52 protein-coding genes and 5 pseudogenes (1 of these 57 only partly in view) are annotated in these 54,096 nt (G+C 72.9%); 18 read left to right on the forward strand and 39 right to left on the reverse strand.

The window, feature by feature from the left end; genetic code table 11:
- Positions 1 to 137 precede the first annotated feature (137 nt).
- A complete protein-coding gene (locus ABZ318_RS12975; protein ID WP_030688984.1) occupies positions 138 to 638 on the forward strand; it encodes a hypothetical protein in 501 nt (166 codons plus the stop codon).
- A gap of 17 nt (positions 639 to 655) precedes the next feature.
- Positions 656 to 1,021, forward strand: a complete 366-nt coding sequence (locus tag ABZ318_RS12980; protein ID WP_356902521.1) for an RNA-binding S4 domain-containing protein — start codon at positions 656 to 658, stop codon at positions 1,019 to 1,021.
- A 102-nt stretch (positions 1,022 to 1,123) separates the two neighbouring features.
- Here ABZ318_RS12980 and ABZ318_RS12985 read toward each other — a convergent pair whose 3' ends face one another.
- The 3 genes from ABZ318_RS12985 to ABZ318_RS12995 all read right to left on the reverse strand — a co-directional run bounded on the left by ABZ318_RS12985 (position 1,124) and on the right by ABZ318_RS12995 (position 6,894).
- On the reverse strand, positions 1,124 to 3,322 hold the full coding sequence (locus ABZ318_RS12985; RefSeq protein WP_356902523.1) for a germacradienol/geosmin synthase: 2,199 nt from the start codon (positions 3,320 to 3,322) through the stop codon (positions 1,124 to 1,126).
- Between the two features lie 159 nt (positions 3,323 to 3,481).
- A complete protein-coding gene (locus ABZ318_RS12990; protein ID WP_356902574.1) occupies positions 3,482 to 5,401 on the reverse strand; it encodes an N-acetylmuramoyl-L-alanine amidase in 1,920 nt (639 codons plus the stop codon).
- 359 nt (positions 5,402 to 5,760) lie between these two features.
- Positions 5,761 to 6,894: an aminoglycoside phosphotransferase family protein gene (locus ABZ318_RS12995; RefSeq protein ID WP_356902524.1), complete on the reverse strand. Its 1,134-nt coding sequence runs from the start codon at positions 6,892 to 6,894 to the stop codon at positions 5,761 to 5,763.
- A gap of 233 nt (positions 6,895 to 7,127) precedes the next feature.
- On the opposite strand from ABZ318_RS12995, the gene ABZ318_RS13000 reads away from it, so the two are divergent.
- The gene (locus ABZ318_RS13000; protein WP_356902525.1) at positions 7,128 to 8,618 is read left to right on the forward strand and encodes a hypothetical protein; all 1,491 of its coding nucleotides are present in this window, start codon (positions 7,128 to 7,130) and stop codon (positions 8,616 to 8,618) included.
- 230 nt (positions 8,619 to 8,848) lie between these two features.
- Here ABZ318_RS13000 and ABZ318_RS13005 read toward each other — a convergent pair whose 3' ends face one another.
- Positions 8,849 to 10,333: a SpoIIE family protein phosphatase gene (locus tag ABZ318_RS13005; RefSeq protein ID WP_356902526.1), complete on the reverse strand. Its 1,485-nt coding sequence runs from the start codon at positions 10,331 to 10,333 to the stop codon at positions 8,849 to 8,851.
- Between the two features lie 416 nt (positions 10,334 to 10,749).
- Between ABZ318_RS13005 and ABZ318_RS13010 the strand changes: the two genes are divergently transcribed.
- Entirely contained in the window at positions 10,750 to 11,982 is a 1,233-nt protein-coding gene (locus ABZ318_RS13010) for a hypothetical protein (protein WP_356902575.1), read from the forward strand.
- 62 nt (positions 11,983 to 12,044) lie between these two features.
- Here ABZ318_RS13010 and ABZ318_RS13015 read toward each other — a convergent pair whose 3' ends face one another.
- The 5 genes and pseudogenes from ABZ318_RS13015 to ABZ318_RS13035 form a co-directional block, all read right to left on the reverse strand.
- Positions 12,045 to 12,311: a tetratricopeptide repeat protein gene (locus ABZ318_RS13015; RefSeq protein WP_356902527.1), complete on the reverse strand. Its 267-nt coding sequence runs from the start codon at positions 12,309 to 12,311 to the stop codon at positions 12,045 to 12,047.
- A gap of 94 nt (positions 12,312 to 12,405) precedes the next feature.
- Positions 12,406 to 13,395: pseudogene (locus ABZ318_RS13020) on the reverse strand (tetratricopeptide repeat protein); the annotation flags it as partial.
- A gap of 1,072 nt (positions 13,396 to 14,467) precedes the next feature.
- Positions 14,468 to 15,082, reverse strand: a pseudogene (locus ABZ318_RS13025) (caspase family protein); the annotation flags it as partial.
- A complete protein-coding gene (locus tag ABZ318_RS13030; RefSeq protein ID WP_356902528.1) occupies positions 15,057 to 15,473 on the reverse strand; it encodes a hypothetical protein in 417 nt (138 codons plus the stop codon). The pseudogene ABZ318_RS13025 and the gene ABZ318_RS13030, both read right to left, overlap by 26 nt.
- Positions 15,474 to 15,556: 83 nt before the next feature.
- On the reverse strand, positions 15,557 to 16,234 hold the full coding sequence (locus ABZ318_RS13035; RefSeq protein WP_356902529.1) for an NAD(P)-binding domain-containing protein: 678 nt from the start codon (positions 16,232 to 16,234) through the stop codon (positions 15,557 to 15,559).
- 124 nt (positions 16,235 to 16,358) lie between these two features.
- On the opposite strand from ABZ318_RS13035, the gene ABZ318_RS13040 reads away from it, so the two are divergent.
- Positions 16,359 to 16,940: a GNAT family N-acetyltransferase gene (locus ABZ318_RS13040; protein WP_356902530.1), complete on the forward strand. Its 582-nt coding sequence runs from the start codon at positions 16,359 to 16,361 to the stop codon at positions 16,938 to 16,940.
- On the opposite strand, the gene ABZ318_RS13045 is transcribed toward ABZ318_RS13040, so the two are convergent.
- A complete protein-coding gene (locus ABZ318_RS13045) occupies positions 16,937 to 17,125 on the reverse strand; it encodes a YdeI/OmpD-associated family protein (RefSeq protein ID WP_356902531.1) in 189 nt (62 codons plus the stop codon). The genes ABZ318_RS13040 and ABZ318_RS13045 overlap by 4 nt on opposite strands.
- A 137-nt stretch (positions 17,126 to 17,262) precedes the next feature.
- On the opposite strand from ABZ318_RS13045, the gene ABZ318_RS13050 reads away from it, so the two are divergent.
- The gene (locus tag ABZ318_RS13050) at positions 17,263 to 18,201 is read left to right on the forward strand and encodes a carbohydrate kinase (RefSeq protein WP_356902532.1); all 939 of its coding nucleotides are present in this window, start codon (positions 17,263 to 17,265) and stop codon (positions 18,199 to 18,201) included.
- On the opposite strand, the gene ABZ318_RS13055 is transcribed toward ABZ318_RS13050, so the two are convergent.
- From ABZ318_RS13055 to ABZ318_RS13065, 3 genes are all read right to left on the reverse strand, one after another.
- Positions 18,179 to 19,459 carry a bifunctional GNAT family N-acetyltransferase/ATP-binding protein gene (locus ABZ318_RS13055; protein WP_356902533.1) on the reverse strand — a complete coding sequence of 427 codons (1,281 nt, stop codon included), beginning with the start codon at positions 19,457 to 19,459 and terminating at the stop codon, positions 18,179 to 18,181. The genes ABZ318_RS13050 and ABZ318_RS13055 overlap by 23 nt on opposite strands.
- A gap of 182 nt (positions 19,460 to 19,641) precedes the next feature.
- Positions 19,642 to 19,998, reverse strand: coding sequence for a DUF805 domain-containing protein (locus tag ABZ318_RS13060; protein ID WP_356902534.1), 357 nt, complete (start codon positions 19,996 to 19,998; stop codon positions 19,642 to 19,644).
- 216 nt (positions 19,999 to 20,214) lie between these two features.
- Positions 20,215 to 20,574 (reverse strand): SPW repeat protein, encoded by a 360-nt coding sequence (locus ABZ318_RS13065; RefSeq protein ID WP_356902535.1) that lies wholly within the window; start codon positions 20,572 to 20,574, stop codon positions 20,215 to 20,217.
- A 396-nt stretch (positions 20,575 to 20,970) separates the two neighbouring features.
- Here ABZ318_RS13065 and ABZ318_RS13070 point away from each other — a divergent pair, with 396 nt between their 5' ends.
- Entirely contained in the window at positions 20,971 to 21,342 is a 372-nt protein-coding gene (locus ABZ318_RS13070; RefSeq protein ID WP_356902536.1) for a cupin domain-containing protein, read from the forward strand.
- Positions 21,343 to 21,537: 195 nt separating this feature from the next.
- Here ABZ318_RS13070 and ABZ318_RS13075 read toward each other — a convergent pair whose 3' ends face one another.
- The gene (locus ABZ318_RS13075) at positions 21,538 to 21,903 is read right to left on the reverse strand and encodes a hypothetical protein (RefSeq protein WP_356902537.1); all 366 of its coding nucleotides are present in this window, start codon (positions 21,901 to 21,903) and stop codon (positions 21,538 to 21,540) included.
- A 190-nt stretch (positions 21,904 to 22,093) separates the two neighbouring features.
- Here ABZ318_RS13075 and ABZ318_RS13080 point away from each other — a divergent pair, with 190 nt between their 5' ends.
- A complete protein-coding gene (locus tag ABZ318_RS13080; protein WP_356902538.1) occupies positions 22,094 to 23,536 on the forward strand; it encodes a carboxylesterase family protein in 1,443 nt (480 codons plus the stop codon).
- A gap of 306 nt (positions 23,537 to 23,842) precedes the next feature.
- Entirely contained in the window at positions 23,843 to 24,535 is a 693-nt protein-coding gene (locus ABZ318_RS13085; protein WP_356902576.1) for an RraA family protein, read from the forward strand.
- Between the two features lie 115 nt (positions 24,536 to 24,650).
- Here the strand turns inward: ABZ318_RS13085 and ABZ318_RS13090 are convergent, their stop codons facing one another.
- Positions 24,651 to 25,088 (reverse strand): OsmC family protein, encoded by a 438-nt coding sequence (locus tag ABZ318_RS13090; RefSeq protein ID WP_030689015.1) that lies wholly within the window; start codon positions 25,086 to 25,088, stop codon positions 24,651 to 24,653.
- 68 nt (positions 25,089 to 25,156) lie between these two features.
- Positions 25,157 to 25,945: a type 1 glutamine amidotransferase gene (locus ABZ318_RS13095; protein WP_356902539.1), complete on the reverse strand. Its 789-nt coding sequence runs from the start codon at positions 25,943 to 25,945 to the stop codon at positions 25,157 to 25,159.
- A 185-nt stretch (positions 25,946 to 26,130) separates the two neighbouring features.
- On the opposite strand from ABZ318_RS13095, the gene ABZ318_RS13100 reads away from it, so the two are divergent.
- Positions 26,131 to 26,535: a hypothetical protein gene (locus ABZ318_RS13100; protein WP_356902578.1), complete on the forward strand. Its 405-nt coding sequence runs from the start codon at positions 26,131 to 26,133 to the stop codon at positions 26,533 to 26,535.
- Between the two features lie 12 nt (positions 26,536 to 26,547).
- Here ABZ318_RS13100 and ABZ318_RS13105 read toward each other — a convergent pair.
- Positions 26,548 to 26,859, reverse strand: a pseudogene (locus ABZ318_RS13105) (class I SAM-dependent methyltransferase); the annotation flags it as partial.
- Between the two features lie 17 nt (positions 26,860 to 26,876).
- Between ABZ318_RS13105 and ABZ318_RS13110 the strand changes: the two are divergent.
- Entirely contained in the window at positions 26,877 to 29,258 is a 2,382-nt protein-coding gene (locus ABZ318_RS13110) for a molybdopterin cofactor-binding domain-containing protein (protein ID WP_356902540.1), read from the forward strand.
- Positions 29,259 to 29,272: 14 nt separating this feature from the next.
- On the forward strand, positions 29,273 to 29,752 hold the full coding sequence (locus ABZ318_RS13115) for a (2Fe-2S)-binding protein (RefSeq protein WP_093877632.1): 480 nt from the start codon (positions 29,273 to 29,275) through the stop codon (positions 29,750 to 29,752).
- Positions 29,753 to 29,875: 123 nt separating this feature from the next.
- Here the strand turns inward: ABZ318_RS13115 and ABZ318_RS13120 are convergent, their stop codons facing one another.
- Entirely contained in the window at positions 29,876 to 30,568 is a 693-nt protein-coding gene (locus ABZ318_RS13120; RefSeq protein WP_356902541.1) for an FCD domain-containing protein, read from the reverse strand.
- A 158-nt stretch (positions 30,569 to 30,726) separates the two neighbouring features.
- On the opposite strand from ABZ318_RS13120, the pseudogene leuA reads away from it, so the two are divergent.
- Positions 30,727 to 32,462 (forward strand): annotated as a pseudogene (gene leuA / locus ABZ318_RS13125) (2-isopropylmalate synthase).
- Between the two features lie 182 nt (positions 32,463 to 32,644).
- Here the strand turns inward: leuA and ABZ318_RS13130 are convergent.
- Positions 32,645 to 33,025 (reverse strand): MerR family transcriptional regulator, encoded by a 381-nt coding sequence (locus ABZ318_RS13130; protein WP_356902542.1) that lies wholly within the window; start codon positions 33,023 to 33,025, stop codon positions 32,645 to 32,647.
- A 63-nt stretch (positions 33,026 to 33,088) separates the two neighbouring features.
- Here ABZ318_RS13130 and ABZ318_RS13135 point away from each other — a divergent pair, with 63 nt between their 5' ends.
- Positions 33,089 to 34,330 carry an MFS transporter gene (locus ABZ318_RS13135; RefSeq protein WP_356902543.1) on the forward strand — a complete coding sequence of 414 codons (1,242 nt, stop codon included), beginning with the start codon at positions 33,089 to 33,091 and terminating at the stop codon, positions 34,328 to 34,330.
- 76 nt (positions 34,331 to 34,406) lie between these two features.
- Here ABZ318_RS13135 and ABZ318_RS13140 read toward each other — a convergent pair whose 3' ends face one another.
- The 5 genes from ABZ318_RS13140 to ABZ318_RS13160 all read right to left on the reverse strand — a co-directional run bounded on the left by ABZ318_RS13140 (position 34,407) and on the right by ABZ318_RS13160 (position 38,110).
- The gene (locus ABZ318_RS13140) at positions 34,407 to 35,234 is read right to left on the reverse strand and encodes a hypothetical protein (RefSeq protein ID WP_356902544.1); all 828 of its coding nucleotides are present in this window, start codon (positions 35,232 to 35,234) and stop codon (positions 34,407 to 34,409) included.
- Positions 35,234 to 36,508: a VWA domain-containing protein gene (locus ABZ318_RS13145; RefSeq protein WP_356902545.1), complete on the reverse strand. Its 1,275-nt coding sequence runs from the start codon at positions 36,506 to 36,508 to the stop codon at positions 35,234 to 35,236. The genes ABZ318_RS13140 and ABZ318_RS13145 overlap by 1 nt, the downstream gene beginning before the upstream one ends.
- Before the next feature lie 62 nt (positions 36,509 to 36,570).
- On the reverse strand, positions 36,571 to 37,110 hold the full coding sequence (locus ABZ318_RS13150; protein WP_356902546.1) for a hypothetical protein: 540 nt from the start codon (positions 37,108 to 37,110) through the stop codon (positions 36,571 to 36,573).
- Positions 37,111 to 37,382: 272 nt separating this feature from the next.
- Positions 37,383 to 37,718, reverse strand: coding sequence for an alpha/beta hydrolase fold domain-containing protein (locus tag ABZ318_RS13155; RefSeq protein WP_356902548.1), 336 nt, complete (start codon positions 37,716 to 37,718; stop codon positions 37,383 to 37,385).
- The gene (locus ABZ318_RS13160) at positions 37,718 to 38,110 is read right to left on the reverse strand and encodes an alpha/beta hydrolase (RefSeq protein WP_356902549.1); all 393 of its coding nucleotides are present in this window, start codon (positions 38,108 to 38,110) and stop codon (positions 37,718 to 37,720) included. The genes ABZ318_RS13155 and ABZ318_RS13160 overlap by 1 nt, the downstream gene beginning before the upstream one ends.
- Before the next feature lie 78 nt (positions 38,111 to 38,188).
- Here ABZ318_RS13160 and ABZ318_RS13165 point away from each other — a divergent pair, with 78 nt between their 5' ends.
- On the forward strand, positions 38,189 to 40,585 hold the full coding sequence (locus ABZ318_RS13165) for a SpoIIE family protein phosphatase (RefSeq protein WP_356902550.1): 2,397 nt from the start codon (positions 38,189 to 38,191) through the stop codon (positions 40,583 to 40,585).
- Positions 40,586 to 40,636: 51 nt separating this feature from the next.
- Here the strand turns inward: ABZ318_RS13165 and ABZ318_RS13170 are convergent, their stop codons facing one another.
- The gene (locus ABZ318_RS13170) at positions 40,637 to 41,728 is read right to left on the reverse strand and encodes a PP2C family protein-serine/threonine phosphatase (RefSeq protein WP_356902551.1); all 1,092 of its coding nucleotides are present in this window, start codon (positions 41,726 to 41,728) and stop codon (positions 40,637 to 40,639) included.
- 597 nt (positions 41,729 to 42,325) lie between these two features.
- On the opposite strand from ABZ318_RS13170, the gene ABZ318_RS13175 reads away from it, so the two are divergent.
- Positions 42,326 to 43,234, forward strand: coding sequence for a hypothetical protein (locus tag ABZ318_RS13175; protein WP_356902552.1), 909 nt, complete (start codon positions 42,326 to 42,328; stop codon positions 43,232 to 43,234).
- A gap of 101 nt (positions 43,235 to 43,335) precedes the next feature.
- On the opposite strand, the gene ABZ318_RS13180 is transcribed toward ABZ318_RS13175, so the two are convergent.
- The 5 genes from ABZ318_RS13180 to ABZ318_RS13200 form a co-directional block, all read right to left on the reverse strand.
- On the reverse strand, positions 43,336 to 43,941 hold the full coding sequence (locus ABZ318_RS13180; protein WP_356902553.1) for a DUF6461 domain-containing protein: 606 nt from the start codon (positions 43,939 to 43,941) through the stop codon (positions 43,336 to 43,338).
- 71 nt (positions 43,942 to 44,012) lie between these two features.
- Positions 44,013 to 44,729, reverse strand: coding sequence for a flavodoxin family protein (locus ABZ318_RS13185; RefSeq protein WP_356902554.1), 717 nt, complete (start codon positions 44,727 to 44,729; stop codon positions 44,013 to 44,015).
- The gene (locus ABZ318_RS13190; protein WP_356902555.1) at positions 44,722 to 45,057 is read right to left on the reverse strand and encodes a hypothetical protein; all 336 of its coding nucleotides are present in this window, start codon (positions 45,055 to 45,057) and stop codon (positions 44,722 to 44,724) included. The genes ABZ318_RS13185 and ABZ318_RS13190 overlap by 8 nt, the downstream gene beginning before the upstream one ends.
- 121 nt (positions 45,058 to 45,178) lie before the next feature.
- The gene (locus ABZ318_RS13195) at positions 45,179 to 45,442 is read right to left on the reverse strand and encodes a DUF6296 family protein (RefSeq protein ID WP_356902556.1); all 264 of its coding nucleotides are present in this window, start codon (positions 45,440 to 45,442) and stop codon (positions 45,179 to 45,181) included.
- Between the two features lie 10 nt (positions 45,443 to 45,452).
- On the reverse strand, positions 45,453 to 46,310 hold the full coding sequence (locus tag ABZ318_RS13200) for an N-formylglutamate amidohydrolase (protein WP_356902557.1): 858 nt from the start codon (positions 46,308 to 46,310) through the stop codon (positions 45,453 to 45,455).
- Between the two features lie 190 nt (positions 46,311 to 46,500).
- On the opposite strand from ABZ318_RS13200, the gene ABZ318_RS13205 reads away from it, so the two are divergent.
- Positions 46,501 to 47,070 (forward strand): HPP family protein, encoded by a 570-nt coding sequence (locus tag ABZ318_RS13205; RefSeq protein WP_356902559.1) that lies wholly within the window; start codon positions 46,501 to 46,503, stop codon positions 47,068 to 47,070.
- Between the two features lie 48 nt (positions 47,071 to 47,118).
- On the opposite strand, the gene ABZ318_RS13210 is transcribed toward ABZ318_RS13205, so the two are convergent.
- The gene (locus tag ABZ318_RS13210) at positions 47,119 to 47,547 is read right to left on the reverse strand and encodes an ATP-binding protein (protein WP_356902560.1); all 429 of its coding nucleotides are present in this window, start codon (positions 47,545 to 47,547) and stop codon (positions 47,119 to 47,121) included.
- A gap of 181 nt (positions 47,548 to 47,728) precedes the next feature.
- Here ABZ318_RS13210 and ABZ318_RS13215 point away from each other — a divergent pair, with 181 nt between their 5' ends.
- Positions 47,729 to 48,598, forward strand: coding sequence for an RNA polymerase sigma factor SigF (locus ABZ318_RS13215; protein WP_356902561.1), 870 nt, complete (start codon positions 47,729 to 47,731; stop codon positions 48,596 to 48,598).
- 277 nt (positions 48,599 to 48,875) lie between these two features.
- On the opposite strand, the pseudogene ABZ318_RS13220 reads toward ABZ318_RS13215, so the two are convergent.
- From ABZ318_RS13220 to ABZ318_RS13255, 8 genes and pseudogenes are all read right to left on the reverse strand, one after another.
- A pseudogene (locus ABZ318_RS13220) lies at positions 48,876 to 49,148 on the reverse strand (transporter substrate-binding domain-containing protein); the annotation flags it as partial.
- The gene (locus ABZ318_RS13225) at positions 49,115 to 49,240 is read right to left on the reverse strand and encodes a twin-arginine translocation signal domain-containing protein (protein WP_356902579.1); all 126 of its coding nucleotides are present in this window, start codon (positions 49,238 to 49,240) and stop codon (positions 49,115 to 49,117) included. The gene ABZ318_RS13225 and the pseudogene ABZ318_RS13220, both read right to left, overlap by 34 nt.
- Positions 49,237 to 50,133, reverse strand: a complete 897-nt coding sequence (gene thpD, locus ABZ318_RS13230; RefSeq protein ID WP_356902562.1) for an ectoine hydroxylase — start codon at positions 50,131 to 50,133, stop codon at positions 49,237 to 49,239. The genes ABZ318_RS13225 and thpD overlap by 4 nt, the downstream gene beginning before the upstream one ends.
- 51 nt (positions 50,134 to 50,184) lie before the next feature.
- Positions 50,185 to 50,601 carry an ectoine synthase gene (locus ABZ318_RS13235; RefSeq protein WP_225800849.1) on the reverse strand — a complete coding sequence of 139 codons (417 nt, stop codon included), beginning with the start codon at positions 50,599 to 50,601 and terminating at the stop codon, positions 50,185 to 50,187.
- A gap of 45 nt (positions 50,602 to 50,646) precedes the next feature.
- Positions 50,647 to 51,918, reverse strand: a complete 1,272-nt coding sequence (gene ectB / locus ABZ318_RS13240; protein ID WP_356902563.1) for a diaminobutyrate--2-oxoglutarate transaminase — start codon at positions 51,916 to 51,918, stop codon at positions 50,647 to 50,649.
- An 86-nt stretch (positions 51,919 to 52,004) separates the two neighbouring features.
- A complete protein-coding gene (gene ectA, locus ABZ318_RS13245) occupies positions 52,005 to 52,535 on the reverse strand; it encodes a diaminobutyrate acetyltransferase (RefSeq protein ID WP_356902564.1) in 531 nt (176 codons plus the stop codon).
- Between the two features lie 331 nt (positions 52,536 to 52,866).
- Positions 52,867 to 53,670, reverse strand: coding sequence for an endonuclease (locus ABZ318_RS13250; protein ID WP_356902565.1), 804 nt, complete (start codon positions 53,668 to 53,670; stop codon positions 52,867 to 52,869).
- Between the two features lie 195 nt (positions 53,671 to 53,865).
- Positions 53,866 to 54,096, reverse strand: the final stretch of a protein-coding gene (locus tag ABZ318_RS13255; protein ID WP_356902566.1) for an Lrp/AsnC family transcriptional regulator. Its footprint extends 234 nt past the window's final position; 231 of the gene's 465 nt are visible here — the last part of the coding sequence; its start codon lies beyond the right edge, outside the window; it ends in the stop codon at positions 53,866 to 53,868.

Raw genomic sequence — 54,096 nt, forward strand, 5'->3', positions numbered from 1 at the left:
GGACCGGGAGGTCTCGGGCCGGTTCGCCGCGTCGGATCGGCGGACCTCGGTCCGGCCGGCGGCCCCGGTGAGCGGCGTCGCCCCGGGGCGGCCGCCCGGCGCGTCGCGTCGTGCGCCGGGGCACGTACCATGGCCGTATGTCCTTCCTCCGCCGCCGCAGCGCCGCCACACCCGCGGGCCCGGACTTCGACGTCCTGGCCATGGATCCGGGGGACTGGCCCGGTAATCTCGGCGCCGGTCTGCTGCCCGCGCCCGACGGCTCCTGTCAGGGCGTGTTCCTCCGCTACGACCTGTTCGGCGGCCGCGGACCCGCGATGATCATCGGCAACCTCCCCGAGGGCTCCCCGGCGCGCGAGCTCGCCGACGGCCAGATCCCCTTCGAGGTGGCGCAGCTCCTCGCCGCCCTGGAAAACGACGAGCCGGTCGAGGTCCTCGACACCGAGGACATGCCCGTCATGCAGGGCGACAACCTCCTCATCGTGCGCCGCCTCAAGCTCTCCGAGAGCCGCATCTCCTGCGTCCAGTTCGACCGCAGCGACAACGTCCTCGTGACGATCGCCAGTTGGGACCGGCCGATCACCGACGACCTGTACGCGCTGCTCAAGCCGCTGCCCGCCGAGCTGTTCCAGCAGGGCTGACGGGGGAGTCGGGGCCGATGAGCGCGCGCGTCGACGCCTGGATCTGGGCGGTCCGCCTCACCAAGACCCGCTCCCAGGCCGCGGCCGCCTGCCGCGCCGGGCACGTCAAGGTCAACGGCGAGCGGGTCAAGCCCGCGCAGGCCGTGAAGCCCGGCGACGAGGTCCGGATCTTCCACGGCGGCCGGGAGCGGATCGTCGAGATCAGGGAGCTCCACACCAAGCGGGTCGGCCCGCCGGTCGCCGTGGAGGCGTACGTGGACAACAGCCCGCCCCCGCCGCCGCGCGAGCACGTCGCCGTCGCCGCCGTACGCGACCGGGGCGCGGGACGCCCCACCAAGCGCGAGCGCCGCGAGCTCGACGAACTGCGCGGCCGGCGCCCCTGAGGCGAGCCGGCAACGGGCGCCCCCCGCGACGCGTCGACAGGCGTGCCCCCGATCCGATGATCCGAAGGCCTCCGGGAACCCCCCGGAGGCCTTCGGCGTACGTCAGCGGGAGCCCGCGCCGAGCAGCTCCGAGATCCGCGCCGCCGAGGTGCCGAGACCCGTCGGTCCGCGCCGCAGCAGAGCGCTGCCGCTGCCCGCCCGCACGTCCTCCGCGCCGTAACGCCGCACCTTCCGGTGCCAGTTGAGGACGCCCGCGAGCCAGTCCTCCAGCTCCCGCAGATACGCCTCGAAGGCCTCCCGGCCCGCCGCGTCGAGCCCGAACTCCTCGTACAGCAGGGGGACCTCACGCTGCTTCAGGTTCTCGTACTGGCGCAGCCGCCCCCGCATCAGGTCGTCGACCATCGACACCGCGGTCGGGTAGTCGCAGTCGAAGAACTTCTGGAGCACCAGGACGCCGTTGTGCACCTCGCCCTCGACCTCGATCTCCTTCTGGTACGAGAAGAGGTCGTTGATGAGCGCCCCGTAGTCCATGACCGCGTTCTCCAGGCTGCGCACCGTCCCCGAGCGGAACAGCTCCGGCGGCAGCGTCACGTCCTGCCGCAGCCGGCACAGCAGCGTGGTCAGCTCGGAGCCGAAGGTGCTGCGGCGCATCTCGATGTAGTCGACCGGGTCGGGCACCCGGTGCTGCACCACGTTGTGCATCTCCCACATCCAGCTGTCGAGCATCACGTCGAGCGAGGCCCGCAGCTGGCTGCGCGCCGCGGGCGCCATCGTGGCGGCGGTCCGCTCCCAGACGTCGGCGAGCGCGCGCTCCAGCGGGTTCACCGCGTGCGCCGCGCCGGCCGCGGGTTCGTCGAGAGGCATGCACGCCTTGAGCCGGTCGGTCTGCTCCTTCGCGCCGGCCAGGCTGCCCGACCGTCCGAAGACGGCCGGATAGTAGTCGTCCGCGTAGGTTCCCCAGGTCAGCCAGTCGGCGCTGAGGCTCAGGTCTTCCAGGGAGGCGTCCGGATCGAGGCCCGCCGAGCACAGCGCGAGGTCGAAGCCCTCCGCCATGGGCCGGTCCCACAGGTCGTCGAGGAGGCCCATCCGCTCGGCCCAGTCCACGGTGTGCCGCCGCGCCGCCTCGTGGTGGGGGTTGATCGTGAGCGGGTACGGCAGGTCGAACTCGGGCAGCAGCGAGGGTCCCACGTGCTGGTGCGGCGCATGCGTGAACGCCCGGTGCCGGGCCGCCGCCGGCCGTCCGAACAGGGTCCGGACGTCGAGCGCGGAGGTGCCGATGATCCCGTCCAGGTGCGAGGGCCCGCCGACCATGCCCTCGTTCATGTAGCGGCTGGAGCGCATGTGCCACTCGTGACCGCCGGACTGCCAGTCCTGGAGCCCCTTCGCGTACGCCGCGACCGCTGCGCACTCGGCCGGAGTCAGCCCCTTCTCGGCGGCGAGCAGCGGCACTTCGGTGAGCGCGGTGTTCTCGAACTGCTGGACCCGCGAGGTCAGCAGGTCGTTGACGGCGTTCGCCGCCTCCTGGGTCGTGCAGCCGAGGAACCGCTCCAGGACGAGGACGCCGTTGCTGTTCTCGCCCTCCTCCTCCACCTCGCGCTGGTACGAGAAGAGGTCGTTGCGCAGGTGCACGGCGTCCGAGAAGGCGTCCCTGAGCACCCGCAGCGGCCGGGAGTACGCCACCTGGGCGGGGACCTCGGCCCCCGCCGCGTACTCCACGAGCCCGGCCGACCAGGGCGCGCCGCCCACCTTGCGGCGCATCTCGATGTACTCCAGGGGGTTGGCGACCCGGCCGTCGTTGATGTTGTCGAGCTCCCACAGGGACTCGTACAGCAGGTGCTCCGTCGCCTCCGCGAACCGCACCCGCCAGCCCTCGGACATCGACGGGACCGTCCGCCGCCAGAGGTCGGCGAGACCCGCCTCGACGGGGTTGGTCGGCTCGGGCATGCCGGTCGCCGGGTCCGCCGGCATGAACAGCGGGAGCCGGTCGAGGTACGCCTTGCTGCCGGCCCGGTCCTGGGTGCGCTTGAAGACCTCCAGGAAGTGGTCGTCGAAGAAGAAGACCCAGGTGTACCAGTCGGTGACGAGGTTCAGCGCCTCCTCGTCGCAGTCGGGATGGGTGTACGAGCAGAGCAGCGCGTAGTCGTGGGATGCGAGGTCGTGCTCCTCCCAGACCCCCGAGCCCTCCAGCATCCCCATCTCCCGCGCCCAGTCACGCGTGTGCGTGCGGGCGGCCTCCAGATGGGGATTGAGCCGTGCCGGATACGGAACATAGAAATCCGGCATAACGAAGGGCTGAGGCATTTCCTGGGGGGCCTTCCGGTGAGCTGGGGCGGTGACCGGCCCAGCCTTACCCGTCGTCCGGACGGCGCACGCGATCTCCCGAATAGTCGTATGAACGCCGAAGGGGTGGTGCCGGACCCCACTGCCGGCACCACCCCGCACCTTTCGGCCAGACCTCCGTCAGCCCTGGGAAACCCGCACGTCAGCGGCCTTCACAAAGGCCACCCGATGGCCGAACTGGATCTGGTAGTACTCCTCCTGACCCCGGACCACGGTGTGCCCGCTCGGATCGAACACCGGCGCGAAGTAGTACTCGCCCGGGGTGCTGCCCCCGACCACGTACCGCTGGCCCGCGAGCAGCCTGTACGGCAGCGGCGACACCGACTGCACCGGCACGCCCGCCGGATACGCCGAGGCCTCCGGATACGCCCGCCCGTACACCGGCACCTCCGCCAGACCCTCCCGGGGGGTGAGGACCCGCCCCCGCGCGTTCACCGCCGTCGGCTCCTCCACCGGGTTGAGGAACCACGCCTTCTGCCCGAGGTACCAGACCGCCGTCCAGTCCCCCCGCCGCTCCGCCACCGCGAAGCTCTGCCCGGTCGAGGCCCGCGCCCCCGTGTCGTTGACGCCCGTGGTGGAGGCCTGCCCACCCGGCCGCAGACCGATGTCCTTCACCAGGGGCGCGTCGGCGCTCGGCGCGGTGTACAGGCGCACCGCCCCGCTGCCGTGCGGCACACACGCCTGCCCCGCCGTCACACAGCCCGTGTAGACCGGCCGGTGGGACTCGTAGTCGGGCCGGATCGTCACCACGCCCGCGTGCGGACCGGCGCTCGGGGTGATCGGACGGCCGAGCAGCCGGAAGTAGTGCGCCCAGTCCCAGTACGGTCCCGGGTCCGTGTGCATGTTCTTGATCGTGGACGTCACCGTGCCCGGCACGTTGTCGTGACCCAGGACGTGCTGCCGGTCCAGCGGGATGTCGTACCGCGCGGCGACGTACCGCACCAGGCGCGCCGACGACCGGTACATCGCCTCCGTGTACCAGGAGTCCGGCGAGGTCAGGAAGCCCTCGTGCTCCAGGCCCACCGACTTGGCGTTCACGAACCAGTTCCCCGCGTGCCAGGCCACGTCCTTCAGCGGCACATGCTGGGCGATGTGCCCGTCGGAGGAGCGCAGCGAGTACTGCCAGGACACGTACGTCGGGTCCTGCACCAGCTTCAGGGTGGTCTTCCAGTCCGCCTCGGTGTCGTGGATCACGATGTAGTCGATCGACTGGGAGGCGGGCCGGTTCGCCTTGTCGTGGTTGCCGTAGTCGCCGTCGCCGAACTCCTCGTACGGCGCGGGGACCCACTCGCAGGCCACCGAGGCCGGGCACTCCACGGGCCCGGCGGCCGGCCGCCGCAGGCCCAGGGCCGACACCTGACCGGTGGCGGGCGCCACCGCCGGGTCGGCCGGCAGCGTCACCACCTGCCCGCTGTCCGTCGTCCGCGCCTCCCCGGTCCGGATCACGTCGAACACGTCGTTCGCGTACGTCGCCGCCGTCGCCGAGTCGTCCGCACCGGAGTACCGCGCCACCGCCCCGTACCAGTCGGCCGGGTCCGCGCTCGCCGGCAGACCGGCCTCGCGCTGCGCCGCCGCGAGCAGCGCCGCCCCGCCCTCGATGTTCGCGGCCGGCACGGTACGCAGCTCCTCGGCCGGGATCCCGGACAGCGCGGACGCCCGCTCCAGGGTCCGCAGCCGCTCCGGCAGCTCCTCGGGCTCCGGCAGCGGGGCCTCCGCGCCCATGCGGACCGGACGGGCGGAGTCGCCCCGGGCGTCCTCCTCGCCCTCCGAGTGGTGCGGGGTGGTCCGGGCCAGTGCCGTCGCCGTGTCCGTCAGGTGCATCGGCCCGTAGCCGCCGGTCACGCTGGGCGCACCGCCGTGGGTGTCCCACCGCGACTGCAGGTACGACACGGCGAGCAGCACGCTCTCGGGCACGCCGTGACGCTCGGCCGCCCGCGCGAACTGCCCCTGCAGGACACCCGCCTCGGGCACGTCGGCGCCGGCGGGCGGGGCGGCGGACAGCAGGGGAAGCAGCAGGGCGGCGGACGCCAGGGCGCCCACCGCCCCCGGCACACGGATCGGCGAAGGACGTCTGCGCGACGCGGAACGGAGCAAGGCAGCCTCCAGAGGCAGGGGGTGACACGGGGGCGTGCGGGGCCGAACCCGTACAGGGGTATCGGCTCCCGGACGTCCCGTCAATCGCACCCGCACAAAAGGAAGTTCCCACGTCAGGGCGGAAATGGAGGCCGTGCGGCGGAGTTTCGCCGAGACGGGTCCCGGGCCTGGGACGCGTCACTGGAGTGAACCAATGGAGGGGGTTCTCGTGGAGAGGCACGGACAAGCCGGTGCGCCGCGTCCCGGTGTGTCGGCACCGGGCTCACGGCGCACCACGCCCCCGTGTGGTCGGCCGGACCCGCCCTTCAGCGCGTCCCGACCGCCGCGCGCACGGCCCGCCGTGCCATGGCGCAGTCGTCGTGCAGCCGCCTCAGCAGCAGCCGCTGTTCCTCGCCGGGCGCGAGCGCCCCCGAGGGCACCGGCACCGAACCGGCCGGCGGAGCCTCCTTCATGGTGCGCTGCACCGCCGTCTCGTAGGTACGGATCTCCCGCGTCAGCACGATCATCAGGTTCACCAGGAAGGCGTCCCGGGAGGCCGGGCCCGCCTGCTGGGCGAGCTGGCTGATCTGGCGCCGGGCCAGCGGCGCGTCACCGAGCACCGCCCACAGGGTCGCCAGGTCGTAGCCGGGCAGGTACCAGCCCGCGTGCTCCCAGTCGACGAGCACGGGCCCTGCGGGGGAGAGCAGGATGTTGGAGAGCAGGGCGTCGCCGTGACAGAACTGGCCCATGCCCTGACGGCCGCCCGCGTGCGCCAGACCGTGCAGCAGCTTCTGCAGGTCGTCCCGGTCCCGGTCCGTGAAGAGCCCGAGCTCGTGGTAGCGGGCGATCCGGGCGCCGTAGTCCAGCGGCGCGTCGAAGGTCCCGGCCGGCGGCCGCCAGGCGTTGAGCCGGGCGATCGCACCGAGCGCGGCCCGCACGTCGGCCCGCGGCGGAGCCTCGACGGGGTGGCGCGAGAGCGCCGCCGCACGCCCGGGCATCCGCTCGATCACCAGCGTGCAGTTCTCCGGATCCGCGGCGATCAGCCGCGGCGCCCGCACCGGAGGACGGTGGCGGACGAAGGAGCGGTAGGACGCTATCTCGTGCCGGAACCGCTCGACCCAGGCGGGGGAGTGGTCCAGTAAACACTTCGCGACCGCCGTCGTCCGCCCGGTCGTCCCGACGATCAGTACGGAACGGCCGCTGCGCCGCAGCACCTGCACCGGGTTGAACTCCGGGCAGATCCGGTGGACCGACGCGATCGCCATCTTCAGCTGCGCCCCCTGGGGGCCGGACAGATCGATTCTCCCGCTGAGCGGCTGGGTACCGGTGCCGCCCGCCCAGCGCCTCGGCCGGACGGCCTGGGGGGCGGGGGCGGGGACGAGGTACGGTCCGGCGCCTGCCGGGACGATGCGGTGCTGCGGCCGGGGCGGGGCGGACACGGAGGACGATGCTGTGTACATGGAGGTGACAGATCCCTTCGTGCGCCGACGAGTTGCGTGCGTCGCCCCGCCCGCCCCCGGTCCGCACCCTGGGGAATGAGGGCCGGTCGGCGGGGCGGGGTGGCGCGTTCCTACCTGACACCCGATCGCGGGTGGCGGAACATCCAGCGCACCCTGGCGAACCCTGGCGAATTGTCGCCAGGCCTATGACAGGGGGTTACTGTCAACTCAGCCGAGAACCTGGGGGCTTAGACGTGACCGGAGAAACCAACACCCGCCTGGCAGACCTGTTCGGCCTGGCCGGCTGGTCCAAGGGCGAACTCGCGAGGCTCGTCAACCGGCAGGCGGCGGCCATGGGCCACCCCCAGCTGGCGACCGACACCTCGCGGGTGCGGCGGTGGATCGACCGGGGCGAGACCCCGCGCGATCCCGTCCCCCGGGTGCTGGCAGCACTGTTCACCGAGCGACTCGGCCGTGTCGTGACCATCGAGGACCTCGGGTTCGTACGACACGGGCGTGCCGGAAAGAAGCAGGACGTCAGGAAGACGGAGAACCCTGACGGGCTGCCCTGGCCCCCCGATCGTGCGGCGGCGGTCCTCACCGAATTCACGGGAATGGACCTCATGCTCAACCGACGCGGCCTGGTGGGCGCGGGTGCCGCGCTTGCCGCCGGCTCCGTACTCAGCAACGCCATGCACGACTGGCTGCAGACCGACCCCGCACGCAAGGGCGTCGCCCAGCGGGCCACCGATCCCCTCCACGCCGACCCCGCCGGGTTCGACCGCTACGAGGCCGCCCCCATCGGGTCGGAGGAGATCGAGGCCCTGGAGCACTCCGTGGTGGTGTTCCGTGCCTGGGACGCCTCGCGGGGCGGCGGCCTCCAGCGCAAGGCGGTCGTGGGCCAGCTCAACGAGGTGGGCGGCATGCTCGCCTACCGCCACGCCGACCACCTCCAGCGGCGCCTGTGGGGCGTCGCCGCCAACCTCGCCGTCCTCGCGGGCTGGATGTCCCACGACGTCGGCCTCGAACCGACGGCGCAGAAGTACTTCGTCATCGCCGCCCACGCGGCCCGCGAGGGCGGCGACCGGCCCCGGGCCGGCGAGGCGCTGTCCCGGGCCGCCCGCCAGATGGTCCACCTGGGCCGGCCCGACGACGCCCTCGACCTGATGAAGCTCGCCAAGGTGGGCTCGGGCGAGCGGGTGCTGCCCCGCACGCAGGCCATGTTCCACACCATCGAGGCCTGGGCGCAGGCCTCCATGGGGCGGGGACAGGCCATGCGGCGGACCCTCGGCGAGGCCGAGGACCTCTTCGTCTCCGACACGGGCGAGGAGAAGCCGGACTGGATGCAGAACTTCGACGAGGCCGACATGCACGGCATGCAGGCCCTCGCCTACCGCACCCTCGCCGAGCACGACCCGGCCGCGGCGATCCCCGCGCAGCGCCACGCCAAGCTGGCCCTCGAACTGCGGAGCGGCGGGCACGAGCGGTCGAAGCTCTTCGACCGCATCTCGCTCGCCTCGGCCTGCTTCATCGCCGACGACCCGGAGCAGGCCGACCGGTACGCCCGGCTCGCCCTCATGTCCATGGGGGACACCTCGTCCCACCGGACCTGGGACCGGCTGCGGGAGATGTACCGGCTCACCGGTCAGTACGCGGGCTACTCGAGCATCGAGACCCTGCGCGAGGAGATCGAACTGGCCCTCCCCCGGTCACCCGTCAACCGCCCCAGGGTCGGGCAGGCCTGAGCCTCCCCGTCCTGCGGGACGGGAAGGCTCGGGAAGGGCTCGTCAGGCGGGTGCGGGGAGAGCTCGGGAAGGGCTCGTCAGCGAGTGCGACGAGGGCTCGGAAGGCTCGTCGGCAGGCGGTCCCAGCTCCGGCGCGGGTGGTCCGAGTACCGGCGCGCGGGTGGTCCGAGTACCGACGCGGGTTGCCCGAGTACGACGCGCGGGTGGCCCGGGTTCCGGCCCGGGTGGTCTCAGCTCCGGCGGGCGACCCGGACCACCATCACGCAGGCGTCGTCCTCGCGCGGCTCCTCGCCGAACTCCTCCACCACCGCGCGCACGCCGTCCTGTGCGTCCCGTGCCTCCGCGAGCCGGGGGCCGAGGGCGAGCAGCCGTCGCGTGCCCGTGTCGTCGTCCGGTTCACCGCCGCGGGTCAGCCCGTCGGTGTGCAGGACCAGCAGGTCGCCCGGGAGCAGCCGGGTCTCGGCCTCGCCGTAGGCGGCGCCGGTCGTCGCCCCGAGCAGCATGCCCTCGGGCCGTCGGAGCGCGTGCCCCGTCCCGCCGCGGAAGAGCAGCGGGGCGGGGTGGCCGGCCTGCGCCCAGGCCAGGGTCTGGGCCACCGGGTCGTAGCGGCAGCACATCGCGCTGCCGAGCGCGGGCTGTACGGAGGTCTCCAGGAGCTGGTTGAGGTGGCCCATCAGCGCGGCGGGCCGGATGCCGGCGACGGCCATGCCGCGCAGCGCGCCGAGGAGCATGGCCATGGAGGAGGTCGCGGCGACCCCGTGGCCCGTCAGGTCGCCGACGGTCAGCAGCGCGTCCCCGTCGGGGAGGGCGAGCGCGTCGTACCAGTCGCCGCCGATCAGACCGGTGCTGGCGGCCGGCAGGTAGTGCGCGGCCACGTCGAGCGGGGCGGGGCCGTCGTGGGCGAAGCGGAGCGAGCCGCGCCAGGGCGGGAGGACCGTCTCCTGCAGCTCGACGGCGACCCGCCGCTCGGTGAGCTCGATGTGGCGGCTGCGCTCCAGGCTGTCCCGGCTCTCGCGGACCGCCCGCTCGCTGCGCCGCAGCTCGCTGACGTCGCGCAGGACGGCCCACATGGAGGCGGTGCAGCCGTCGGTGTCGAGCACGGGTTCGCCGGTCATGTGCACCGTGCGCACCCGGCCGTCGGTCCGTACGATCCGGAACTCGCCGTCGATCGGCTTCCCGTCGATCAGGCAGCCCGTCACCATGCTCTGCAGGACGGGCTGGTCCTCGGCGAAGACCATCGTGGGCATCTCGTCGAGTGACATCGGACCGCTCTCGGGGAGCCGTCCGAAGATCTGGAACAGCTCGTCGGACCAGCTGACCTCGTCGGTGAGCAGGTTCCACTCGGCGCTGCCGACCCGGGAGAGCAGCGAGCCGGTCCGGGGCGGGTCGGCCGCGCCGTACGCCGTGCCGGGGGCGGTCGCGAGCGCGGTGTCGACGACGGCGTCGATGTCCCCGGTCTCGTCCTCCGGGGCCGCGCTCACCGGGACCCCGGCCCGGAGCTGGCCCAAGTGGGCGCCCAGGTCGTCGAGTTGGTGCACCGCCAGGTCGCACAGGGCCCGCTGCCACCGCTGCCGGGGATCGTCCTCGTCCGCCACGGCGTCCCGGCGGACGGCATCCACCTCGCCGCGCAGGCGGCGGGTCTGTGAGATCAGCGCGTCCACCGCGCCCGGCTCCGGCGGCTGGGCGGGGCGGTCCGCGAACAGATGGGACGGCATGTCGTACTCCGATACAGGCGCGGCGCGGCCAGGTGTGGAAGGAGGCCCGCAGACGACTGTCGCACAGCCCGGGACGGCCCGTAAGGGATTTGGCAACACTCGATCCGGTGGTGCTTCTGACATATGCCAAAGGCCCGGCGATTATCGGACAGGGCGCGACCCGTTACGGTGCTGGGGTGGTGAACGACGACGGAAACGGCACGGTGGGCGCGGGGACGACGGTCACGGGCGGGGTGGTCGCGGGCGGTTCGGACATGCGTACGGAGGTGGAGGCGGGGATGTCGAACGGCCTTGTCCCCGGCGTTCGGGCATCGGGCGCGAGCGCCGGTGCCGTGACGGGCGGTTCGGCCGTGACGGGCGGTTCGGGCGTGGCGGCGGGCGGTTCGGGCACGCGTACGGAAGCGGGCGCGGGGGCCATGAGCGCGGTCGGCACCGCCGTCCTGCTCGCGGCCGCGCCCGCCGGCCGGGGCCGCGCGATGGACGCCGCTTCGGTGCTGCCGGCGCTCGCCGCCGTACCGCCCGGGGTCCTCACCGGCACCACGGCCGCCACGGTCGTCGAACTCGCCGATCCGCTCGACCCGCAGACCGTCCTCACCCGCCTCCGCGCGGCGGCCGCGAGCCCCGGCCCCCTGGTCGTCTGCCTCGCGGGCCAGCTCCACCTCGACCGCCGCCAGCAACTGCCCCACCTCGCCCTCGCCCGCACCACGCCGGCGACCCTCCGCTACACCGCGCTGCCCTGGCACTGGCTCGCCGGCGAACTCGGCGTCCGGCCGCCCGGCAGCACGACCGTCGTCGCGGACCTCGCGGCCGACCCGGACGTCTGGCAGCGCCTCACCGCCGCGCCCGGGCTGCTGCACCTGGGGCCCGGCCCCCTTCTCTACGGGCGCGTGGTGCCCGCCCCGCGCAGGGGCGAGCCCACGACCCCCGAGTACCTGCGCGCCTGGGCCGAACTCTGGCGCTCCGGAGCCAGGTTGACGGCGGCCGCGGCACACGCGGAGGCCGCCGCGCGGGCGGTGACGGTGGCACCCGCACCGGAACCGGTCTTCCTCACACCCGGGCTCGCACCTCCACCGGCACCCGTTCCCGCGGCGCACCCGGCACCCCCGGCGGCGACCCGCCCCGCGCCCGCCCCCGTACCTCCGCCCGTGCTCGTACCTCCGCCCGTGACCGTGACCCGCCCCGCGCCCCTGCCCGTGACGCCTCCGGCGCCCGTGCCCGCCGGTGCGGGCGGGCCGGTGGCCGGGGAGGACCCGCACCCCGCGATCCTCGCCGCCGCCATGGCCGGGCGGCACGGGGAGGCGGCGGCGGTGGCGGCCGCCTGGGAGCACGAGGCCCTGCGCCGCCACGGACCCCGGTCGATGGAGGCCGTGCACTGGACGGAGGTACGGGCCGACCTCGCCCGCCTCGCCGGGGAACCGGCCCGCAGCTGCGAACTCTGGCTCGCCGCCGCCGAGGCCCGGCTCGGACTGGGTCAGCGGACGGACGACCCCGACGTCGAAGGGGCCGTCGACCGGGCCCACCACCAGTGGGAGCAGATCGGCGACCCCGACCGCGCCCGCGCCCTCGGCCCCACCCTGATCGGCCTCCGCCGACGGGTCCCGGGCCGCCGGCCCGGCGCACTGGCCGCGCTCACCCGCCGCATGGGCTGACGGCACCGGACAGGAGCGGCCGGCGGCCGGCCCCTCCGTACGCCACCCGCTGTGGCCGCCGCTCACCCCGTGGGCGTCTCGAAGTCCCAGTAGGGGCGGATGCGCTGTCGCACGGAAACGGTGTGAGGGTGCTGGATTCCCAGGGTGCGCGTGAAGGCGAGGAGAGCCTTCTCCTCCAGCTCCTCGGCCTCGACGGTCTGTCGCAGAGCGTGTAGGTCGGCGGCGAGCGCGGCCTGACAGGTGAGGGGCAAGGGGTGTTCGTGGCCGAGGGCCTGCTGTGCCCGGCGCAGGGCGTCCCGGCTGAGTTCGGCGGCGTACTCGGCCTGCACCGCGGCGGCGGCACAGGAGCAGCTGCGCGTGGGCCTGAAGGGTCTGCGGGTGCGAAGGACCCAGGACCTGGACGTGCAGGCGGAAGGTGGACTCCTGGCGGGCCAGGGCGTCCCGGTAGCGGCCGAGCAGGCGCAGGTCCTGGGCGACGGCGCTGCTGATCCTGAGCGTGGTGGGGTGCCGGGGAAGGAACGCGCGCTCGCTGCGCGCGAGCGCGGCGGCGTGGTGTTCGTGGGCGTCCTGATAGCGGCCGAGCAGTCGGCGGCCCAGGCCGAGGTTGTGGCGGGCCGTGAGCGTGACGAGGTCGGTGTGGCCGAGCAGCCGCTGGGCCTGGTCCAGTGCCTGGCCCTGGAGATGGTCGGCCTCGACGTACCGGCCGAGACGGCGCAGATCGCCGGCGAGGGCGTCGTCGCAGACCACGAGCCCGAGTTCGTCGAGGGGTTCGCCCTGTCCGAGCTGGTCCCGCAGGGCGAGGTCGAGTCGGTGCGCGTCGTGGAACCGTCCCACGGCGCGCAGGAGTTCGCCTTCCCAGATGGCCAGGTCGATCATGGACTGGGCAAGCGGATGCATGAACCCGCTCCAGCTGGAGCGGATCGCCTCCGCGAGGCCGAGCCCGGTCTCGTACTCGCCACTGTGCGCGCAGTACCGCAGGCAGTTGAGGACGGTCCTCTGGATGCGGGGGCCACGGGCGGCGAGGGCGGCGGAGGCATCCAGGTGGGGTACGAGCTCGGCGTAGCGGGGCCAGTTCCGGCTGTCCACGGGATCGCCCGGGTCCGCCGCGGAGAGCAGGGTGCGGACCGCGTTGCGGTACGCGTCCCGGCGGGGGCCGTCGGTGAGTCCGAGGACGATGTCGTGCACCAGCCGGTGCATGCGCACGGATTCCCCGGCGATGCCGTCTTCGGAGGCGGTGCCGGGTGTCTCCCGGGTGAGCAGCGAGTAGTCGGTCAGTGTCTGCAGTGCCCGGTCCCACTCCGTGGGGTCGGAGTCCATCCACCGCAGCTCTTCGGGCAGATCGACCTGACGGTGGGCACGGACGAGACCGAGCGGAATGCGGCCGTGGCCGAAGGCCACACAGAGGTGGAGCATGTCGACGGCGTGGGGGTGTGACGCGCGGACAGGACCTCGGTCTGCTCCCGCCAGGTGCGGTTCCGGGAGGTGATGAGGACGTGGCCGGGGCCCTGCGGCACCATCTCGTCGAGACCGTCGGTGCTGTCCCAGCCGTCGAAGACCACGAGCCAGCGCCCGTGAGGGTGGCCACGATGGAGGGCTTCCCGGACGGCGCGGATCCGTTCGTCGGGATCGCTGCCGACGGGGAGCTCCAGTGCGACGGCGAGTTCGCCGAAGCGGGCGGGGTGTCCGGGAAGCGGACAGTCGGACCCGTCACGACGCGGCGGTCACCTGAGTGGCGGGGTTCGATGCCCAGCCTCTTCAGGAGCCGGGCCTCGGCCTCCTCCTCACCGACGGCCCAGAGGCTGACGGGATCCAGCACCGCGGTCGCGGGGAGCAGGTCCCGGTTGGTGAGGCTGACGGCGGCGAAGCGCTCGGCGTGCTCCGCGACGAAGCCGCGCAGGACGTCGTTCCACTCACCCGCGGGGCGTGGGCCGAGGTCGAAGAACCAGTCGTCGAGCAGGAAGGGAACCCGGCCGCCGGCGAGCAGCAGGTCCCCGAGGGAGTCCCTCAGGGGCACCTCACGCGGAGGGGCCCACCGCTGCAAGGAGGTGCTGCGGCCGTTCACGTCGATCCGCTGGGCGATCCAGGCTGCCCAGGCCCGTCGGTATCCGGCGTGGACGACCGTGATGTGCCCGCCGTCTCCGGAGCCCGCCGCCGGCGATTCCACGGGCTCGGGCGACTCCTCGCTCCGTGCCGGCCGTGCCCGCTCCCGGAGGAGGGCGACTTTCTCCTGGAGTTCGACGCTGTGGTGTTCGAGCAGCGCGACACGTTGCTCCGTCGCGAGGAGCGCTTCCCGCAGTTCGGTCAGCTGCCGGGTCAGCGTCCTGCTCCATGCCGAATCCGCCCTGCTGTAAGCGGCGATCGTGACCCAGGCGAGCTCGGCCAGCGCGTTCTGTCCGAACTGGTGGGGTTCGGGGGAACCCCGCTCGACGAGCATCGAGCGGGTCGCCTGCCACACGGTGTTGAGGGTCAGCTCGGGCCCGGCCGTCGGCACACCCTTTTCGAGGACGTCGATCAGAGCGCCGGTGAAATCCGGATAGGGCCGGCCGTCGTGGGCGAAGGCCAGCTGGGTGCTGGAGGCCGAGGTCAGCAGGTACGTTCCCTCGACCGCCGCCTCTTCGGCGATCTCCGACCGCGTGATGTCCTGGTGCCCCATGCTGCCCGCCAGGCCGCTGTAGCAGCAGTCGAGCAGCACGATGCGCCGACGGGCCCGGTGACCGGCCGCAAGCATCTGGCGTACGTCGCCGAAGGCGATGCTGCCGATCTGCAGGTGTTCGTCGTCGGCGTTCGCCAAGGCCAGATGGAGCTGTTGCCCGCCGCGGTCGCGCAGTCCGTGCCCTGCGAAGTACAGCAGCAGCGTGTCCGACGTGGCCCTCGCCGCCTGCTTGATCGACGCGAGGACGTCGTCGCGCCCCGCCTGGGCACCGAAGACCTCGATGTTGCGCTGATGGAGGCCCCAGACCGAGGGATCCTGCAGGAGCTGCGCCAGGCGGTCACGCCCTCGGGCGACGGGTTCGAGGGAGGGCAGGTTCCGGTACTGGTCGACACCGATCAGTACGGCGCGGCTCGTCACCGGGTCAGGAAGCGTCACCGACGTCTCCACCCTCGACCGGACCCGGGGCCTCCTGAGGCGAGGCCAAGAGCTCGGTGAGCCGGGCCGCCGCCTCGGGGGACGCGTCCGTCAGGGTGATCCGGGTGTCACCGCGTTCGATGATCACAGAAGCCGATTGCCGGCGCCGGGGCAGCGAAGCCCGGAACGCCATGTGCGCGTAGACGAGTCCGGCGGTCGAGAAGCCCGATCCCAACAGGAGCTGGATCCACTCCAGGGCGTCTCCGCTCATCGCCCCGGGGACATGGCCCGCCTCGCTCCGCAGGCGGGAGATCCGTGCGTCGCGCGCCACGGCGCGGTCTTCGACGAGCCAGTCGTGCAGCGCCTGCGTGAGCTCGTTGCTCTCGTCGTGTTCCGCGGACACCACCCGAAGCCGAATCTCCATGCCGTCCCCCCCCAGTCGGTCACCCTGCAGGAAGATCAGGAAGATTCTGCACGCCGCGCGCGCCCCACGAACCTCGGTTCCCCCTAGGCTCCGGCCGCGCCCCCGAGTGCCGTCGGGAGCACGACCCGGATGCCGAACTCGTACGTGCCCGTCGCCCGTGCGATGGCGACGAAGAGGTCGGCGAAGTGCTCCTGGCCCCGGGCCGTGGTGATGCCGCCGAGGTCGAGGACCGAGTCGTCGGACCAGCCCAGATCGGTGAGCAGGCCCCGCACCGCCTTCTTCGCGTCCGCGTCCTCGCCCGAGAGGAACACGGTGCTCGGCCCCTCGAGGGAATCCGGCGCGACCATCACGCCTCGGTCGACGGTGGAGAACGTCTTCACCACGCGCGTGTCCGGGAACGCCTGCTGGATCTCCTCGCCGAGACTGACGACCGGATGGGACAGCGTGCCGTCCTTCAGGAAGCCGACGGCGACGTCCAGCAGGACCTTCCCGGCGAGCGCCGGTGCTCCGATCCTGTCGAGCAGGGCCACGGAGGCCGTGCCCGGGGTGGCGTTCACCAGCACGTCGCCGTGCTCGGCGGCCGTCGCCGAGCCCTCGACCCGTACGCCCTCCGCGACGAGCCCCTCCAGCTCCGCCAGAAGCTCCGGGTCCCTTGGCCGTCGCGATCCGACGACCACGTCATGGCCGGCCCGCGCCCACGCCGACGCGAGTGCCTTGCCCACATGCCCTGTACCGAGGATTCCTATACGCATGCGGATCATCCTGTCGCCCCCGCCCCGCCCCGCACCTCGGCCCGGGGACCCCACCGCCGTCGGCCTCTCGTCCTAGGCCGGGAGCCGGGGAATCCCGGCCGACCCGGCTCCGAGGGACTGCGATGATGGAGGCATGTCCACCGTCCCGGCCCCGGCCCCCTCTCCCGTCCCGGGGGAGCGGCTGCCGCTCGTCACCGAGCGGCTGGTCCTGCGGCCCGTCCGGAGCGCCGACGTGCCGGCCGTGACGCGGCTGTGGACCGACCCCCGGGTGCGCCACCATCTCGGCGGTCCCGTCATCGACTCCGTCGTCCGGATCCGGCAGCGGCGGATCGTGGGGGCGCCCGGTTTCCACGCGGTGGTCCGGGTCGAGGACGGCGTCCTGCTCGGCCTCGTCACGGTGGAGGACGGAGCGCGGAACGGGGAGACGGAAGTCTCGTACCAGTTCCTGCCCGAGCACTGGGGGCAGGGGTACGCGCGCGAGGCCGTCGGCGCGGTCGTCACCCGGGTCCTGGAGGGCACGCCGAGCGTGCTCGCGCTCACGCAGGAGGCGAACGCCCCCTCGCGGCGGCTCCTGGAGGCCCTCGGCTTCGCGCACGCGGAGTCCTTCGTGGAGTGGGACGCCCGCCAGGTGCTCTACCGGCGGCACGCCCGGGGAGCGTCCCGTCGGCCGGGCCGGGCGTCGCGAGCCCGGCCCGACCGAGAAGACCCCGCCTAGACTTTCCGCGGCGGCTCTCCCGCCGCCGGCGCGGGCACCGCCCGTTCCAGCCGCCCCGCCCGGGACTTCGCGGCGCGGGCCTGCCAGAGGACGAGGATCATCAGGCGGTGGTCGGTCCTGCTCAGGGTCCCGAAGGCCTCCGCGGCCCCCGGTTCGGCGGCCGCGAGCCCCTCGACCGTCTCCACCGGACACCTCTTCCCCGCCGTCGGACGTCCTTGGGGCCGGCATGGGGACAGTGCCGGAAGCCGGGCGGCGCCCCGTACGATCTGCGGAGCGTCCACCAGGGCACCCGTGTCCAGGTTTCCCCGAGGAGCTCCGACCCATGTCCTTCCTGGTGATCGGCGAGTGCGTCGCCGACATCGTCCGCGCCCCCGCCGGCTCCGGCGCGGCCGACCGCGTCCACCCGGGCGGCAGCCCCGCCAACGTCGCCTACGGCCTCGCCCGCCTCGGCCGGGACGTCGGCCTGCTCACCCAGCTCGCCGACGATCCCGCCGGGCGGCTGATCGCGGACCACCTGAAGGGCGCGGGGGTACGGGTGGAGATCGGCGGCGTTCCCGTACGCACCCCGTCGGCGGTCGTCGGACTCGACGCGCACGGCCGGGCCACGTACGCCTTCGACATCGCCTGGACGCTGGAGACCGGCGCGCCGCCGGCCGAGGTGCCCGCCCATGTGCACATCGGCTCGATCGCCGCCGTCACCGCTCCCGGCGCGGCCACCGTCCTCGCCGAGGTCGAGCGGCTCCGCGACCGGGCCACGGTCAGCTACGACCCGAACGTGCGGCCGGCGCTGATGGGGGAGCGCGCCGCCGCCGTCACCCGCGTCGAGCGCTGCGTCGCGCTCAGCGACCTGGTGAAGGCGAGCGACGAGGACCTGGCCTGGCTGTACCCCGGCGAGGACCCGCGGACGGTCGCCGCCCGCTGGCTGACCCTCGGCCCGGTCGTCGTCCTGGTCACCCGGGGCGCGGCGGGATCGCTCGCCTTCACCGAGCGGGAGACGGTCGGGACGGAAGCGCCGCCGGTCACGGTCGTCGACACGGTCGGCGCCGGCGACTCGTTCATGTCGGCCGTTCTCGACACCCTCGCCGGGTGGGAGCGGGAGACCCTCGCCGGGCTCGGCACCGAGTGCCTCACGAGGCTGCTGCGGAGGGCGACCACCGCGGCGGCCGTCACCGTCTCCCGGGCCGGCGCCCAGCCGCCCGACCGGGCCGAACTGGACGCGGCCGGGGAGCGGTTCGCCCTCAGGTGCGGGCGTGTGTCGTGATGTCCGAGGCGAACTGCTCGACCATCTCCGGCGTGACCGTCGGCCGGCACTCGGCGATGGCCTCCAGATAGTCCGCGGTGCTCGCGCCGGGCGCCGGGTCGTCCCCGCCGACCGCGACCAGGTCCCGCTCGAAGGAGGCCTGGGCGGCGATCCGCGCCGCGTGCTCGATGTCGGCGGGGGTGAACAGCTCGCTCGCGAGCACCAGTTCGTCGATGTCGACCTCCGGCCGCCCGTCGGTGTAGCGGGACCAGATCGCGGCCCGCGCCGCCTTGTCCGGCGTACCGATCGGGATGAGGTAGTCGAACCGGCCGGGCCGCAGGAACGCCGGGTCGAGGGAGCGGATCGAGTTGGTCGCGCAGACGAGCAGCCGCTCGTCGCGCTCCCGGAAGCCCGGTATCAGCTTCAGGAGTTCGTTCGTCACCCCGTGCATGCCGCCGGGCTGGGCGGGCTCCGAGCGGACCGGGGCGATCTCCTCGACCTCGTCGATGAAGACCAGGACCCGCTCCAGCTCGGCGATCCGCGCGAACGCGGACCGCAGGGCGGCGGCGAGGTTCCCCTCGTCGGCGAGGCGGGAGGGCAGGATCTCCACGAAGGGCCAGCCGAGCCGGGAGGCGATGCCCCGCGCGAACGTGGTCTTCCCGGTGCCGGGCGGGCCGAACAGGCAGACCGCGCGCGGCGGCCGCACCCCGTGCCGGGTGGCCCGCTCGGGCTCGGCCAGCGGCAGCACCACCCGGCGCTCGATCAGGTCCTTCTCCCGCTCCATGCCGGCGACCTTCGCCCACAGGTCGCCGGGGAGGAGCCGGCCGCCCAGGTCGTCGAGGAGCCCGGCGGCGGGGCCGTGCAGCGGCTCCACCTTCTCGAAGTACGCGACGGCGGGCTGGCGCGTGTACCCGGCGTTCAGCAGGCCCTCGCCGAGGAGTTCCTCCTCCGGCAGGACGTACGCGATGCGTCCGACGCGCGCCGCGACGAGCCGTCGCTCCAGCTCCACGAGCAGGGCGCTGGCGAGGCCGCGGCCTCGCCAGGCCGAGGAGATCGCGATCCGCATGACCCAGGCCCGCTCGCCGGAGACGCAGGCGAGCGCCGCCCCGATGGGGACGCCCTGGTGCACGGCGACCACGGCCGGCTGACGGGAGGTGAGGGCGCCGATGCACTCGGCGAGCGAGAAGACGGACTCCTGCCCGAGCTCGGCGGTGGTGTCGATCAGATGGACGACGGCGGCGAGATCGCTCTCGCGGTAGTCGTGGATGTGCCAGTTCACCGGTGGTACCGCCCCTCGTTCGTGCTGTTGCGGCGAGGCTAGGCGGGGCGGTGGGGCCGGGGCCTGCGCCACCGTGCACAAGGCGGCGCGGTCCATCACTCCGTACCGGCTCTATGCACGCGGTTCCGGAAAGCGCGAAACCCCCGGAAGCGCCGCTTCCGGGGGTTTCGGCGAAGGGACCGTCAGTAGGCCGTGGCCAGCTTCGGGTTCGGGCCGTGCGCGTTCTGGTGCTGCTCGCCCTCGGAGGCGAAGAAGACGATCAGGATGATGCCGCCGACCAGCGGGACCAGGCCGATGAGGAGCCACCAGCCGGAGCGGCCGGTGTCGTGCAGGCGGCGGATGGACACGCCCAGGTACGGCAGGAACACGGCCAGGGCGTAGATGCCGGTCAGCGCCGGGTAGATGCCGAGCGCCGAATCGACGATCGCGAGGACGATGACCGCGATGACGTTGAACAGGTAGAACATCCAGAATTCCTGACGGCGCGCCCGGCCGTTGAACACCGCGTACTTCTTGAGAACTTCGAGGTACCAGTTCACTTTGTCCCCCCAAGGACTGGGTATGCGAGCGGGAGCCTGTCCCTGTGGAGCAAGCTTTACGCAGAACTTATGTGGCTGAAACCACGTGGGTCAATTCGTTACCTGGTGGTTGCCGTTCAGGCACGGAACGCGGTGAACGGCGGCACCTCCGAAAGAGGAGATGCCGCCGTTCGGGGAGAGGGTCGACGAGAGTCCTGGGGGTGGGGGGTCAGAACGTCACGTCCTCCTCTTGGACATGAGCAGCCCGCCGGCCACGAGGGCGAACAGGCAGACGCACGCGCCGGTGATCACGTTGCTGAGGACCGCGCCGGTATCGGGGTGCCGCGAGACCACCCAGGGGGAGACGATCAGCCATGCGCCCATCAGCAGGACGACGAAGTTCAGGTCCTGCGACCGCTCGGGGACCATCGACATACACAGTCCGAGCACCGCGAGGGAGATGCCGACGATCAGGTTGCTGATGGCGAGTTCCGGTCGGGCGGCGGAGAAGTGGACCGTCCACGCGGAGATCGCGGCGTACACGCCGGCGAGGATCACGAGCTCCTCGACGGCCGCGACACCTCTGGTCTGGAGCATGCGGGCATATCGGTCCCGCATTTCCGGCGCGTCGGGGTGTCCCGCGATATCACCGTGACGGTGAGAGACGTCGGCCATGTGACTCGCCTCCTTCTGGCGTCGTGCATGTCTGGCCGCACTGCGGCAATCGGGCCGCTGCTTCATTGTGCGCTTATCTGGCCTTTATGTGTAGGTCTGCCCGATAAAGGATGTGTACAGAAAAGCGGTGATCGACATGAGGGGATCCGCCAAGGGTATTTCTGTTCAACAAAAGTTCAACGCAAAGCCGATCCGTTCCTCGTGTCGACGTGCGCGGTGCCGACAGGTGTGTCGCTCCCACCCGGTGGCCCGTGCCGCCCCGGCGTAGCCTGGAAGTGGACTCGGGGACCGGATCTTTCCCACCGCCGGGAGTGCGCGATGGCCGGCATCGTACGAAAGAGCTTCGACTCAGCGGACGAGACGCGTCCCTTCGAGGACGGCAAGGGCAGGCTCGACCTGATCAACGGCGACGGCGGCTCGGTGGGCCGGGCCGTCTTCGAGCCGGGCTGGCAGTGGTCCAAGCACATCAAGCCCATCGCCGGCACCGACAGCTGTCAGGCGTCGCACATCGGGTACGTGGTCAGCGGCCGGATGAAGGTCGTCATGGACGACGGCGAGACGACGGAGTTCGGCGCGGGCGACTACATGGAGGTCAAGCCCGGACACGACGCCTGGGTCCTCGGCGACGAGCCCTGCGTGGCCATCGACTGGACGGGTTTCACGGACTACGCCATGCCGTCGTCCTCCTGACGGACTCCCTGCCCCGAGCCGCGCCCCGGAAGCCCTCCGGGGCGCGACCGGCGCCGGACACCCGTGCCTGCGCGGCCACCGGGCGACGTCGCCGCCGGAGGGCGGGCGCGGCACTGCGCCCGAGGCGGTCTTCGCGACACCCGTGGAGTCCTCGGGGGTCCCCGCCGGGGCCGGCGCGCATTGTCCGGGCGGGCCCTATTCGTAGGCGTCGGTGACGCAGTCGGCGGCGCAGCGCCAGTGCTCGAACCTCTGACGGAGCACCGCCGCCGCGTGCCACCGCTCCACCTCCGCACGGCCGTACCGCTCCTCGGCCGTCCGCATCACCGCCCCGACGGTGACGATCGCCGGCTCGCCCTCGCCGGCGGACCGGCGGGCCTCCGCGATCACGTGGTCGGCCGCTCGCCGGAGGTCCCGGGCGTACTCCCGCCGGGCTACGGACCGCGCCCGGGAGGCGGCGAACGGCCGCACGGCCCGCCCCTTCCAGACCACCCCGGCGGCCATGACGGCGGCCCCGGACAGGAACCAGAGCGTCCACCCCACGGCTCCGGCGTCCCACTTCATCGCCCCGCCGCCTTTCCCCCGGGCCCGAGGGCCTCCGCCGAGCCTCCGATTCTAGGGCGCCTCCTTCGCGCCCCGCCCGGGGTGGAGTCCGGGTGTCGGCTGCCGCGGCAGGGGGAATTGACACGTGTAAGTGCACGGTGACACGCTCCTTCCCCGGCCCCATGTGCCCGCGCAGAAGGAGCAGCGCCCCATGAGCACCACCGTCACCACCGCCCGAGGACCCGTGCGCGGCGAGCGCCGCGCGGACGGCAGCCTGCGTTTCCTCGGCGTCCCGTACGCGCAGCCGCCCGTCGGCGATCTCCGCTTCGCGGCCCCCGTCCCGCCCGAGCCCTGGTCGGAGCCGCTGGACGCGACGGCGTACGGGCCGACGGCCCAGCGCCGGCCGTTCGCGGAGGTCACGACGATCCCGGAGCCGTCGATCCCGGGCGCCGGGGTGCTGAACCTGAACGTCTTCACGCCGGCCGCGGACCCGGAGGCCGGCCTGCCGGTGCTGGTCTGGATCCACGGCGGCGGGTACGTGGCGGGTTCGGCGGCGAGCCCCTGGTACGACGGGGCCGCGTTCAACCGGGACGGCGTCGTGCTCGTCTCGGTCGGCTACCGCCTCGGGATCGAGGGCTTCCTGCACCTGGAGGGCGCGCCGGACAACCGGGGCGTACGGGACTGGATCGCGGCCCTGGAGTGGGTGCGGGAGAACATCACGGCCTTCGGCGGCGACCCCGCGAAGGTCACGATCGCCGGCCAGTCGGCGGGCGGCGGCGCCGTGCAGACGCTGCTCGCGGTCCCCTCGGCGCGGGGCCTGTTCCGGGGCGCGCTCTCCGTCTCGGGCGCGGTCATGCGGCCCGACGGCCCCGAGGTCGCCCGCGCCGCGGCCCGGCTGTTCACCTCCCGCACCGGCGTCCCGGCGACCGTCGCCGCCCTGCGGGACCTGACCGACGACGAACTCCTCGACCTCCAGGACCGCATGTCCGCGTCGGGCCCGGACCGCGAGGGCCTGCCGCCGATGCTGGCCCTCGCCCCCTTCGCCGACGGCGAGCTGCTCCCCGTACCCGTCCTGGACGCCCTGACGACGGGGGATGCCGGCGCGGACGTACCGCTGATGCTCGGCTTCACCGAGGACGAGTTCACGATGATCCCGCCGCCCGGCCCCGGCGCCCCGCCACTGCCCGTCCTCCTCGGCGGGCTCGGTCTGGACCCCGGCAGGGCCGGCACCTTCACCGAGGCGTACGCGGCGGGCGGCGAGGAGCGGTACTTCGGCCAGGCGCTGACGGACACGCTCTTCCGCGCCCCGAACCTCGCCGTCGCGGACGCCCGCGCCGCCCGCGAACGCCCCACCTGGTTCTACGAGTTCCGCTGGCGTTCGCCGGCCGCCGGCCTCGCCTTCCACTGCCTGGACCTGCCCTTCGCCTTCGACCTCCTCGACGCCGAGGGCGTCGCGGCCGCCGCCGGGGGCGAGCCGCCGCGCGCGCTCGCCGACGCCCTGCACCAGGCATGGGTCGCGTTCGTCACCGACCAGGACCCGGGCGCCGACTGGCCGCGCTACACCGCCGCGGAGCGCGCCACGAGGATCTGGGACACGGAGCCCGGGATCGCCGCGGACCCCCTCCAGCAGGTCCGCGCGCTCTGGCTCGACTGACCGGAACGGCCCTTCCGGGCCGCGCCGACCGCCGGGACCGCCCTTTCGGAGGGGCGTCGAAGGAAGTGGCCGACTCCGCAGTGATATATGGATGGTTGCCCATGTGTCACTGCGTGGACGGGGTTCCGACTCGGTGGAAGGCGGGAAGCGATGCGTGAGGTGTCCCAGCCGGCGACCGAGGGGATTCCGGAGGGCGGCGGAGCTCGCCGCGTGCCCCCGGCGGCGGGCCGACCCCACTGCCACCCGCTCACCCCACCGCCCCACGCTCAGTCCATCGCCCCCGCCACGGACGGATCGGAACGCCAGATGATCAAGGACTTCGCCGACCTCTCCACGCCGCTGATCGCCGACGCCTGCGTACGGCTCGGGGAACCGCTGCGGGCCGCGCCCGCCGGGATCCTGCCCGTCGTCGCCGGGCAGCGCGTCGCCGGCCGGGTACTGCCCGCCCGCCACTACGGAAGTGTCGACGTCTTCCTGGAGGCCCTCACGCACGCCGCGCCCGGGGACGTCCTCGTCATCGACAACGCGGGCCGCCGCGACGAGGCCTGCATCGGCGACCTCGCCGTCCTGGAGGCGGAAGCGGCGGGCGTCGCCGGGGTCGTCGTCTGGGGCCTGCACCGGGACACCCCGGACCTGATCGAGATCGGCCTGCCCGTCTTCTCGTACGGACGCCACGCGCCCGGCCCCGTCCGTCTCGACGACCAGGACCCGGACGCGCTGACCACCGCACGGTTCGGCGACCACGAGGCGACCGCCGCCGACGTGGTCTTCGGCGACGACGACGGTGTGCTCTTCGTGACGGCCGACCGCGTGGACGCCGTCCTGGAAACCGCCCGGGCCCTCTTCCGCACCGAGCGGGAACAGGCCCGCCGGATCCGGGCGGGGGAGACCCTGCGCGCCCAGACCCGCTTCGACGCGTACCTCGCCGGCCGCGCCGAGGACCCCTCGTACACCTTCCGCCGCCACCTGCGCCGGATCGGCGGCGCGATCGAGGAGTGACCGCGCCGCCCCAGGCTCAGCCCTCGAAGCCGTCCGCGCCGCCCCAGGTCCAGCCCTCGAAGCCGACCGTGTCGCCCGCGGTTCAGCCCTCGAAGCCGACCGTGTCGCCCGCGGTTCAGCCCTCGAAGCCGACCGTGCCGTCCGGCAGGATCGCCTCCACGCGCGCCCCGTGCTCCACGGTCCGGCTCACCGTGCAGAACTTCTCGTGCGTCAGCCGCACCCCGCGGGCGAACACCTCGGCCGCCTTCGGGTTGTTGTCCGGCAGGTCGAACTCGTAGCTCACCCGGATCCGGCCCACCCTGCCGTCGTCCTCCGGCCCCGACACCGACTCCACCACGATCCGCAGATCGTCGTGGTCCACCGCCCGGGCCGTCCGGTCGACGACGAGGCCGCCGCAGCCGCCCATCGCCGCGAGCAGCAACTCGACGGGCGTGAACGAGGGCTGCGCGTCCGCGTCGTCGGCGGCGGCCATCCGGACCTCCGCGCCCCGGTCGTTGCGGGCGGTCCAGTTCCGGTACCCGGTGCGGACGGTCTCGATCCGGTAGTCGGCCATGACGGTGAGGCTCCTTCGTTCACGTGCGTGTTCCCGTACGGTACGCGCCGGGGACGGGGCCCCGGGTCTCAGAGGCCCCGCGCGTCCGCGTGGGCGCGGACGACCGCACCCCACGCCCCGGCCACCGCCCCCCAGACCGCGCGGAGTTCCGGCTCCGCCTCCCGTACCGCCGCCACCGCCGCCTCCGAGTCGCAGCCCGCCGAGCGCAACTGCTCCCCGTCGGCCGCCGCCCACGCCGCGACCGTCTCCGCGCCCGCCTCCGGGTGGAACTGCACCGCCCAGGCCGCGCCGCCCACCCGGAACGCCTGGTACGGGCAGTCGTCACCCGTCAGCAGCGGCACGGCGCCCGCCGGCAGGCGGTCCACCTCGTCCCAGTGCCACTGCGCCGCCGGAGCGCCCTCCGGCACCCCGCCGAGCACCGGATCGCCCCCGGCGGCCGGCAGCCTGCGCAGCGGTACGGCACCCACCTCGGGCCCCCGGGGCCGCCGCGACACCGAACCGCCCAGGGCATGGGCGACGATCTGGCCGCCCAGGCATATCCCCAGCAGCGGCACCTCCCCGGCCACGGCCTCGCGGACGAGCGCACGGACCCCGGGCAGCCAGGGCGCGGCCACGTCGTCCTCGCAGTTGACGGCCCCGCCGAGGACGATCAGTCCCGCGTGGCTGGCCGGCGTCCCCGGGAGCGCCTCGCCCCGCCAGGCGCGTACCACGTCCAGGCGGAGCCCGGCCCGTACGAGGTGCTCGCCGACCAGGCCGGGGCCGGCGTCCTCCTCGTGCTGCACGACGAGCACGGTCGGCCCGCCGCGCTCCGCCGCTCCCGTTCCGGCCGCGCCGGTCTCCCTCGTCTCCGTCGTCACGCTCGCCCCGCCTCCACGTCCCGCCCCGGAACGCCCAGGCGCGTTCGCTCCCCCGAGGATCGCCGAAGAAGCGCCGGTGCGGGAGCCCCTGAGGAGCCGTGCGTGAGCACATCTGAGTAGCGCGGTACGGGCGGCTGAGTACGCCGACCGATACGGCGGCCGACGGCCGCTGATGGACTGGGGTCATGACCTTCGACGCCCGGCGCAGCCGCCGCCTCCAGCACGTCACCGCCACCGGCACGGCCCTCGCGGTGGCCCTCGGCCCGTTGGTCCTCGGCGCGCTGTTCGCCAAGTCGGTCGGCGGGGACCCGATGGTCTCCGTCAACGCCCTGATCGCGGGCGGCGGCCAGCGCGCCCGGATCTCCCGAGCCCAGCTCCGGTCCGGCGTCCGACTGCGCCCGGCTGCCCGGACGCGCCCCGGTACGCGCCTGCGGAGCCGTGGAGCCGTCGCGCGTCCCGGCTCAGTCGTGCGGCCTGCGCGCCAGGAGGAAGGACTGCGGCGTCTTCTCCCCGGCGTCCGGCTCCCGCACGAGGCGGGCCGACTCGACCGGACCAGCCGGGGACAGCAGGCCCGCGAGACGGTCGGGTGACCGGCGGAACCCGGCGAAGGAGGAGGTGGGTTCGTCCCCGGGCAGGTGCACCGTCGAGTACCAGGAGAGGACCCCGCCGAGCGAGGCGCCGGGCAGGCCGAGCGCGGTCATGGACCCCACCTCGAAGCGCAGCCCCGGGTAGGGGTCCCGGGCGACCGCGTTCATCCCGGGCGACAGGTCCACTCCGAAGACGTCGGCGCCGCCACGGCGTCCCCGCGAGACGTCTCCGCAAGACGTCCACGTCCGAACGGCTCCCGGAGGTCCCGCGCATGAGCGATGATCGTCGCCTCTGAGCGATACCCGGGAGTAGCACGCCGGGTTCACGGCGAAAGGCGCACCGAATGGCGAGGCGGCACCCCGCGCGGGACGACGACCACACGAGCGGTACCGGGGACGCGCACCCGGTCGGCCGGAGCGGACCCGGCATCGGACGGCGCCGGTTCCTCGGGTACGTCCTGGCGGCGCCCACCCTGACCGTCGCCGCCCAGCTCGGCGCCGAGGCCCTCGCCCCGCGCCCGGCCGCCGCGGTGACACCGGCCCTCGTCCCCTCGCTGCCGGGACCGGCCGAACTCCTCGACCTCAACGAGCTCCTCACGCTCGCGGCGCTGCCCACCAGCAACCTCATCACCATCCGCGTCGACACCGACGGCACCGCCCACTTCGCCCTGCCCCGCGCCGAGGTCGGCCAGGGCGTCACCACCTCCAGCGCCATGATCGTCGCGGAGGAACTCGACCTGCCCCTGGACAAGGTGAAGGTCACCCTCGCCGACGCGCGCCCCGAGCTGCTCTTCAACCAGCTCACCGGCGGCTCCAACACCACCTACTCCACCTTCACCCCCCTCCGGGTCGCCGCCGCCCTCGCCCGCGGACGGCTCCTCCACGCCGCCTCCCTCGTCCTCGGCGAGGCCGTCGAGACCCTCACCACGAAGGCCGGCGCCGTCGTCTCCCCGGCCGGCGCGCTTCTCGGCTACGGCGAACTGGCCGTCAAGGCCGCCGCCCTCACCGACGCGGCGGTGGAGGTCACGCTCAAGGACCCGGACCGCTTCCGCGTCATCGGCACCGGACAGCGCCGGGTGGACTCCCTCGCAGCGGTCACCGGACGCAAGAAGTTCGCCATGGACCTCCAGGTCCCGGACGCGCTGCCCACCATGGTCTGCCGCCCGCCGACCATCAACGGCACGGTCCGCTCCGTGGCCAACCAGGCCGAGGTCCGGGCCATGCCCGGCATCACCGACGTCGTCACCGTCTCCACCGGCGTCGCCGTCCGCGGCCGCACCTTCGGCCAGTGCATCGACGCGGTCCGCGCCCTCCGGGTCGACTGGGGACCGGGCACGGCCGAGGGCGCCTCCGACGCCACGGTCCTGGAGAAGCTCCGCCGGGCCGAACTCCCGCTGGTCGTCCCGCCGCTGCCGCTCCTCACCAAGGCGGTCGACGCCCGCTTCACCTTCCACTTCGCCAGCAACGCCGCCCTGGAGACCAACTGCGCGATCGCGGACGTACGGAAGGACTCCGCCGAGATCTGGGCCTCGCTCAAGGCGCCGATCGTCGCCCAGGAGCAGATCGCCCTCAAGCTCGGCCTGCCGCCCACCGCCGTCCGCGTCCACGTCACCGAGGGCGGCGGCTCCTTCGGCCGCAAGCTGTTCTCCGACGCCGCCCAGGAGGCCGCCGAGATCTCCAAGGCCATGGGCAAGCCGGTGAAGCTGATGTGGCACCGTACCGACGACTTCCGCCAGGGCCGTACGCACCCGATGTCCACCTCCCGGGTCCGGGCCACGTACGCGCTCGGCGAGGTCCTCACGTACGAGCAGCGCCACACCTCCGTGGCCACCGACTTCGGGCACGGCGTCGGCGAGGTCCTCACGGCGGAGGCGGCACGGCTGCCCGTCGCCGACGCCACCTTCTCCGAGACGATGTTCCAGCTCACCCAGATCAGCCCCTACCACCTCGGCGTCACCACCCAGCTCCTCGCCGAGACCGACAAGGGCTTCAACACCGGCTCCATGCGGAACATCTACTCGCCCAACGTCCGCTGCGCCCAGGAACTCGTCATGGACGAGCTGGCCGAGCGGACGGGGCAGGACGGGTACGCGATGCGGCGCCGGCTCCTCAAGGACGCGCGGGCCCGCGCCGTCCTCGACAAGGTCGCCGAGGTGGGGAAGTGGGGCCGGAGCATGCCCGCCGGCACGGGCCAGGGCATCGCCGTCCACACCGAGTACCACTCCGCCGTCGCGATCCTCGCCGAGATCGACTGCAGGCCCGGGACCACCGGGCGGAAGATCCCGGGCGCGTACACCGGGCCGCGCGTGACCAGGGTCGTCTGCGCCGTCGACGTCGGCCTCGCGGTCAATCCGCGCGGCCTGGAGGCCCAGATGATGGGCGGCATCGCCGACGGCATCGCCCTCACCCTGACGTCCGGACTCCACCTGAGCGAGGGGCACTTCCTCGAAGGCAGCTGGGACCAGTACTTCTACACCCGGCAGTGGAACACCCCGCCCGAGCTGGAGATCATCGTGATGCCGCCGAGCGGCGACAAGCCGGGTGGTGCGGGGGAGCTGGCGGTCGCCGGCGCCATGGCCGCCGTCGCCTGCGCCTACGGCCGGGCCACCGGCACGATGCCGACGGTCTTCCCCGTCAACCACGCCGAGCCGCTCGCCTTCACGCCCCTGCCGACCGTCCCGCCCGTCCCGGCCTCGCCCACCGACGGCCGCGACCGCACCGTCTGAGACCTGGAGCCCCCGTGCCGCAGCACACCTTCATCCTGAACGGCAAGGCCGTCACCGCCGACGTCGAGGGCGACGTCCGGCTCCTCTGGGTCCTCCGGGACGTCCTCGGCGTCACCGGCCCCAAGTACGGCTGCGGGGTCGGCGTTTGCCGGGCCTGTACGAGCCACCTCAACGGCAAGGCGTTCACCCCCTGCGCCGTGCGCGTCGACGACGTGGCCCCCACCGACGAGATCACCACCATCGAGGGCCTCCCGGACACCGTCGGCGCCGAACTCCACCCCATGCAGGAGGCCTGGCTCGACCTCGACGTCGCCCAGTGCGGCTTCTGCCAGCCGGGCCAGATCATGGCCGCGGTGGCCACCGTCCGCCGGGCGCGCGAGGCGGGACGCGAGGTCACCGAGGCCGACCTCGACACCATCCGCAACATCTGCCGGTGCGGCACCTACCACCGCATCCGGCAGGCCGTCCTGGAGGGCGCGCGCCGGATGGAATGAGACGGGTTCGCACCAGGAAGGGGCCGAACCGCTCGGCCGGGTCGTCCAGGACGACGAGGTCCCGGTCGTCTTCGTCGACCCGGCCCGAGTCCGAGTCCGGGTCCGGGTCCGGGTCCGTACGCGTCAGGGCGTCGACTGGAGCAGGGCCAGCGTGGACTCCAGTTCCTTCCGCGTCAGGCGCGCGGCCTCCTCCGGGTCGGCCGCCTCCACCGCCCGGACCACGTCGGCGTGGGCGTCCTCGCCGTGCCGCAGGTCCGTGCCCCGGAGCCCGAGCAGGTCCAGGAGCTCGATCAGGCCCTCGCGGAGCACCGGTGCGAACTCCCCGAACAGATCGGTCAGGACCGGGTTGCGGGCCGCGGCCACGATCGCCGCGTGCAGGGCGATGTCGGCGTCCACGAAGGCCGCGTCGTCGCCCTCGGCGGCCGTCCGCCGTCCCGCCAGCGCCTCCCGCATCGCCGTCACGTCCTCCTCGGTCCGGCGCAGCGCCGCGAGGCGCGCCGCCTCCACCTCGACCAGCATCCGCACCTCGTACACGTCCGTCACCGCCGCCCTGCGCAGGCGGGTCGGCCAGTCCTCCGTCGGCCGGGTCGCGGTCACGAAGACGCCCGCGCCCTGCCGGGGCTGCACGAGCCCCGCGCCCGCCAGGGCCCGCAGCGCCTCGCGGACCGTGGAGCGCCCCACGCCCAGCTCCTTGGCGAGCGTCGTCTCGCCGGGGAGTTTCGTGCCGACCGGCCAGTGGCCCCGGACGATCTGCTCGCGCAGTCGCTCGGCCGCCTGTTCGACCAGGGGGCTGGGGCGCAGGGCATCGAGCGGCATGGGGTCACCTGTTCCTCTCATGGCCCGGACGCGGTCTCTCCGCCGGTCCGGATCGCGCGGGCGCGCCCCCGGATCACGGGAGCGCTGCCGAGGAATCTACCCGAACTTGTCTGAGGAGTACTTGTCTGAGGAGCTGAGGAGTGAGTACGGTACCCGCCATGATCCACAACCCCCAGCGCCCCAGCCCCATGCCGTACCACCGCTACCGCCCTTTCCAGGACCGCGTCCACGTCCCCGAGTTCGACCGCCGCTGGCCCGCCGCCCGCCTGGAGCGCGCCCCGCTCTGGGTCCCCGTCGACCTCCGCGACGGCAACCAGGCGCTCGCCGAGCCCATGGACACCGACCGCAAGCGCCGCTTCTTCGACCTGCTCGTCCGCACCGGCTTCAAGGAGATCGAGGTCGGCTACCCCTCCGCCAGCCGCGCCGACTTCGACTTCGTCCGCCACCTCGCCGGACTCGTCGCCTCCGGAGCCGTCCCCGACGACGTCACCCCCGTCGTCTTCACCCCGGCCCGCCCCGAACTCATCGAGCGCACCTTCGAGGCCATCGACGGCCTGCCCCGCGCCGTCGTCCACCTCTACATCGCGACCTCGCCCGTCTGGCGCGAGACCGTCCTCGGCCGCGACCGCGCCGAGGTCCGGCGCACCGTCCACGAGGCCGCCACGCTCATGGCGCGGCTCGCCGAGGCCCGCCCCGGCGCCGACATCCGCTTCCAGTTCTCCCCGGAGACCTTCAACCTCACCGAACCGGACTACGTCCTGGAGCTCTGCGACGGCCTCACCGCCCTGTGGGACGCGAGTCCCGACCGGCCGGTCACCCACAACCTGCCCGCCACCGTCGAGATCGCCACCCCCAACGTCTACGCCGACCAGGTCGAGTACGTGCACCGCCACCTCGCCCGCCGCGACTCCGTGATCCTCTCCGTCCACCCCCACAACGACCGCGGCACCGGAGTCGCCTGCGCCGAACTCGCCGTCCTCGCCGGCGCCCAGCGCGTCGAGGGCTGCCTCTTCGGCAACGGCGAACGCACCGGCAACGTCGACCTGGTGACCCTCGCCCTCAACCTCTACGCCCAGGGCGTCGACCCCATGCTCGACCTCTCCGACATCGACGCCGTCCGGGACGTCGTCGAGCACTGCAACCGGCTCCCCGTCCACCCCCGTCACCCCTACGCCGGCGAGCTCGTCCACACCGCCTTCTCCGGCACCCACCAGGACGCCATCAGCAAGGGCCTCGCCCGGCACGCCAAGGACGCCGCCGAGGCCGGGATCCCGCCGGAACTCGCCCCCTGGAACGTGCCCTACCTGCCCGTCGACCCCGCCGACCTCGGCCGCGGCTACGAGGCCGTCATCCGTGTCAACTCCCAGTCCGGCAAGGGCGGAGTGGCCCATCTGCTCCGCACCCACCACGGCCTCGACCTGCCGGAGCGGATGCGCCCGGACGTCTCCCGCGCCGTCCAGGCGGTGACCGACGACACGGGCCGCGAAGCCACCCCCGACGACCTGCACGCGATCTTCCGGACGGCCTACCTGGAGCCCGGCCGGGGCGCCGGCCCCGTCGCCCTGGAATCCTGGAGCACCGACCGCGACGCGTCGGGCGACCACCGCTTCAGCTGCGTCCTGCGCGTCGGCGACCGCACCGCACCGGCGGAGGCAAGGGCAACGGACCGCTCGCCGCCCTGACCGACGCCCTCGCACGGGCCGAAGTCCCCGTCGACGTACTCGACTTCGCCGAGCACTCCGTCACCACCGGCAGCGCGGGCGAGGCCGCCGCCTATGCCGAGTGCCGGGTGGGGGACCGCACCGCCTGGGGCGCGGGCCTGGACACCTCGGTCCTCACCGCCTCCGTGCAGGCCGTCCTCTCCGCCGTGAACCGGGCGTACGCGACGCCGTGAACCGGGCGTACGCGACGTGAGGCAGCCCCCGCCCCCGTGCCGGCAGCCCCGCCGCCCGTCCTCCCCGCCGAAGCCGCCACCCTCGTCCGCGAGGGCAACCCCCTCCTGAGCGACGTCACACGCTGCTCCCGCGCGGGGGCCGGGCCCCCGCGCGGGACCCCGTGGTCCGGAACGGGGGCGGGCTACGCCGACGAGTCCGCCGTCAGCTTCTTCCGTACCACGGAGAGGTACTCCGCCACCGCGTCCCGGTTCCGGGTCAGGCAGCGGATCCGGTCGTCCATCCGGTCCCGTTCGTTCTCCAGGGTCTCCAGCATCTCCGGGGTCGCGTCGGGGAAGTGGATGACCCTCGGCTTGTTCAGGCACGGGAGGATCTGCCTGATGATCCGGGTCGGCAGGCCGGCGTCGAGCAGGCCCCGGATCTGCATCACCCGGTCCACGTTCGCCTCGTCGTAGACCCGGTAGCCGTTCGGCAGCCGGTCCGCGACGATGAGACCCTGCTCCTCGTAGTACCGCAGCAGTCTGCGCGGTGTTCCGGTGCGCTCGGACAGTTCGCCGATCCGCATGGGAAGCCCCCTCCAAAGAATCGCTTGACCTTCACATCAATGTGAGGGTTCGAGCATACGGACATGACCCACGACACGACAGTGGCGGCCGGTCCCGCCACCCCCGCACACCCCGAACCCCGCCCCGCCTCCGGCCGGTTGCCCCTTCCAGCACTGCTCGCCCTCGCCACCGCCGTCTTCGTCACCAGCCTCACCGAGACCCTCCCGGCCGGGGTCCTGCCCGGCATGAGCGCCGACCTCGGCGTCGGCGAGGCCGCAATGGGCCAGTCGGTCACCGGCTACGCCCTCGGCACGGCCCTCACCGCCGTCCCCCTGGCCGCCCGCACCGCCGACTGGCGCCGCAAGCGCCTGCTGCTCACCTCGATGGCCGGCTTCGCCGCCGCCAACACGGTCACGGCGGTCTCCTCCTCGTACGCCCTCACCATGGGCGCCCGGTTCCTCGCCGGGGTCGCCGCGGGCGTCGCCTGGGCCCTGCTCGCCGGCTACGCCCGTCGCCTCGCCCCGGCGCACCTCCAGGGCCGTGCGGTCGCCGTCGCGATGACAGGCATCCCGCTCGCGCTCTCCCTCGGCGTCCCGGCCGGGACCTTCCTCGGCGAGGCCGTCGGCTGGCGGGCCGCCTTCACCGCCATGACCGTGATCGCCGTCGTGCTCCTCGGCTGGATCGCCCTCGCCGTCCCCGACCTGCCGGGCGAACCGCGCGGCGGGCGCGCCCCGGTCGCCCGCACCCTGAAGACCCCGGGCGTCCTCCCCGTCCTCGCCGTGACCGTCACCCTCGTCCTGGCCCACACGGTCCTCTACACCTACGTCGCGGCCTACCTCGACCACCTCGGCCTCGCCGGCTCCACCGGCCTCGTCCTGCTGGTCTTCGGTGCCGCCTCGCTCGCCGGGATCTGGTTCACAGGCCGCCACATCGACCGCAGGCTCCGGAGCCTGACCCTCGCCGGAACGATCCTCTTCGCCGTCGCCGCGGCCGCGTTCGCCGTCCCCGCGGCGAGCACCGCCCTGGTCCTGGTGGCCGCCGCGCTCTGGGGCTTCGGCTGGGGCGGCGCGCCCACCCTCCTACAGACGGCCGTCGCGGAGGCGGGCGGTGACGACGCCGACACCGCGCAGACGATGCTGGTCAGCCTCTGGAACGCGGCCATGGCGGCGGGCGGCGTCGCGGGCGGCCTCCTCCTCGGCCGGCTCGGCGCCGGCGCCCTGCCGTGGAGCGTCCTCGTGCTGCTCGTCCCGGTGGTCGCCATGGTGGCCGGCGCCCGCGCCCACGGCTTCCCGGCCCGCGCCCACGGCTTCTCCGCCCGCGGGTGACCGACACCCGTCCCGCCGCACGCACGGAGGCCCCCCACCGCGGTCGGTGGGGGGCCTCCGTACGTCTCGCGCCGGGTCAGGCGGCCGGCGGCACCCGGGACGGGCGGCCCGTGCCGCGCGTCAGGACGTAGCCGCCGATGCCCGCGAGCGCGGCCAGGACGCCGCCCGCGAGGGTCCAGATCCAGCGGTCGGACCACCAGCCGGAGGACCAGCCGTCCTCCGGGGCCGCCGCCTCGACGGCGGTGGTCCGGCCGGCGTCCTCGTCCGCCTTCGCCTGGTCGGCGGTGGTCGCCCCCGGGACGAGCGGCGCGGCGAGCGCGCCGTCCGTGGCGTAGGCGCCGCCCCCGTCGAGGACGTCGGCCCCGATCCGCGCGGTGAACGGCTGGCCGAGGTCCTCGTCCGGGCCGCCGGTGACGGTCAGCCGGACGTAGTAGCTGCCGGGCAGCGGGTCGTTCGCCCAGGCGTCGGCCGAGGCCCGGACCGGGCGCAGCACACAGGCCAGCTCCACGGTCGAGGCCTCCTTCGCCGCCGTGCGGGACTGCATCCCGTACATGCACGGCTGACGCCGCCGCAGCCCGTCGTACACGTCGATCCGCCAGGTGGCGGGCCCGTGCCGCAGCGCCGCGTCGGGCAGCGTGACCGTGGCCCGCACGGTCGGCCGCTCCCCGGTGTCGGCCGGGAACACCCAGTACAGGTAGTCACCCGTGGCGGCCTGCGCCGTGGCCTGCTGCCCCGGGAGGAACCGGGCGGCGGTACGGAAGGTGGTGCCGGCCTCCGTGGGCCCGGCCTCATCGGAGGAGGAGGCCGAGGGACTGGGCGAGTCGGCCAGGGCGGCCGGGGCCGCGAGGCCGAGCAGGGCGGCGCCCGCGAGCGCGGCCGTGGCGAGCATGCGTACGGTACGCATCAGTTGGTCCTCCAGACAGCGACGCGCCAGCGGGACAGCCAGCCCCAGAGCAGACCGGCCAGGAAGCCGGCGAGCACCAGCACGCCGAGCAGCCACCAGCCGCGGCCGAGACCGAACGAGGCGACGTCCGACGCGGTCGACGGGCCGTCGACGACGTCCACCGTCAGCTCGACCGGCATGCCCGGCGTCGTCTTGACCGACGGGGGAGCGGAGAAGGAGTTGCTGACCTGGAGGCAGACTGTCTCGGCGGCTGGCTTGGCGTCCCCGGGGCCGTCGTCGGCCTCCGGCTTCGGGTAGCGCAGTCCGGTCGAGATCACGTCCGTGCGTCCGTCGCCCGCCTCGGAGCCGCGGACGATCTCCCGGCCGTGGAGCGTGACGGCGCGCAGCAGCACCCCGTAGTCGTTGTTGACGGCCCGGTCGGCCGACACGCTGACGGAGGCGCGCAGTTCCTGGCCGGGCAGCAGGTCCACCCGGTACCAGCGGTGCTCGCCGAAGGACTCGCGGTCCGTGTAGAGGCCGGGCTTCAGCTGCGGTGCCTTGTCGCACCGCACCGCGCCCTGGGTGGCCACGGGGGTGACCACCGGGTCGGCCGCGCGGTCGACCAGCTGCCGGACGCGGCGGGAGAGCTCCTCGGTGCGGTGGACCGAGGTGTACGTGCCTCCGGTCGCCTCCGCGATGCAGGTGAGCTGCTGCCGGGTCTTGGCGTCCGGCACCAGGCCCAGGGTGTCGATGACGAGGTGGATGCCCTTCGCCGCGATCTCCCGCGCCACCTGGCACGGGTCGAGCGGGGCGCAGGTGTCCTCGCCGTCCGTGATGAGCACGATCCGCTTGGTCGCCCCGTCCTCGCCGAGGTCGTCGGCCGCGCCGAGCAGTGCCGGACCGATCGGGGTCCAGCCGGTCGGGGCCAGGGTGGCCACCGCGGTCTTGGCCTCGGTGCGGTCGAGCGGGCCCACCGGGTAGAGCTGCCGGGTGTCCTTGCAGCCCCGCTTGCGGTCCTGCCCCGGATAGTCGGCGCCGAGCGTGCGGATGCCGAGCCGCACCTCCTCGGGCACCGCGTCGAGGACCTCGTTGAAGGCCTGCTTCGCCGCGGCCATGCGGGACTTGCCGTCGATGTCCTTGGCCCGCATGGAGCCGCTGACGTCGAGGACCAGCTCGACCTTGGGGGATTCCTTCGCCACCGGCTCGTCGGCGGCCGCGCTCGTCGGCAGGAGCACGGCGCTCAGGGCGGCGAGCAGTGCGCAGGCCCCGGTCGCCAGCCGTTTTCTCGTGATCATCGCCGGATCGTATTGATGATCGTCCGACAAACCAAAACCGGGGTGGGGCTCATGGCCCCGGCTCACGCCCCCTGGCTGTTGAGGAAGCCGATGAGGCAGGCCCCCCACCAGCCGGTCTGGCTGACGGTCGCGGCGAAGCCCGAGCGGACGAGCAACCGGCGCGGGACGGTGCCGGTGCGGTGGCTCTCCAGGAGCTGGCCGAGCCGGTGTGCCCACAGGCCGTTGAGGGTGACGGCCACGACGAGGCCCAGCTTGACCAGGGTCAGCGGGGAGTGGAGGTCGGGGCGGAGGAAGAGACCGGAGACGACGAGCCCGCCGAGCCCGGCCCAGATCGGCGTCTGGAGGGCGACGGCGGTGTCGAGGACGGCGGCCAGCGGCCGCTTCCCGGTCAGCCAGAGCACGGCGAGCCAGTCGACGGCGAGCACCGAGCCGAGTCCGACGACGAGGAAGGCGACGTGGAAGAAGCGGGCCACCGTCAGCAGGGAGGCGTCCGCGTGGACGTGTCCGGCGGTCCAGCAGGCTGCCGCGATACCGGCGGTGGCGACGAGCCCGAGGGCGGTGAGGAGCCAGGAAGGGGTGAGCTCCTGCGCGGGTCTGGACATGAGTTGATCTTCCGGACGTAAGAACGACATAACTTAGGTAAGGCGAAGCTAAGTGTCGTTTGTGTGCACGTCAAGTGTGTGTGGTGCACGTCCCAGCCCCCGGAAGGGCTGGTCAGCGGTGCTCCGGACCGGGGAACTCGGGCCCGCACCCGGCGTCCCGGGCCGAGCGCCGGTTCCCGTGGGCCGGCCTCGCCGATCCAGCCCGCGATCGCGCGCCCTCCCGCGTCACAGGCGACGTGAGGTCTTGGACGGGCGCGGGCCGGACGGCTGGGTCACGCCGGGAGAACTCCGTCGGTGAAGACGCCGCGCAGGCTGGTACACGCATCCGCGACGGCTTCGGTGGCCTTCGTGAAGGCGTCGGTCTCGGTGAAGAACCCGTGGTACATGCCGCGGTACCGGCGGTGCCGCACCGGGACGCCCGCTGCCCCGAGCCGTCGCGCATACGCCTCGGCGTCGTCGCGCGGGCAGTCCACTTCCGCGGTGATGACGTGGGCGGGGGCGAGACCGGCGAGGGTCGCGGCCTTGAAGGGCACCGCGAGTGAGCCGGGAGTAATACCGCCGTCGCCCACGTACTGACGCCAGAACCACTGCGCGTCGGCGGTTCCCATCAGGGGGGGGCGTCCGCGAACTCGGTCCAGGACGGGCGCGCGAAAGAGTCGTCCACCGCCGGGTAGACGAGGACCTGGAGCGCGGGCTGGGGCAGCCCGCGGTTGCGCAGGTCGAGGCAGAGCGACGCCGCCAGACCTCCACCGGCCGAGTCGCCGCCGACCGCGATGGGGCGGCTGTCGATGCCGAGGCGGTCCGCGTTCTCGACGAGCCAGGTGTGGGCCGTCCTGGTGTCGTCGACGGCGGCGGGGAACGGATGCTCGGGGGCCAGCCGGTAGTCGACCGAGACCACGACGCACTCGGCGTGGTGGCTGAAGAGACGGCACACCTCGTCGACGCCGTCCAGGCTGCCGGCCGTGAAGCCCTCGCCGTGGAGATAGAGCAGGCAGGGCACCCGCCCGCGCTGCGCGGTGGCCGCCCGGACCGGATCGAGCGCACTGCGGTCGCGACCGCTCGGAAGGATGATGGGGGCATGGAAGGGCTACCGTTCATTCCTCCCTCCGAGGCGGACGAAGGTGGGCACCTCGGCCCGCCCCCGGCCGCCTTCGCCCTGCTCGCCGCAGACGGAGTGCTCGTCGGGTGGAGCCGTGAGGCCGAGGCCCTCCTGGGATATCCGGCTTCGCAGGTGCTGGGGCGCCGGGCGGCGGACCTGATCGCAACCTCGCACGCCGATCGCGGCAGATCGGAAGAGTCGCGGTCGGACCAGCGGCTGCGGCTCGACGGGACGCGCAGTGCCGTCGTGGACGTGCGCCACCGCAGCGGAGACACCGTACGTGTGGCGGTGACTCTGCATCCCCTGGCCCCCGCCTCCGACGGGGTCTCCTCCGGCCGGGCCCCCTCCGCCGTCCTCATGGCGGCTGAGCTGGAGGGACTTCGCTGGTGGGAGACCCGACAGGCGATGCTGCAGGGGCTCGTCACCCAGTCGCCGGTGACACTGACCATCTACGGTCCCGGCGCGCGCCTCCTGTGGGCCAACGCATCCAGTGTCCGGGAGCTCGGCGGCGACCTCACGGCACTGCTCGGCCGCTCCATGACCGAACTCTTTCCCGGCGATGTCCTCACCACCCAGCATCTGGCGCCGCCGGAGGACCTCGTCCAACAGATCCTCGAAACCGGTGAGCCGGTCATCGACGTGCATTTCCGGGGGCGCTCCCCGGCCGACCCGCGGCGCGAGCACGTCTGGTCCTCGTCCTATTTCCGCCTGCTGGACGGCCGGGGAGAGCCGGTGGGCGTGTGCGAACAGTCCATTGACGTCACCGACCACTACCGTGCGCAGCAGCGCCTCGCGCTCCTCGCGGAGGCCGGCGCGCGGATCGGGTCGACGCTGGACCCGTCCGGAACGGCAGCGGAGCTCGCCAAGATCGCCGTGCCGCAGTACGCCGACGCCCTGCTCGTCGACGTAGTGGCAGAAGTGCTCGAGGGAGCGGAACCGAAGCCCGTCACGGCATGGGACCTCGTACGCGTGGCGGATTCCGACGGGGAGCCCTCCCGGGTGGGCGAGCGGGTCGCGTACGCTGCCGGATCGTCGCAGGCCGAGAGCCTGGCCAGGGGCCGGTCGACCACGGACGCCGTGGTGGCGCCGACACGGCTGTACGTCCCGCTGATCGTGCGGGAGACGCCCTTGGGCCTGGTCACCTTCGTGCGGGGCGACGACTCGGAACCCTTCGACGACGGCGATCGGGCAGTGGCCGAGGAGCTGGCGTCGCGGACCGCCGTGTGCATCGACAACGCCCGGCGGTACCGCCGGGAGCGCACCGCCGCGTTCACGCTCCAGCGCAGCCTGCTGCCACGATCGCTGCCCGAGCTGAGCGCGGTCGAGGCGGCGAGTCGCTACCTGCCGGCCGACAGCCACCTCGGCGTCGGCGGAGACTGGTTCGACGTCATTCCGCTTTCCGGGGCACGTGTCGGACTCGTCGTGGGGGACGTGGTCGGCCACGGACTCGGGGCCGCTGCCACCATGGGGCGCTTGCGCGCGATGGTGCGCACCCTGGCCGAGCTGGACCTCGCGCCCGACGAACTCCTGGCCCGGCTGAACGATCAAGTCGGCAAGGACGCGTCGGACCAGGACGGGAAAGGCGCGGACGGCGGTGGCGCCGTCGGAGCGACGTGCGTCTACGGGATCTACGATCCGGCTTCCCGGACGAGCACCTGGGCGGCGGCGGGGCACCTGCCGCCTGCTGTGGTGCAGCCGCACGGCCCCGTCAGCTTCCTACGTCTGCCACCGGGGCCTCCTTTGGGCGTGGGGCGGCTTCCCTACGAGGGCGCGGAGGTGGAGCTCGCCGAGGGAAGTCTGGTCGTCCTGTTCACCGACGGCCTCGTGGGGGCCCGGGGGAAGGGCATCGACGTGGGGTTGGACCGGTTGGCGGCCGTACTCGGCGAGCAGCGGGGATCGTCGTCCGACCGACTGTGCGCCCAGATCGTCGCGGAGCTGGCAGCGGACCAGGTGCAGGACGACGCGACGCTCCTCGTCGTGCGCACCCGTGCGCTGGGGGCGCGTCAAGTGGCGACCTGGGAGCTGCCCCCGGATCCCGCGCTCGTCGCACGCGCACGTGCGATGGCCGCGGAACAGCTGGGGCGGTGGGGGCTGGACGATCTGGTCTTCACCACGGAACTGGTGGTCAGCGAACTGGTCACCAACGCGATCCGTCACGCCTCCGGCCCGATCGGTCTGCGGTTGATCCGGGACCGTTCTCTCATCTGTGAGGTCTCCGACTCGCAGCACACCTCACCGCACGCCCGTTACGCCGGCAGCGACGAGGAGGGAGGACGCGGACTGTTCATGGTCGCCCAGCTCACCGAGCACTGGGGGACGCGCTACATGCCGGCGGGGAAGACGATCTGGGCGGAACAGGCCTTGCCCGTGGCTTGACGGCCGCGAGCCTCCCCGCGTGGGAGCTCACGGCCTCTCCGTGCGCATGGTTCATGGCGTGCGCAGGCGTACGGCCAAGGCGGCGATGTCATCGTCGAGGCTGCCTCTGCTGTGACGGAGGAGGTCGTGGTGCAGGGCCGTGAGCAGATCACGGGGAGGTGTGGGGAGCTGTCGACGCATCCACTCTGTCAACGGGAAGAACTCACCGTCCCGTGCGCGGGTTTCGGCGATCCCGTCCGTATAGAGGAGGAGAAGCTCGCCGGGAGCGAAGTCGAAGGCGTCCGCACGGTACTGGTCACCGATCAACTCCGCGAGGCTGAGCAGGGGCGACGGGGCGGACGGTTCGAGGATGCGCACGTTCTTCAGGCTGTGGATCAACGGCGGGGGGTGTCCGCAGTTGACGATGGTGATGCGACTGCCTTGATGCGGGATCTCGACGAGCAGCGCGGTGGCGAAGCGTTCCATCGGTGCCTCGGGTGGATGGGCGGCGTTGTGCCGGGCGCAGCTGGCGTCGAGCCTGCGGGCGATGTCGGCCATGGAGGCCTCGCCGTGTGCCGCCTCCCGGAAGGCGTTGACGATCGCCGCGGCCGCCCCCACTGCCGGCAGGCCTTTGCCCCGCACGTCGCCGATGAGCAGCCGTACCCCGTACGGCGTGTCGACCACCTCGTAGAAGTCCCCGCCGATGCGGGCTTCCGCGGCGGCCGCGAGGTACAGCGATTCGATCTCGACGTTCCGGAAACGGTGCGGCAGGGGCCGCAGCACCACCTGCTGGGCCGCGTCGGCGACGAGCCGTACCTGGAAGAGGGTGCGCTCCCGCTGAAGCCGGACATGGCTTCCGTATGCTGCGGCCACGGTGACCGCGACGATCCCCCCGCACGTCCACCACGTCCCCAGATCGGGGAAGACGAGGCTGAGGCCGATCATCAGGAAGAGGCAGACGGTCCCGAGCAGGACGGTCGGGAGGACCGGCCACATGGCGGCGGCCAGAGCCGGCGCCGCGGGCAGGAGGCGGCTGAAGGCCATCTCCGGCGGGGTGGCGTAGGCCAGGCCGGCGATCACGACGGTCAGAATCACCGGCGACAGCCGCACAAGCCTGCCGTAGCCGTAGCTCCGACGGAGCCGCGGCCGTCCGGACTCGATCATGAATCCCAGAGTATCCGCGAGGGGCGCGCTCAGCGACGTGACGAGCGGGCTCCGCGTGGGGCAGAGCACGCCTGCCGGCTCGCGAGAGCGCGACCGTGTGATGCGCCAGTGGCGCCGTAGGGCCCGGGGAACGTCACGGATGGTGAAAAACGAATACCAAGAGCATCCCTTTTGTCGCGTCGGGCTCATGGGCGGACGGCGTGGTGTTCAGCTCGGCCCTCTCGGGCCTCGCGCCGGGGAGCGTTCGCCTGCCCGAAGGGAGCGGTCGGGTCGCACGGGCGCTGCCGGGACGAGGTGCCCGGGCGCAGCCGCAGCGCCCGGGCAGGAGGTTCGGGCGGCGGTCCGACGGGTGCGGCGGGAGCCCGCAGAAGGTGGAACAGCAGGCTCGGGACGGACGCCGGGACCTGTCCCCCGAGGACACCGAACCGGTCCCCGGTAGGCATCGAGCGAGCTGCAAGGGCCGGCCGCGGGCAAGGAACTCAACCGCTATGAGGTGAGCGGAGGGGGCTATGGTGTCGAAGACTCAGGAACGGTCTGTCCCGACTCTGGTCCGGGCATCGTCGAGAAAGCCCTGGCCATCTGCAACGGGACGTTTCCGTGACGTACATCCTCCTTACCGTCGGCGCCGTCAGCCCCGAGACCATGGGCGTCGCACTCGCTGGAAGCCTTGGTACCGCGGTCGGTGATGTGGACGTGGCCGATCCTGACGGCGACCCCGACCTCCGGAACTGGGATGCGCCCGTCTCGTGCGAACACCGTGCGGTCCACGGTGACATCGCGTGGTCGCTGAGCATCTACGTCCAGGGCGAAGCGGCCGATCAGCCGCTCGAGTCCGAGCTTGCCGCGGCGTTTGCGAAGGCGGCCACGACGACAGTCCTGTACCCCGCGGCCGAAGCACTTCCGAGCGCTTATTGGGCGGTGACGCCGGACGGCCTTCTCACGCGTGCCCGGCTCGAACTCTCCGACGACGAGCCCCCTCTCTACGAGGTCACCGCCGTCGAGGCGCCGGTGCCGCAGCTGCCCCGGGCGATCGTGACGAGGTTTGCCGAGATCGTGCGGGAACAAAAGCCGGACACTCCTGTGGCCGAGGCCTTTGCGGCATCGGTGGAGCAGGTGCGGCAAGCGGCCTCGGGCCCGGCGCGGCTTGCCCGGGACGACGACACGGGCAGTCCCGTCTGGTCCGCCAAGGGCAACCTGGTCGTATGGGAGCGGGTCATCAGGCAGCTGGAATCCGGGTGGGCGCCATCCGGGTGGTATCCGGCCGACCTCTATCGAGAACGGTTGGAAGCCCGCGACGAGCTCGCCGGCATCGGTGCCCGACTGCCTCGCGAGGTCACCGAGCTGCTTGACAAAGCTCTGGAGGAACTGGACAGCCGGTTTGCCGCGGCAACAGCCGAAGACCCGTCGGGAAGCCTTCGCAGGGAGCTGACCGGTGCGTCTGAACAGACCCCGGTCGGCTGGTGGTGGCATCGCCGCCCGGATCCCACACCGTGGGAACGGGCCTGACTCCGTGCAGACCGGTCTGGTCTTGCCTTCACGGCAACGGTGCAGGCCCGGTGCGCGAGGGGAAGCGCGTTCCGGGCCTGCCGCCACGGACCGGGGAGCGGTCAGCGAATCTTCACGGTGGCGCAGGTGAACGTCGTGTCCTGGAGCAGCGCGGGAGTGACGGCGACGCCGGTCAGGTGCTCGGCCAGAGCGAACGCCGCCGGCGAGGACAGATCCGTCTCCGGATCGTCGTCGTCGAAGTGGAAGCCGATCCGTCGCATGACGTCGAGGAGTTCGTCGGGTGCGGTGCCCCAGCGGTCCTCCGGGAACATGGGGTCGAAGCACAGGCGCAGGACCTGGTCCTCCGCCCAGAGGAACGTGCCGACGCCGTTGATGTTGACGAAGTGGGAGACCCAGCCCGCCCCCGCGGAGGCCGGCAGTGCTTGTTCCTCGGTGACCCCGAGGTAGCCGTTGGGTTCGATCAGCAGTGTCCAGGTGCCCACCGTCGTCATGGCGACCAGCTGTCGGTCCCCCTCCTCCAGGTCGTACTGGGCGAAGGCGGCGTCGACGACTGCGGCGATGCCCTGAAGGGGTGCTTCCGGTCGTCCTTCGAGCCGGGACATCAGCTCAGTGGGCGACAGCCCCCGTACCAGGGTGAAGCAGTACGCCTCGGCGATGTCTGGAAAGTCGTCCTCGAACCACGCGTAGTCCGCTCCGGTCTTCGTCATGCCGCCCATCCTCGCCCCTGCGTCCGACAGCGGAGGAGGCCCGGACGTCAGCGGGCGGGTACGCGGCGCCCCTAACGGTGCTCGGGGTTCTCGAAGTCGAAGCGGCAGCCGGCGTCCCACTCGGAGCGCTGGTTGCCGTGCGCCGGGATGCCGCCGGCGTCCTTGAGCATCCGGGCGAGGTGGAGCAGGTTCCACGTCATGAACGTGGTGTTGCGGTTGGTGAAGTCGTTCTCCGGGCCGCCCGAGCCCTCGTCCAGGTACGACGGCCCAGGACCGGCCGGGCCGACCCAGCCCGCGTCCGCCTGCGGCGGAATGACGTATCCGAGGTGCTGGAGGCTGTAGAGGACGTTCATCGCGCAGTGCTTCGCGCCGTCCTCGTTGCCGGTGATCAGGCAGCCGCCCACACGACCGTAGTAGGCGTACTGGCCGTGCTCGTTGAGGATCGAGGAGCAGGCGTAAAGCCGCTCGATGACCTTCTTCATGACTGAGGAGTTGTCACCCAGCCATACAGGCCCAGCCAGCGTGAGGATGTCTGCGGCCATGACTTTGGAGTAGACGACCGGCCACTCATCGGTTTCCCAGCCGTGCTCCGTCATGTCCGGCCAGACGCCGGTCGCGATGTCGATGTCCACTGCCCTGAGTACCTCGACCTGCACACCCTGGCGCTCCATGATGCCGGTGCTGATGTCGATCAGGCCCTGCGTGTGGCTCCGTTCCGGCGACCGCTTGAGGGTGCAGTTGATCACCACGGCACGCAGGTCGTCATGAGACATGGCGTTGTCAGTCATCGTCGTGCTCCTCCAGGTCGGGTCCGGCAAGACCTGGACCGGGCTCGCGCTCATGACGGGTATCCCCGACCCGGATCGGCCCGTACGGCTCGGGCCAGGCGTCCGACGTCCACCCGTGCTCCGTCGTGTCGGGCCACACCCCGGTCGCGATGTCCGGGTCCACCGGCCGCGCCGACGAGGTCGTCACGCCCTGCGCCTCCATCACCGACCGGCCGCGCCCGATCAGCCCCTCCGTGTTGCCGGCCTCGGGGGAGCGCTTGAGCGTGCGGTTGAGGTGCGGCGCGCTGAGGCCGTCGTACCGGTACGGGGGTGCTGCGGGCGCGGCCATCGGCGGGGTCTCCTCGCTCCGGGGACGGGCCCCGGCCCGGGGCCCGCCCCCAGCCTGCGCACCGGACGGCCCCCGGGCCAGTCCGGTGCGACCGAACGCATGAGGGGCCGGGCGCGTGACCTCAGGCGGCCGAAGCGGACGGATCCTCCGGCTCGGGGTCGGGCAGCGCGCGGGCCCGGACCTGCCGGGAGACCTCCTGATGCGCCCCGGTCGCGAGGATGCGCACCTCGTCCCGGTCGCTGATCTCGGCCCGGATGATGCCGGTGGGGTCGGCGTAGACCGGATGGCCACCGGACCCCGTGAAGGGGGTGCGCTCCACGACCACGACGTCCTGGGTCGTCCCCGTGCCGTCGGAGAACACCAGCTCGTATCGGAGTGGGCTCATCTGTCTGATTTTACGCTTGTCGGACACGCCCACCCGCCGGGGCCACCGCGTCGACCAGGGCGGCCAGGGCCGCCCCGAGGGCCTCGACGCCCGGCCCCGCCGGCCCGCCCGGCTCGCTCATGTACAGATCGCGGCGGATCTCGACCATCAGGGCGCTCACCCGCGGATCCCGGCCGTAGTGCTCCAACGGCACGTACGTCCCGGCGAACGGGCTGTCCGTCCCGACGCCGCCGAACCCGCCGAACGCCTCGCGCGCCGCGTCGAGCAGTGCGGGAGGCGTGTGGAAGGCGTCCGTCCCGAGGCAGACCGGCGGGCGCGGGCCGTCACCGTGCAGCTCGTACGGCAGCCGCTCGGTCGGGTACGAGTGGACGTCGACGATCACGACCCGCCCCGCCACGGCCAGGCGCTCCGCCACGGCCTCCGTCATGGCCCGGGCGTACGGGACGAAGTACCGGTCGAGCAGCGGCGCCGCGTCGAACCCGGCCAGCCGCAGCGCCGCCCGGTGAGTAGTCCGGGTGTAGACCGCGCCCATCCCGACGGCCAGCATCTCCTCGCGCTCGTCCGGGAAGCGCTCCGGGTCGACGACGAGCCGCGAGAGCCCGTTGACGAACCGCCAGGGCGCCGCGCCGGCCGCCGCCGCGGCCACGGCGGCGATCTCCGCCGTGTGGGAGTCCGTGATGTGATCCAGCTCACGCTCCAGCTCCTCGTCGCCGAGCAGGATCCCGGCACGCACCTCCGCGGGCACCTCGCGGGAGGAGTGCGGCACATGGAGGAGGACGGGGGAGTCCGCGGCCCCGGGGAGAAGGCGGAAGGAGGGCGGGGCGGAGGCGGGCACGGCGCGGGACGTGACGGAGGAAGTGTCGGTCATGGGGAGATCCTGCCCCGACCCCGCCCGCGCCGTGGCGAAACCGCTGGTTAGAGTGGTGCGAGGCCGCGCCGCCGCACCAGGCCAGGCGTGAGACCGGGCCGACTGTCGACCACAGGGACCCGTACGACCGCCCCACCCCGTCCCCGACCCGCCCCGGCCACGGCCGCCTGCCCCGGAAACCTCGCATCCCATGAGCACCGACGCCGCTCTGCGGCCCGACACCGCCTCCGACCAGACCTCCGCCGCCCCCCGGGAACCGCGCCTGCCGTGGATCGCCGGCCGGGCCCCGGCCCGGCCCGCGCCCGGCGCCGCCTTCCACAGCGTCAGCGCCGCGACCGCCGCCCTCCTCGGGCTCGTCGCCATCGGCGCCCTCATCCACGAGCCCGTGCTGATACCCCCGCTGGCCGCCAGCGCCGCGCTCGTCCACTGCGCCCCCGCGCTGCCCCTGGCCCAGCCCCGCAGCGTGATCGTCGGCCACCTCCTCGGCGCCGCCGCCGGATACGCCGTGGCGGCCGTCGCCGCGCACGGCAGCGCCTGGGCCGCCGCCCTCGCCGCCGGAGTCACCCTGGCGCTGGCCACACTGGCCCGCACCCCGCACTCGCCGGCCTGCGCGACCGCCGTCGTCATCGTGCTCCAGGCCCCCGCCCCCGGCCGGTTCGTCCCCCTGCTCTTCGGCTCCACGGTCCTGCTCGTGCTGACCGCCTTCGCCGCCTCCCGCATCCGCCGCGCGGCACCGCGATACCCCGCCTACTGGTGGTGAGCCCGGGGGGCCGAGGCCGGACGGGCCGATTCCGCTGAGCGTCGGGGCTCAGTGGTCGACCGTCACCGCCGCGTGGACGGTCTTGCCGTCCGGCCGCGTGTCCACCGTCACCTCGCGGCACAGCCGCAGGACGATCGGCCAGCCGAAGCCGCCGGGCCGCAGTCCCTCAGGGGGCTCGTGGCGCGGCGGCTCCCCGCTGGCGTCGGCCACGGAGACGGTCACCCGGTCGCCGCCGACGGCGATCCCGAACGAGGTCAGGCCGCCCCCGTGGCGGTGGGCGTTCGTGACCAGTTCCGAGGTGACGAGCAGCAGGTCGTCGACCTGGGAGGCCCGCAGCGGGCCGAGGGCCGCGAGCGTGCGGCTGACCAGTCGCCGGGCCTGGGCCGGAGTGAGGAGCGGTGACGGCCCGGCCCTCCCGGCGGCGGCCGGAGAGGCCCCGGCGGTCGTACGGGGCAGGGTTTCGCTCCGGCTGTTCATCGCGGGTCCCTCTCTTCCCGGTGTGTCGAAGGGTGATGGGACACGCTTGCCCGGACATGTCGGACTGATTCCTTTCCGTCCGGTCCGGGGTGGATCGTACGGCTGGGAGGAGTGGGTCCGTGCGGCGGGGGTACGCGGACCGGGACCGCCGAACGGACAAAAGCAGGAGGAGGGTGTCCCCGTGCGGACCGAGGTGGCCGAGGCGACGACGTACGAGACGAGCGGTACGAGGGGGGACCTTCCCGTTCTCGAGGTGCCCCACGAGGTGGCGCCCCGGGACGCGCGCGCCCTGTCGCGGGTGTTCTTCCGCGAACTCGCGGAACGGGAGGAGGGGACGGCCGGGCACCAGTACGTCCGGAACACCCTCATCGAGATGAACATGACCCTGGTGCGCTACGCCGCGGGCCGCTTCCGCGCACGCATCGAGGAACGGGAGGACATCGTCCAGGTCGGCATGATCGGCCTGATCAAGGCGATCGACCGCTTCGACCTGTCCCGCGAGGTGGAGTTCACCACCTTCGCCCTGCCCTACATCATGGGCGAGATCAAGCGGTTCTTCCGCGACACCACCTGGGCGGTCCACGTCCCGCGCCGGCTCCAGGAGGCGCGGGTGGAGCTGGCGAAGGCGACCGACGAGCTGAGCTCGCGGCTCGGCCGCGCACCCCGCGTCGCGGAACTGGCACCCGTCATGGACCTGTCCGAGGAGCAGGTGGTCGAGGCCCAGCTGGCCGCGAACGGCTACCGGTCGGCCTCCCTGGACGCGGCGATCGGCAGCGGTGACGACGAGAACGACGACGCGGCCCTGGCCGACCTCCTCGGCGAGGAGGACCGGGCGCTCGGACTCGTCGAGGACTTCCACGCCCTCGCCCCGCTCGTGGAGGCCCTCGGCGAGCGCGACCGGCTGCTGCTGCACCTGCGCTTCGTCGAGGAGCTGACCCAGACGCAGATAGGCGAGCGCCTCGGCGTGTCCCAGATGCACGTCTCGCGCCTCCTGGCCCGGAGCCTGGGCCGGCTGCGGAAAGGCATGGCCGGGACGCCGGCCGACCGCTGACCGGGGAGGGCACGCCCGGTGGACCGGAGGGTGCCCCGGCCGACTCCTGCCGGACCGACCGGCACGGCGCGCTCCGCGCATCGGAGCGCGCCCCCGGCCGGCGGACTACCGGACCGAGCCGAGGAACGCGCGTGCGTGGGCGACTCCAGGAGCTCCCCGGCCGGGCCCGACTCCACGATCCGGCCGCGATCGAACATCAGGATCCGGTCGGAGACGTCCCGGGCGACCTGCGGCAGGACGCCCCGCCGCAGCCGCAGGCCCGCCCCCCCATGCCGTCCGGGACGCCCGCCGCCTTCGTGTAGGACGCCTCCACCGCGGCGGTCAGCACGCCGACGGTGGCGCCCTTCGCCGCGCAGGACCTCAGGTCGCTCACCCCCTTCGGGTTGCCCCTGCGGACCGTGAGCGCGGTGGGGGAGACGAACTCCGGCTCGGAGAAGAGCACCTTGGCGCAGCGCTCCGGTGTGATCGACATGCCGGCGCTCACCACGTCGATCCGGCCGGCGAGCAGTCCCGGGATCAGCGTGCCGAACTCGGTGAGGGTCGGGCGCAGGTGGTGAGCGGCCCGGCCGCCAGGGCGAGACCGCCGAGGAGCGACGCTCTGGTGAGGAAGCGGCGGCGGTCGAGCGGCGCGGAGCCGCTCATGCGGGCTCTCCCGGGCGGGCGGCGATGAAGGAGGGGCGCCGGACCGGGGTGGCGAAGGGCGCCTCGGGCGCGTTCTCGACGCTGTTGAAGACGAGGAACACATTGCTCCGGGGGTACGGCGTGATGTTGTCGCCCGAGCCGTGCAGGGCGTTGCAGTCGAACCAGGTGGCCGATCCCGCCGGGCCCGTGAAGTGCCGGATGCCGCAGGCGTCGGCGAAGGTGGTGAGCGCCTCGTGGGACGGCGTCCCGGCGTCCTGCATCCGCAGCGACTGCTTGTAGTTGTCCTTGGGCGTCTCGCCCGCGCAGCCGAGGAAGGTGCGGTGCGAGCCCGGCATGATCATCAGACTGCCGTTGGTGGTGTGGTTCGGGGTGAGCGCGATCGAGACCGAGACGGTCCGCATCCGGGGCAGCCCGTCCTCGGCGTGCCAGGTCTCGAAGTCGGAGTGCCAGTAGAAGCCGCTGGCGCCGAAGCCGGGCTTGACGTTGACTCGCGACTGGTGGACGTACACGTCGGAGCCGAGGATCTGGCGGGCCCGCCCCACGATCCGGGGGTCCTCGGCCAGCCTGCGGAAGACCTCGCTGATCCGGTGCACCTCGAAGACGGAGCGGATCTCCTGGGAGCGGGGCTCGACGATCGCCCGCTCGTCCGCCCGGACGACGGGGTCGGCGACGAGCCGGTCCAGCTCGGCGCGGAGCTCGTCGACCTCGGCCGGGGTGACGAGCTCCTCCACCGTGACGAAGCCGTCGCGGTCGTACTCCTCCAGCTCCCGGGCCCAGAAGGGGCCGGGAGTGCCGGGCTCGGACCACACGACGGGGTCCTTGCGGCCGATGAGCTCCTCCCGGGAGCCGCGGGTGGGGTAGAGGTCGACGGGGCGGGTGGGTGCGGAGGTCATGGGGCGGGGTGCTTCCTTTCGCGTACGGAGTCGTCGGGGTACGGGCCGGCCTCAGGCCTGACCGTGGTCGGGTTCCGGTTCGGTGAGGAGCGGGTAGACGCCGTTCTCGTCGTGGTCCTCGCGCCCGGTGACGGGCGGGTTGAAGACGCACAGGCAGCGGAAGTCCCGCTTGACCTTGAGGGTGTGGCGCTCGTGCCCGTCGAGCAGGTACATCGTTCCGGGCAGGATCGTGTACGTGCGCCCGGACTCGTGGTCGGTGAGCTCGGCCTCGCCGGCGGTGCAGACGACGGCCTCGACGTGGTGGGCGTACCACATGGAGGTCTCGGTGCCGGCGTACAGCACGGTCTCGTGGAGGGAGAAGCCGACCCGCTCGCGGGCCAGCACGATCCGCTTGCTCTCCCAGGTCCCGGACGCGGCCCGGACGTGCCGCTCGGTGTTCTCCAGCTCGTCGAAGGTACGGACGATCATGGGCGATGGCCTTTCGGGTGGATCTGTGGATCTTTCGATGCGGTCTCAGGCGCAGTGGCGCACGGAGCGGGCCAGCATGCCGAGGCCCTCGTCGAGTTCGTCGTCCGTCGCGGTCAGCGGCGGCAGCAGCTTGACCACCTCGCCGCGCGGCCCCGACGTCTCCAGGAGCAGGCCGATCTCGAAGGCCCGCCGGCACACGGCCGCGGCGCGCTCCCCGTCGGCGAACTCCAGGCCCCACACGAGGCCGCGTCCGCGCACCGCCAGGCCCGCGCGGCCGTCGTCGCCGCACAGGTCGAGCAGGGCGCGCTCGACCCGGTCGGCCCGGCTCAGGGTGCGCTCGCGCAGGGCGCCGTCGCGCCAGTAGGCGTCGAGGGCGGCCGTGGCGGTGACGAAGGCGGGGTTGTTGCCGCGGAAGGTGCCGTTGTGCTCGCCGGGCTCCCACAGGTCGAGCTCCGGCCGGAAGAGGCAGAGGGACATGGGCAGGCCGTAGCCGCTGATGGACTTGGACAGGGTGACGATGTCGGGCGTGATGCCCGCTTCCTCGAAGGAGAAGAAGTCGCCGGTGCGTCCGCAGCCCATCTGGATGTCGTCGACGATGAGGAGCATCTCGTGCCGGCGGCAGAGCTCCGCCAGCCCGCGCAGCCATTCGGCCCGTGCGACGTTGATGCCGCCCTCGCCCTGGACGGTCTCGACGATCACGGCCGCCGGGTGGTCGAGGCCGGAGCCGGAGTCGTCCAGGAGCCGCTCGAACCAGAGGAAGTCGGTGACCTGTCCGTCGAGGTAGTCGTCGAAGGGCATCCGGGCGGCGTGGTGCAGCGGGACGCCCGCTCCGGCGCGCTTGGCGGCGTTGCCGGTGACGGCCAGCGAGCCGAGCGACATGCCGTGGAAGGCGTTGGTGAAGGAGACGACCGTCTGGCGTCCCGTGACCTTGCGGGCGAGTTTGAGGGCGGCCTCCACGGCGTTGGTGCCGGTGGGGCCGGGGAACATCACCTTGTAGGGCAGGGCGCGGGGTTCGAGGACCGTGCTGCGGAAGGTCTCCAGGAAGGTGCGTTTGGCGGTCGTCGACATGTCGAGGCCGTGGGTGATGCCGTCGTCGGCGAGGTAGTCGAGGAGGGCGCGCTTGAGCACCGGGTTGTTGTGGCCGTAGTTGAGCGAACCCGCCCCGGCGAAGAAGTCGAGGTACGGGCGGCCGTCCTCGTCGTACAGCCGGCTCCCGCTGGCGCGTTCGAAGACGACGGGCCAGGCACGGCAGTAGCTGCGGACCTCCGATTCGACGGTCTCGAAGACGGAGGGGGCGGCGATGTCGGTCAGGGTCACGAAGTCTCTTCTCCAAGGTGTGGTGCGGGGGAGTGGTGCGGAGTCGGCTCAGGACTCCGGAGCCGGCTCAGGACGCCGGGGGCGGCTCAGGACGCCGGGGGTGCGAGGGGGCCGATGCGGTACAGCACCTCGGCCTCGTGTCCCGCCACGGGGAAGGAGGCGGACGGGAAGAGGACCTCGCGTGTGAGGTCCGCCCCGTGCCTGCGGGCGTAGGACCGGAAGAGCCGGTCGGACGCCAGGTTTCCCGGTGTGACGGTCGCCTCCAGCCGGTCGAGTCCGTGCTCGGCCGCCACTCGGGCGGACAGAGCGTCGAGCAGGAGCCCGGCTACCCCGCTTCCGCGGTGCGAACCCTCCACGGCGACCTGCCAGACGAAGAGCGTGCCGGGCGCGTCGGGCCGCAGGTAGCCGGTGACGAAGCCGACCGGTCGTCCGGAGGCGTCACGGGCGACGGTGGTCGTGTCGGCGAAGTCGCGGCACCACAGCAGGTAGCTGTACGGCGAGTTGAGGTCGAGTTCTCCCGAGCCGCGTGCGATCCGCCAGAGTTCGGCGCCGTCCGCGATCTCGGCCGGGCCGACGGAGAGGCCGCCGACCAGGGATGTCAGGGGGGCAGTGGTCATGGGCGCCGAAGCTACCGAGCGGACCGCGGAACTTCCTGGGTCGGAGGTCTTGTTCAGGGCGGTGGTGGCGTGATAGATGCGCCGACGCTTTCCGCGGCGGGAATCCCCTCCCAGGCGCATGGCAAATTCGATCATAAACGGTCAAAATCACCGTTTATAACGGGTAGATAACGCCTTTGGATTGTCGCAGTCGGTCTTTCAAAAACGTGAGACGATCTGCGTTTTCGCGTTTGAAGGTCCCGGAAGCGGTCAGGCGTAGGGGCCGACATGGCGGGAGCCGGGCCGGACGCGTCACGTCCGGCCCGGCTCCGTCACTTCCGCGGCGCTCGGGCTACCAGATCGCCTCGACCCACTCCGGGTGGTCGATGAACGGGTTCCGGTTGTGCTGGTAGGTGTTGTAGATGACGTCGTTGCGGCGCTCCTCGAAGGCGCTCGGCGGGTCCTGCTCGTTCCACTGCTTCAGGACCGAGAGGCGGCCGTGGAAGGGGACGCCGCCGTTCGTGGAGGACTCGTTGGGCTCCAGGTTCGGCCAGCCGTCGTCGCCCTCGTAGCGCACGGCCATGTAGAGGATCATGCGGGCCACGTCGCCCTTGTCCGCGTCGCGCGGTTCGAAGGAGTCGCCGTCCGTGTAGCTGCCGGGTGCGCCGCCGACCGCGCTGCCGCCGTTGTCCCAGTCCTTGTTGCCGCGGGTGCTGTTGACCTGCACGTCGCAGGCGCGCAGATGGTGCAGGTCGGTGCCGGGGCCGGCCGAGGTGCCGAAGTTCCCGTGGGACTGGGCCCAGGTGTGCTCGCGGTTCCAGTCGCCGACGTCGCCCCCGCTGAGGGACTTGCTGCGCGAGGCGCCGCTGTAGAGCAGGATCACGTTGGCGGTGTTGTTCGGGTCCTGGTCGGTCGTCTTCAGCGCGTTCCAGACGGCGTCGTACGAGATCTTGCTCTGGCTGCTGATGATGGTGTGCAGCGAGGACTTGAGGCTCGTGCCGGTCTTGCCGATCGCGTTCTTGTAGTACGTGGTGTCGTACGCGGTGGTCGTGGCGCTCGCGGGAGTCGCGGTGACCGTGGGGAGTGTGACGCCGACGAGGGTGGCGGCGACGGCGGTCGCCCACACCCTCCAGCTGCCGGTCCGCACAACGGACATGGGGGGCCCTTTCCCGGGGACGGCACGCGCGGGACGAGGGGCGTCGGCTCAACACCACCGTTGTCTACGCGTGTTGACTTCGTGTCATCGGGAGGGTGGCACACGTCAGGTACCTGTCATGTAACGAGGAGAAGGCTGTTCCATGACGTTCTCGCATAGGGAGAGACCGCCCGTGCCCCGGGAGTGACAGGGGCCTCAGGCGCCCCGCACGTCCACCGGCATCCCCTTCGGCTCCTTGATCCGCTTCATGATGATCTGCGAATTGACCTCGGTGACCCCGGCCAGCGTCGTCAGCCGCTCGATCCACAGCCGCTCGTACGCCGCGAGGTCCGCCACCGCGATCCGCAGCAGACAGCCGGGACTCCCGAACAGCCGGTACGCCTCGATCACGTCCGGCACGTCCTGGAGCGCCTCCTCGAAGGCCTC

This window comes from Streptomyces sp. NPDC006197 (assembly GCF_040613865.1).
In the GTDB taxonomy this organism is placed as follows: Bacteria; Actinomycetota; Actinomycetes; order Streptomycetales; family Streptomycetaceae; genus Streptomyces.

What these genes read in the sequence shown, in the direction of transcription:
- ABZ318_RS12975 (WP_030688984.1), top strand. Translation starts at nt 138, where the DNA reads ATGTCCTTCCTCCGCCGCCGCAGCGCCGCCACACCCGCGGGCCCGGAC.
- ABZ318_RS12980 (WP_356902521.1), top strand. Translation starts at nt 656, where the DNA reads ATGAGCGCGCGCGTCGACGCCTGGATCTGGGCGGTCCGCCTCACCAAG.
- ABZ318_RS12985 (WP_356902523.1), bottom strand. Translation starts at nt 3,322, where the DNA reads ATGCCTCAGCCCTTCGTTATGCCGGATTTCTATGTTCCGTATCCGGCA.
- ABZ318_RS12995 (WP_356902524.1), bottom strand. Translation starts at nt 6,894, where the DNA reads ATGTACACAGCATCGTCCTCCGTGTCCGCCCCGCCCCGGCCGCAGCAC.
- ABZ318_RS13005 (WP_356902526.1), bottom strand. Translation starts at nt 10,333, where the DNA reads ATGCCGTCCCATCTGTTCGCGGACCGCCCCGCCCAGCCGCCGGAGCCG.
- ABZ318_RS13010 (WP_356902575.1), top strand. Translation starts at nt 10,750, where the DNA reads ATGAGCGCGGTCGGCACCGCCGTCCTGCTCGCGGCCGCGCCCGCCGGC.
- ABZ318_RS13030 (WP_356902528.1), bottom strand. Translation starts at nt 15,473, where the DNA reads ATGGAGATTCGGCTTCGGGTGGTGTCCGCGGAACACGACGAGAGCAAC.
- ABZ318_RS13035 (WP_356902529.1), bottom strand. Translation starts at nt 16,234, where the DNA reads ATGATCCGCATGCGTATAGGAATCCTCGGTACAGGGCATGTGGGCAAG.
- ABZ318_RS13040 (WP_356902530.1), top strand. Translation starts at nt 16,359, where the DNA reads ATGTCCACCGTCCCGGCCCCGGCCCCCTCTCCCGTCCCGGGGGAGCGG.
- ABZ318_RS13050 (WP_356902532.1), top strand. Translation starts at nt 17,263, where the DNA reads ATGTCCTTCCTGGTGATCGGCGAGTGCGTCGCCGACATCGTCCGCGCC.
- ABZ318_RS13065 (WP_356902535.1), bottom strand. Translation starts at nt 20,574, where the DNA reads ATGCTCCAGACCAGAGGTGTCGCGGCCGTCGAGGAGCTCGTGATCCTC.
- ABZ318_RS13070 (WP_356902536.1), top strand. Translation starts at nt 20,971, where the DNA reads ATGGCCGGCATCGTACGAAAGAGCTTCGACTCAGCGGACGAGACGCGT.
- ABZ318_RS13075 (WP_356902537.1), bottom strand. Translation starts at nt 21,903, where the DNA reads ATGAAGTGGGACGCCGGAGCCGTGGGGTGGACGCTCTGGTTCCTGTCC.
- ABZ318_RS13080 (WP_356902538.1), top strand. Translation starts at nt 22,094, where the DNA reads ATGAGCACCACCGTCACCACCGCCCGAGGACCCGTGCGCGGCGAGCGC.
- ABZ318_RS13085 (WP_356902576.1), top strand. Translation starts at nt 23,843, where the DNA reads ATGATCAAGGACTTCGCCGACCTCTCCACGCCGCTGATCGCCGACGCC.
- ABZ318_RS13090 (WP_030689015.1), bottom strand. Translation starts at nt 25,088, where the DNA reads ATGGCCGACTACCGGATCGAGACCGTCCGCACCGGGTACCGGAACTGG.
- ABZ318_RS13100 (WP_356902578.1), top strand. Translation starts at nt 26,131, where the DNA reads ATGACCTTCGACGCCCGGCGCAGCCGCCGCCTCCAGCACGTCACCGCC.
- ABZ318_RS13110 (WP_356902540.1), top strand. Translation starts at nt 26,877, where the DNA reads ATGGCGAGGCGGCACCCCGCGCGGGACGACGACCACACGAGCGGTACC.
- ABZ318_RS13120 (WP_356902541.1), bottom strand. Translation starts at nt 30,568, where the DNA reads ATGCCGCTCGATGCCCTGCGCCCCAGCCCCCTGGTCGAACAGGCGGCC.
- ABZ318_RS13130 (WP_356902542.1), bottom strand. Translation starts at nt 33,025, where the DNA reads ATGCGGATCGGCGAACTGTCCGAGCGCACCGGAACACCGCGCAGACTG.
- ABZ318_RS13135 (WP_356902543.1), top strand. Translation starts at nt 33,089, where the DNA reads ATGACCCACGACACGACAGTGGCGGCCGGTCCCGCCACCCCCGCACAC.
- ABZ318_RS13140 (WP_356902544.1), bottom strand. Translation starts at nt 35,234, where the DNA reads ATGCGTACCGTACGCATGCTCGCCACGGCCGCGCTCGCGGGCGCCGCC.
- ABZ318_RS13145 (WP_356902545.1), bottom strand. Translation starts at nt 36,508, where the DNA reads ATGATCACGAGAAAACGGCTGGCGACCGGGGCCTGCGCACTGCTCGCC.
- ABZ318_RS13150 (WP_356902546.1), bottom strand. Translation starts at nt 37,110, where the DNA reads ATGTCCAGACCCGCGCAGGAGCTCACCCCTTCCTGGCTCCTCACCGCC.
- ABZ318_RS13155 (WP_356902548.1), bottom strand. Translation starts at nt 37,718, where the DNA reads ATGGGAACCGCCGACGCGCAGTGGTTCTGGCGTCAGTACGTGGGCGAC.
- ABZ318_RS13165 (WP_356902550.1), top strand. Translation starts at nt 38,189, where the DNA reads ATGGAAGGGCTACCGTTCATTCCTCCCTCCGAGGCGGACGAAGGTGGG.
- ABZ318_RS13170 (WP_356902551.1), bottom strand. Translation starts at nt 41,728, where the DNA reads ATGATCGAGTCCGGACGGCCGCGGCTCCGTCGGAGCTACGGCTACGGC.
- ABZ318_RS13180 (WP_356902553.1), bottom strand. Translation starts at nt 43,941, where the DNA reads ATGACGAAGACCGGAGCGGACTACGCGTGGTTCGAGGACGACTTTCCA.
- ABZ318_RS13185 (WP_356902554.1), bottom strand. Translation starts at nt 44,729, where the DNA reads ATGACTGACAACGCCATGTCTCATGACGACCTGCGTGCCGTGGTGATC.
- ABZ318_RS13190 (WP_356902555.1), bottom strand. Translation starts at nt 45,057, where the DNA reads ATGGCCGCGCCCGCAGCACCCCCGTACCGGTACGACGGCCTCAGCGCG.
- ABZ318_RS13195 (WP_356902556.1), bottom strand. Translation starts at nt 45,442, where the DNA reads ATGAGCCCACTCCGATACGAGCTGGTGTTCTCCGACGGCACGGGGACG.
- ABZ318_RS13200 (WP_356902557.1), bottom strand. Translation starts at nt 46,310, where the DNA reads ATGACCGACACTTCCTCCGTCACGTCCCGCGCCGTGCCCGCCTCCGCC.
- ABZ318_RS13205 (WP_356902559.1), top strand. Translation starts at nt 46,501, where the DNA reads ATGAGCACCGACGCCGCTCTGCGGCCCGACACCGCCTCCGACCAGACC.
- ABZ318_RS13210 (WP_356902560.1), bottom strand. Translation starts at nt 47,547, where the DNA reads ATGAACAGCCGGAGCGAAACCCTGCCCCGTACGACCGCCGGGGCCTCT.
- ABZ318_RS13225 (WP_356902579.1), bottom strand. Translation starts at nt 49,240, where the DNA reads ATGAGCGGCTCCGCGCCGCTCGACCGCCGCCGCTTCCTCACCAGAGCG.
- thpD (WP_356902562.1), bottom strand. Translation starts at nt 50,133, where the DNA reads ATGACCTCCGCACCCACCCGCCCCGTCGACCTCTACCCCACCCGCGGC.
- ABZ318_RS13235 (WP_225800849.1), bottom strand. Translation starts at nt 50,601, where the DNA reads ATGATCGTCCGTACCTTCGACGAGCTGGAGAACACCGAGCGGCACGTC.
- ectA (WP_356902564.1), bottom strand. Translation starts at nt 52,535, where the DNA reads ATGACCACTGCCCCCCTGACATCCCTGGTCGGCGGCCTCTCCGTCGGC.
- ABZ318_RS13250 (WP_356902565.1), bottom strand. Translation starts at nt 53,670, where the DNA reads ATGTCCGTTGTGCGGACCGGCAGCTGGAGGGTGTGGGCGACCGCCGTC.